Here is a 57,671-nt window from a genome sequence, read left to right on the forward strand (position 1 = left end):
TACACAACATATATTCCACACGTAAAAACAAATTCCTGCCCGTTTTGCGTGGTTTTTTGTGTGAATGTAGGCGAACAGACAAGACCACTTTTCTAGCAGACTTCCGCAACTATGATTTTGCAAAGCATGGAGGGTCATTCACAAGAAGATGAGCAAGAAGCTAAATACTAATTGGCTTGTTATCGGGGGGTTCATCGTCATAAGCTTGGACGTATAATTCACCCTGGGTATCAATAAGGGCAAAGAATACATCTTGGGGGCTGCTAACGCCATGTCCTTGAAGCTCTTGGATTAGCCAGGACTCATCTAATTTGATTTCCTTAAGGTTCTTATGGATGACTTGGCCGTCCACGATCAATGGATAGGCAATACCCTCATAACCTGTAGGAATGCCTAGATCCTCAGGGGATACCGGTCTTTTGCTCGCCCTGGGGATCACGCTTAGGGTCCCTGAAGCTTCAAGAATGGCGAACTCCACATCCGCAGGATTAGTGTAGCCTTTCTCTCGAAGCTGCAGAAGTAACTCATCAACGGAATACCGTTGTTTTCTAAGCTCGCTTTCTACGATCTGTCCGTTTCGGACCATAATCGCCGGCACACCGGAGAGAAGGTCTCTGATGATAGGACTTTTTAGGCAAAGAAAGGCCAGTCCCACCTGCATAATGAGTAACACCGCCATTGGGATCAGACCATGGGAAATGGGAATATTGACGTTTTCCATCGGAATTACCGCAAGTTCGGCAATCATGATTGCAATGACCAGATCAAAGGGGGAGAGCTGACCGATCTCTCTTTTTCCCATCACCCGGATGATTGTAAGTACAGAAAAGTACAGAAGGACAGTACGAAATACCATAATGGCAACCTCGCCCATCACATCCAACCCTTTCAACCAGTACTAAGGCCAATATAGTATTGGTTGAAGCCGCGTCCATTATTCCTTGCTCTTCACATAGGGAATGGTCTGAGGCCCCTCCGGTAGAACACAGATGGTTGCCTCAGGATCCCGCTGTAGGATCCTTTGGAGCACGTCCTCTACTCTGCCGCTAGGCTGCAGATGGGCCAAGGAAATCTCTTCATCCGAAAGACAACCGCTGACCATGTGTATCTTCGCTCGCTGGAGAATCAACGCGAGGATTTGGGCCTGCCATTGGTCGGTCATCGCAAATCCAGGAGCATAAACCATATCCAGTATATCCTGCGCTGATTTGGTAGCCTCTAGGATTTTCTTGAAGTTGCCATGTTCCGGAACACCATCCCAACATTCAGCCACACAGACAATATCACCGCCGGACTTTACTACCCGAGCAGCCGCGGACATGCCCTTAACCGCTTGATACAGGTTAAGGTCCAAGGGATATCCGCTATTGGTGGTAATAACTACATCAAAGTAATCCGCAACCGGACACATGCTGGTCTTGTTAACAAACTCAGTCCCTGCACCATGCACCTCGTTAAGCCTTCCAGCCCATACCCTGGTAATCTCCTTGTTTTTGTTTACGGCCACATTAACTACTAGGTGCACTTCAGTCAGGTGGGCTATCTGCGAGATCGCCTGATGGACCGGATTGCCCTCTAAAATACCCCAGGTGGACTTGGGGTGCCCAATAAGCTGAGCACTGTGAATGTACATGATGTCATCGCGACTTGCTATTCCTGGTGCTACAGATTTGGGGCCACCGCTGAATCCTGCAAAGAAGTGGGGTTCAATGAAACCTGTTAGAATCCGCACAGATGCTTCGAGGTATTCCTTATGTAAGTGAACCTCATGCCCATTTGGCAGTGTTCCAGCAAAGGCATATGATTCGGGCTTGTCTGCTACAGATTGCACGATCCGGTAGTTATCTACAATATCTTGCCCTAACATACCAATTAGTTCATCCCGGGTATTGGCCCGGTGCATACCAAGGGCATTGATTAGAACAATGTTCTCCCTAGGCACGTGATCCAATTCCTTCAGGATCACCGGTAAAATCGTACTGTTAGGAACCGGACGGGTAATGTCGGAAAAAACAATCGCTACCCGATCCTGGGAAGTTACCGACTCCTTTAGTGGTTGACATCCCAAAGGGTTTTCTAAGGCCTGTTTTACAGCGCCTTGAGGGTCCCTTTGGCCCACTACAAAGTTTGGTTCTATCACCGTCACATTTTTCGAGGGCAGCTCAACTTCCATGCCAGCCCGTCCGTAGGCAAGTTTGACTTTCATTTGGGACCTCCTATAAACGGATCCTCCTGAACTATAGCCTGCGTGGCCCAGCAAATACAGGGTTCAGGAGATTCTTGTTCAAATGTTACTCCGTTCTTAGTATGGGCTCTTCTCGGTTACGAACTAACACCGAGCTTATCGAAAAAGACTCGATTTCGCTTCTTAGCATCATTGAGTATCTTACCATCGGATAAGAACTTCGAAAGAGGCGTTGAATTTCTAGTTAAACGTATAGGATCCTAACTCATCGGGTGTTCGCGTAAGACTGTATTGCTCACTAAACGGTTTCAGAATCACTGACGTTGATTGGTCGCTGATTGTTATCAAGCTTGTCCGGCGTTAGATTGGGCTTAATCTAGGCAATCGCTTCCGGTATATGTATTAGCAAGTACCTATACTGCGCCGTCTGACTAATGGTGAAACCCTTGATCTGCTCTAGTTTTCCACGGCCCACAGTGGCCAAGCACTCACCTAGGTAGTCTCTCCCGCTACTCAGCATATTGAAGGATAATCGATTCCAGATCAACATGGTCATCTAGATATGGACTTGTCAATACGCCAACATACCAAAAGCCCTCTCGGTCAAAACAAACGCCGTCTCACTTCCCGCGGTCCTCATCTTTTCCTCGAATAGTTGCGTGAGAACTATAGTCTGATCACTATCTTGGAGAATGAGCTACGGGTTATCTTCATTTAGAAAATATACCAGGCAATGCTCGATAATTTCTGTAGCACTCGTATCAAGCTTCTTTCGTACATCCTCGCTATATTCAGGTAAATGTCGACAGTAACGCTAGTCTGGCTCTTCGCACTAAACCTTTTATCCTCAATGCACGATCTAAAGAATAAGCTTTCGTTTCACGAAGATCCCGCTCCTGCTGTATGTTCCAAAAAGCCTTATTCGTTTGGCATTGCACTAGTTGACCAATCGGGACATGACTAACGATTACCGATACTGCTCACCATGTTCTTTCTAGCCCCATATTTAAGTGACCATTCAGCAACTTCCGTTAACGGATTAGAATGTCCGGTCTTAAGAACGTCCCGTTTTCTGTGTGCACTTCAATCAGTGGCCACTGGGAAGTAGTGGTAACGATCTGGGGGCCATCATTTGTTACAAGAATAGTATCCTCGGATTTGGTACCGGCGATAGATGGATTCCAGGCCATGGCCTGATTTACTTCGATCTTTAGGTCTGTGTTTGGCTTCGCGATTAGCTCTCTGGTCCAGTACCCAATGATTCCTCCCTGATGGTGGAGCTTCCATTGTTCGCCAAACCCCATCTTCTCATAGATCTTAATACCGGAAGACAATACGTCTTTGAGTCTTCTCCCGGGGACACTGTCACCAATGAGGGTAGCATCCACCTGGACTATGGCCTGGTGCTTTCGTTTCAGTTCATCGTCTAAGGGTCCAAAGTGAATCAAACGAGTAGCTGCAGCCTGCACACCTTTGTATCTAGCAACACAGGCCACCATAGCATACTTTTCCACTTCCTTGTTGGTGGGAATTGGGTGTCTGAATCTACTGACCCGCTCATCGCCAGCCACCAGCAATACTGTGGGCGTTAGCTCCCTGGCAAAAAGCGCCCCGGCCAGTTGCCCTGCTAGTTCGTATTCAGTATCACCGGGGACGAGCTCTTTGCATACCTGACCCAAAGCCTCTCCCACCAAGCGGCCTGCTGTGTTTAGTCGTTCTCGTTCTTCCGGACCGAGGACTGATCTGAGAATACCTAATTCAGACTCCAATAGTACCGTGCCAGGAACTGATGTATCACTACCGATTGTCCTGCCCGCTACCAGTTCCTCAACAAGATCAGAGAAGTCCCCTTCGTACCAGTTGAAGACCCGACTTTTGAACAGGGTAGAATCAATCTCTTCCGCAAGTAACCTGGGGGTTTCAATATTATTCGCAACAAGGTAAGCTTCATCCAAAGTAATCACAAGCCTTGCGGCACCATCCCTTGTAGCTAGCCCCACATGACAGTCTCCCCCACCGGTCAGCCATGAGAAATTATGCTGCAAGCTCACCACTAAAGCATCTAGACTACGCTCTTTTAGTAGCTGCCGTACTCTACGGATGTTCCGGGCAGCAATAACTGAGTTATCCAATGCCAGCACTCCCCCAATCAGCGAGGAACTTCTTGATCCCGATATCGGTAAGAGGATGTGCAACCATCTGCTTTAATACCTTAAACGGTACCGTTGCCACATGGGCCCCGGCCTTCGCCGCCTCAACCACATGTAAGGGACTACGAATACTGGCAGCGATCACCTCGGTGGGCAATCCGTGGATATCATAAATCTCCACGATATCTCGAACAAGCTCCATGCCAAAATGGGAGATATCATCCAGCCGTCCAATAAAGGGACTAACATATGTGGCTCCGGCTCTGGCTGCTAGCAAAGCCTGGCTCGCAGAAAACACTAAGGTAACATTAGTTTTAATCCCTTGATCTGAAAGACGGTGAACAGCCGTAAGTCCATCAGCGGTCATGGGAATCTTAATGACAATGTTTTTGGACCACTTGGCCAGCTTTTGTGCCTCTGCCACCATCTCATCGGCAACAAGACTAATTACTTCGGCGCTAATCGGCCCATCGACAATACCGGCAATCTCCCGGATTACCTCTTCGAAGTTACGGCCCTCTTTTGCCACCAATGAAGGGTTTGTGGTTACACCGGAGATGACCCCCCACCCATGAGCTTCTTTAATCTCATCAATATTAGCTGTATCAATAAAAAACTGCACGCCCATCACTCTCCTTAAGTAGTTTGGCGTATTAGAACTGCAGCGAAACACTTACTCCACCAGCAGTGATCTCCTGGAAGTTCTCGCTGGCAATAGCCGCATCAACCTTGGCAACTCCCAAGGAAAATCCAGTTCCAAGGGTATAAGTCCTACCGTCTTCCTTGGACATCATCCCCGCACGTAGACTGGCTACTCCTAAGAAACGTTTTTCCACGCCCATATAGAGGGCTTGGGACGGTGTTCCAGGATCCTCAATATCACAAGCGATCACAAGACCAGTTAGAGGCGGTTTGACTGCGACACCCCCACGATAGCGAGGTTGCAGTTTCTCTACCCACTCTGTTTCAGTTGTCTCATCCGCGTAATCAGTCTCATTACCCGTCCACTGAATTCTTCCTAGCAGGTCAACCGCGCGGATACCTGCGGTAATCACCGGAGTGGCCTCTACAAGTACACCAGCATCCACCGCATAGCCCCGTCCTTCAGCGCTACGTTCCTTATATTCCGCTTGGTTTAATGAGTAATACCGTCCATACAACACCCTTAGATTCCCGCCCGCATGTACCACCAGTAGACTTGGCGGCAACTGATAGGGAGTGGTGGCACCGGTAAGGGCACCACTTATAATAGCCTTTGCCTCACCCACTGGTTCTTCGGACTGCCCTTTGGTAAAGTTGGCATTGGCATCTACAATCACATTGAAACCCAAGGCACTGCCCGAAAATCCAACCTGTCCCGCCAGGTCCAAGGACGCTGGTAGTTCCAGTTCAGCGGGTATCTGTTGGCTTAATACCATTTCCCATACATCCTGCAGTTGCATTGAAGATGAACGTAAGGTAAAAGTAGGATTCACTGACAAAAACCCAATCTTGCGGATAGCCGCAGGATTCCAGTAAACAGCCCCGTTATCGTCGACAACTGCCACATAGGCACCGCCCATGCCTAAGGCCCGGGCCCCAGGAAACACATTGTTGGCATAGACTCCGCTAATACCTCCGATGCAAAGAACAGTAATAATTATGGTTATGAGTGCTGTTTTTTTTCCCATCAATGTTGTCGCCTCCCACATCTTAGCCGCCTGTGATCATCAGGCAGCACCCACTATTGCCTAACCTGCTATTTCTTCACTTTGTTGCCCCTTTGCATCTTGAACAATAATCGCCTTGGTGGGACACTTCAGTGCACATTGTCCGCAATTGGTACACTTGGTGTAATCAATACTAGCTAGGTTATCTGTGACAGTAATCGCCTCAAAGGAACACGCCTTTACGCACAGCCCACAGCCGATACAACCTACCTCACAGACGCTTCGGACTACTTTGCCCTTCTCCGTTGATTTACACTGCACATGCACAGTCGACGTCACTGGCACAAGTTCGAGCAGCGAACGGGGACAGGCTTGGATGCACTTACCACAGGCTGTACATGTGTCAGCATCAACTTCGGGTAATCCTACTTCAGTTAGGTGGATCGCATCAAAGGCACAGACCTTGACACAACTTCCCAAGCCCAAACAGCCGTACTGACATTCCTTAGGTCCCCCATATTTTAGTACCGCGGCCCGGCAGTCTAGGGCTCCATCATAGTCGCCTCGCTGTTTAGCTTTGTCATTGCAGCCACCGCATTTAACGTGGGCCACCTTACGAGGACCAATATCGGTGGCTTCCTTTCCTAACAAAGAAGCAATCTTCTCCACAAAAGCACTGCCACCCACAGGACATGCGTTAATCTCTGCCCTTCCTTCAACCACCGCCTCAGCATAGGCTCGACACCCGGCAAAACCACAGGAACCGCAATTAGCACCGGGGGCTGCATCGGCAATCTCATCAATACGGGGATCGCTTTCCACTTTAAAACGCTGGGATGCCCACACAAGACCAAAACCGAAGACAGTACCCAAAATCCCCATACTCACTGCAGAAACCAATATATCGTTCACTCTAAGGTCCCCCTCCTTCTCAAACCGGCACTAGTCCGGAAAAACCCATAAAGGCCAAGGACAAAAGACCAGCCACAATCAAGGCGATCCCTGAACCTTGTAGGCACTTGGGAACATTGCTGTAGGCCAATTCCTGTCTAATTCCAGCCATAATCACTAACGCCAAAGTAAAACCTAACCCGGCCCCTAGACTAAAGACAATAGACTGGATCAAGGTATACTCCCTAAGTGCAATCAGCAGTGCCAGACCCAAAATGGCACAATTTGTGGTAATTAGGGGTAGGAAAATGCCCAAGGAACGATATAATGCCGGACTTACCTTATGCAAGAACATCTCTACAAACTGTACTAGGGCAGCAATTACTAGAATAAACATGGCGTACTGCAAAAAGGGCAGGCCAAACTGAACTAAGATATACCGGTTTAGCAACCAAGTTACCACACTGGTCACACTCATGACGAATGTCGTTGCCATCCCCATGCCCAAGGCGGTATCAACCTGTTTGGATACCCCTAGGAAGGGACAAATCCCTAGGAACTGAACCAAAACGAAGTTATTGACCAGAACCGACCCGATGAATATGAACACTAGCTGTTCCATCCTTAGCCCTCCTTCCTGCCCGTAAGCGTAGTGCAGAACCCTTAGACAAATTGGTACTCAACCAGTTAATTAGGCCAACCAAAAGGCCTAAAGTAAAGAAAGCCCCCGGCGGTAGAATCATGATCACCCATTCGGTAAACCCTTCCCACATAATTCGGGTCCCAAACAAAGTGCCAAATCCAAGAAGTTCCCTAATGGAACCTAAAATAACAAGGGCCATGGTAAAGCCTAGACCCATTCCTAGAGCATCCAAGATGGAACGAGACACGGGCATCTTCGAAGCAAAGGCCTCGGCCCTTCCTAAGATAATGCAGTTAACGACAATTAAGGGCACAAACAGCCCCAAGACTCGATGAATTGATGGTAAAAAGGCGGCCAGGAATAGATCAGCCACAGTAACAAAAGTCGCAATGATAACAATATAGCAGGGAATTCGGACCTCACTTGGAATCTGGCGCCTAAGTAGGGAAATCATAGCGCTGGAACAAACCAACACGAATGCAACAGAAAGGCCCATAGCAAGACCATTAGTGGCTGTGGTTGTCACCGCTAACGTAGGACACATCCCGATCATCATTCGAAAGGTGGGATTCTCTTTCCATAGCCCCCGCACAAGATCTGCAAACATGATTACCTTGATCCCCTTTCCAGAACCCCCAGTTGTGGTATCAGCTCCTGGGCAATTTTGTACACATAATCGTTGACAATATTGGTGACAGCCTTACTGGAAATGGTAGCACCGGTAATAGTATCAATCTCTTTATCCAACTTGCCGCTTGCTTCCTTTCCGATGAACTGCTCGGTAAACCAGTCCTCCTCAATTCGGGCTCCCAAACCAGGGGTTTCCACATGCTCCAACACTCGTACACCACCAATAGTGCAGCCCGGCAGCTCCATCCCAATCAAAACCTTAATACCACCTTGAAACCCCGGTCCAGTCACCACAAAAGCCAGTCCCACCGATTCTCCTTGCCCATCGTGTCCTAGATATATTTCATCTGCAAAGGAACTAGGGTCAAAGGACACATCCGCTGACTCCAACTTGGTGAAGGAAGAAGCCTCAGGTAGTACCGCACCTATGGAATCCGCTAACCTTAAGGCCGCATGTTCCTCGATCTTCGGGTTAGCGTAGTTGTATACAACCGCAAGCACCACCCCTGCACCAACGGAAACAATAATCAAGGCAAGAATCATCTTTGCCCCACTAGACATGGTGCTTCACCTCCCCGAAAATGCGTGGTCGGGTATAGTGATTCAAAAGGGGTGAGATGGCATTCATCAGTAGGATCGAGAAGCTAACCCCACCGGGATAAGCGCCATAGAGTCTGATCAAAACTAGTAAAACACCAGCCCCAATACCATAAATCCAGCGTCCCTTTTTCGTAATTGGAGTAGTTACAAGGTCGGTTGCCATAAAAAAGGCACCTATGATCAAACCGCCGGCCAAAAGGTGGAAAATGGGATCCTGCCCCAGGATCCAGGTAAGGATAAATACAGTACCCAGATAACCCGCAGGGATCCGCCAGTCGATATATCTTTTATAGATCAACAATGCTGCTCCAACAAGGAGAGCAATGGTAGATGTCTCCCCAAGACAACCACCGACGTTTCCGACTATCAGATCAAGATAGGAGGTTCCCACACCCTGCATTTTCATCAATGCCAAGGGCGTGGCCTGTGATATTCCGTCGAAGGGCCGCGTCCATGTTGTCATGGCCACTGGAAAGGCCGCTGACAGAAACAGTCTGCCCACCAAGGCCGGGTTAAAAGGATTCTGCCCAAGACCACCAAAGACCTGTTTGCCGAGGAATATAGCCACAATAGCACCCATCGCCGCCATCCAATAAGGAAGAGTTGGCGGCACATTAAAAGCCAACAGTAATCCGGTAACAAGGGCGCTACCATCCCAGATTGTAATCTCAAGACCCCGTAATTTCTGGATAACTGCCTCGGTAAACATCGCGGATACAACGGTTATGACCGTAAGGGATAATGCCCGTAAACCAAAATAATAGATGGCGCAAACCAAGGCTGGCACCAACGCCAGTGCCACAGTATACATGATCTTTGCCACTGATTCCTCACATTTTATATGGGGAGTGGCCCCCATCATCAATTCTAGCCGATGCTCTGCCTCTTTCGCCAAAGCATTCGCCTCCCAGACTATCCTACTTTTTGCCTCTTCAAACTCAATTGGGCCTTGGCCATCTGGATCCAGTGCACCAAGGGTCGTTTTGCCGGACAAACGAAAGAACAGGAACCACATTCGATGCAGTTCATGGCCCCATACTCCTCAGCCGAGTCAAACTCATCATGTTCAGCAAAACGGGCGATAAGACTAGGCAAAAGAAATGTGGGACATACCTCAACGCACCGACCGCACTTAATGCATGGTTGCACTGCTTCCTTGCGAGCCTGCTTCCTACTTAGCACCACGATCCCCGATGTACCCTTAATGACTGGCACAGAAAGATCCGTAATGGCGACACCCATCATCGGTCCCCCAAGAATGACTTTACCTGGTTGGCCCACAAAACCTAGACACGCCTCAATAAGGTCACCAACGGACATTCCTAAGGGTACCAAATAATTGCCGGGCCTTGCAACGCCTTCTCCACTTACTGTAACCACTCGTTCAACTAAAGGCCATCCCCTTGCAATGGCCTGCCATACGGCATAGGCAGTCCCAACGTTATTAACCACAACACCCACATCCATGGGCAGACATCCCGTTGGTACTTCCCGTTTTAGTATACTGAAAATCAGTTGTTTTTCAGCACCCTGAGGGTACTTCGTTTTTAGTGGAACAATCCGAAGCGAACCATCGTTAACTTCTTGTAGTGCAGATAGGGCGGCAGGCTTGTTGTCTTCAATACCAATGAACACCTGATTTACCCCAAGGGCCTTGGCCAAGGCTCGCACACCGAAGATAACCTCCTTGGGGTACTCAATCATTAGGCGGTAATCCGCTGTAAGATACGGTTCACACTCACAACCATTAATGACTAACGCGTCAATCTTTTTTTCCCGGGGTGGCATAAGCTTAATGTGGGTAGGAAACCCTGCTCCACCCATACCTACGATCCCGGCCTTTTCGATAATTGAGATGATCTCATCGGGCTTTGCTTCCGCTAAGCTCATAGGTTGCAGGTCCGTCTTCCACCCCTGCTCCTCTCCGGTCTCAATAACCACTGCTAACACATCACGTCCTGAACAATGAGGTTGCAAAGAAACATCGACAACCGTGCCACTAACACTTGCACAGACATTAGCGGAGATCCTTCCACCGGATTCAGCAATGAGTTGCCCTTTCTGTACTACGTCACCTTTCTGAACAACGACCCTGGCCGGTGCCCCAATGTGCTGCTTGACGGGAAGCACAACGCGCGATGGTGTCGGTACCTTGCTGATGGCACAATCATAGGTCAGCTCCTTACGATCTGCCATGTGCACGCCTCCCCGAAAGCTACCAATTCCCACCAGATTCACCCCTCAATATGAGCTTTAGCATCTATAGAAAAGAAGCGACAATCACCCTACTATTTTATTAGCTAGAGGACCGTTACATGAACATAATCAGTCTATCACGATTGTCCCCTGCACGCAAGATACTCACTCAACCCCAGCGGCCTGTAAACGACTGATTGCCCTTTCCAAAGCAACTTGCGCGCGGGCGGCGTCAATTTTCTCCAACTGGATTCGCCTTAAGCGCTCCTCTGCACGGCGGCGGGCCTGCCGGGCCCGTTCCACGTCTATCTCATCTTCCCGCTCGGCGGTCTCGCTCAATACAGTAACCACATTGTGGCTAACATTAAGATAACCGTTGTGCACGGCCAGTCTTTTCTCCGACTCTGGGAACTTTATATGAAACACCCCTGGCCGAAGTACGGTAACCAAAGGCGCATGTCCGGGGAGAATCCCCACATCTCCATCAGCAGTTCGAGCAATGATCATGTCCGCCTCACCATCAAACAAGGTTCGTTCAGGAGTCATCACTCGCACTTTTAGTCTATTACCGGTCAAAATATCACCCCGCTCACAGGGACTTGGCTCGTTCCACGGCCTCGTCGATGGAGCCTACATAGCGAAAGGCTTCCTCGGGCAAATGATCATGTTTCCCTTCTAGAATCTCCTTGAAGCTACGCACGGTCTCATCTCGTGGTACATAACGTCCCTCATATCCAGTATAGGTCTCGGCGACGAACAGCGGTTGTGATAAGAACTGCTGGATCCGCCGAGCTCGACCTACTACCTGTTTATCATCGTCGGAAAGCTCATCCATACCAAGAATCGCAATAATGTCCTGCAGCTCCCGATATCTTTGGAGGATCTCCTGTACCCCCCGGGCCACCCGATAGTGCTCCTCACCAACAACACGGGGATCAAGGATGCGGGAAGTAGAAGCCAAAGGATCCACTGCCGGATAAATACCAAGTTCAGCAATGCTCCGCTGCAGATTGGTGGTTGCATCCAAGTGGGCAAAGGTTGTTGCCGGTGCCGGATCGGTATAGTCATCTGCGGGCACGTAGATAGCCTGAATTGATGTCACCGAGCCCTTCTTTGTCGAGGTAATTCGTTCCTGTAATTGACCCACATCAGTGCCCAAAGTTGGCTGGTATCCTACAGCCGAAGGCATTCTACCAAGCAACGCGGATACTTCGGACCCGGCCTGGATGAATCGGAATATATTATCAATGAACAGTAACACATTCCGGCCTTCTTGATCACGGAAATACTCTGCCATTGTCAATGCGGAAAGGCCCACCCGCATACGCGCACCGGGCGGCTCATTCATCTGACCATAGACCAATGTGGTCTTATCCAGTACCCCCGATTCCTGCATTTCTAACCACAGCTCATTACCTTCCCGTGTGCGCTCACCCACTCCCGCAAAGACGGAAAAGCCTCCATGTTCAGTGGCAATATTGCGAATTAGCTCCATAATTAATACGGTCTTACCTACACCGGCACCCCCAAAAAGGCCTACCTTACCCCCCTTGGCATAGGGGGCTAATAGGTCGATAACCTTAATGCCAGTCTCTAGAATCTCCGTAGCCGTCTCTTGCTCTGTTAGTGGTGGAGCACTACGATGAATTGGCCAATAGGTGTCAGTCTCCAGCTTTGGTCCTTCATCTACTGTCTCACCTAAAACGTTGAAGATCCGACCTAGGGTGGCTGTTCCCACAGGTACTTTGATCGCACTACCTGTGTCAATAACCTTCATCCCCCGGACTAATCCATCGGTGGAATCCATAGCCACACAGCGCACCACATTATCACCGATATGCTGCATCGTCTCAACGACCAGCCGTTTGTCTTCCCGTTTCTCGTCTATCACATGAAGGGCGTTATAAATAGATGGTAGGTTTCCTTCGGGAAACTCCACATCCACTACCGGTCCTATTACCGCTAATACCCTACCCTCGTGCATACATATTGCTCCTTCCTATGGGCATATTAATCGCTACAGCGCTTCGGCACCACTGACAATCTCGATCAGCTCAGTAGTAATCATCTGCTGCCTGGCTCGATTTAACGAAAGTTCTAGTTCATCGATGAGCTCCTGGGCATTGTCCGTCGCCGCGTCCATGGCGGTCATGCGACTGGCAAACTCCGCCACCCTAGCATCTAATAGCGCGCCATATATTTGGGACTGAACATAATCGGGTATAACACGCTCCAAGATAAACTCAGCAGATGGTTCATAGAGCACTCCATCAGGATCTGATCCATCAATGGTCGGACTTATTGGAAGCAGAGGCCGCACCTTGATCTCTTGACTGAGTAAGGTTCGCGAGTGCATATAGACCACTGTTAAGGAACCAATGATCCCTTCTTTGAAAAACTCGATAACTAACCTTCCCATATCCTTTGCTTGCTCGTAATCGGGAAAATCACCTATCTGCACATATTGAGCAAGGATCTCCTTCCGACGGAACCGCAGAAAATCCCGGCCCTTCTGTCCTATTATAATAAAGCAAGCATCGGGCTTTGCTGTGTCAACAACATGCCGTAGCAGATTTGCATTATATCCACCGGCCAGACCCAAATCAGAAGAGATAACAAGGTAGCATGGCTTACCTTGGCCCTGCTTAAATAGGTCAAGATCCAAGTACCGACCATCTTGGATTACCAAATTAAGCAGTTCCTCCATTCCTTTATAGTAGGAAAGGTAGCCTTTGAACCGGGCATCAGCCTTTTGCAGCTTCGCCGTTGCAACCAGTTTCATCGCCCTAGTGATCTGCTGAGTACTACTTACGGATTTGATATGCCGCCGTAAATCCCGTGTACTTTCCATAGATTATCTCCCTCAGTCAGTGAAAATTTAACTTACGCGATGAAGTCTTTCTTAAATTGCTCCAGAGCACCCTGTAATCTCTCTTCCGTCTCCTGGCTCAACTCACCTGTGGTTTCAATGGCTTTGCCCACTTCATCATGAAACTTATTCATATACCCAAGAAACTCCCGTTCAAAGTGCAACACACTGTCCACGGGTAGATCATCAAGGTAACCATGAACAGCCGCATAAATAGCGATAACCTGTTCGCTTACCGACATTGGCTGGTATTGACTTTGCTTTAGAATCTCCCTGGTTCGCTCCCCCCGGGTAAGACGGGCCTGCGTTGCTTTGTCCAATTCAGAGGCAAATCTAGCGAATGCCGCTAGTTCTCGGTACTGAGCCTGATCAAGCCTCAACCTTCCTCCCACTTGCTTCATCGCTTTAACCTGGGCAGCACTTCCGACCCTGGATACCGATAGACCGACATTAATTGCAGGTCGAATCCCGGCAAAAAACAAATCGCTTTCCAGATAAATCTGCCCATCGGTAATGGAGATTACGTTAGTAGGAATATACGCGGAAACATCACCGGCTTGGGTCTCAATAATCGGTAAAGCGGTCAACGATCCGCCCCCCTGCTCATCGCTTAGCTTAGCTGCCCGCTCCAGTAACCGGGAATGCAAGTAAAACACATCTCCCGGGAAAGCCTCTCTACCAGGAGGACGCCGCAAAAGCAATGACATCTCTCTATAAGCATTGGCATGTTTAGACAGATCATCATAAACAACTAAGGCATGCTGACCGTTGTACATAAACTCCTCCCCTATCGCACAACCGGCGTAGGGAGCCACAAATTGAAGAGGAGCTGGTTCGCTTGCTGTGGCAACAACAACCACAGTGTAATCCATGGCTCCGCCTTCCTTAAGTGTTTGTACAATCTGAGCCACCGTAGAGGCCTTCTGACCGATGGCTACATAAATGCAATACACACCTTTGTCTCTTTGGTTTAGGATCGTATCGATCGCGATGGCAGTTTTACCTGTTTGCCGATCTCCGATGACAAGCTCCCGCTGGCCCCGCCCAATAGGGATCATGGAGTCAATGGCCTTGATGCCTGTCTGCAGAGGTTCAGACACTGGTCGGCGTTGGACGATCCCCGGGGGTCGACTCTCAATAGGACGATACTTCGAGACAGCAATAGGTCCTTTGCCATCTAGGGGTTGTCCTAGGGAGTTAACGACCCGTCCTAAGAGGCCTTCTCCTACAGGAACTTCAACTACACGTCCTGTTTTTTTGACCTGGTCCCCTTCATGGACTAAACTTACTGAGCCTAACAAAACAGCGGAGATGATATCCTCTTCCAGATTAAGTGCCATGCCGTAAACACCGTTGGGAAATTCCAGTAACTCGCCCGCCATGACCGATTCCAACCCAAAGATCCGGGCAATTCCGTCTCCAACGGTAAGTACGGTACCGACCTCCGCTACGTCAATTTCCGGTGTGAAACCGTCAATCTGCTCCTTAATTATGGCACTGATCTCTTCAGGTCGAATACGCAACTACACCACCCATTTCGTTCCAGTTAACTGTGATAAGCCAGTTTCTTGCTTAGCGTTTGCAGGGCAGACCTAATACTGCCATCAATCACCCGGTCACCGATGGTGATAACCATTCCGCCGATCAGGGCAGGGTCAGTCACCTTCCGCAGGGATACCCGTTTTCCGGTAAGCTGCTCAAGACGCTGATGCAGTTGACTTTCCAACTCCACAGGCAAATCAATGGCACTGGCTACTTGCACTTCCACAAGATTCTCATAGTCTTTCATTAACCTTGCAAACTCTTCAGAAACCTGCATAAGCTCCTTGGCCCGCCCCCGCTCAAATAAGAGGACAAGTAGGTTAGCCACTTCCCTACTGAAATGGAGCTCACATACTTTCTCCAGGATCTGTACTTTTTCAGCTGGCCTAATCCGCGGATACATCAAAACACGATGCAAAAAGGCGCTCTGTTCCAGTACCACCTTTATAGCGGAGAACTCAGCTGCATAATGTTCTAATTTAGATTGTTCTTGGCCGCATTCGAATATGGCCCGGGCGTACTTTTTCGCAACGATGGACATTAGTTTTCACCTGTCTGTTCGCTGTCAATATGCTGATCTAATTGGTCAATGAACTCCGTTAGCAAATCCTCATGGGTCTTGACATCCAGATTCTTGGAAATGATCTTTCCTGCAGCAGCCACAGATAAAGCTGCCACATGATCGGTCAATTCGCTAATTGCTTTCTGCTTTTCCTGTTCCAATTCACTTTGGGTACGGTTCTTCAGTCGCACAATCTCTTCTTTCGCCTCTGCAACCATTTCCTTTTCCAACTGTTTCGAGCGTTCAACGGCCGCATCAATTATCTGTTGGGCTTCCTCGTGGGCCTGACTTACCTTAGCCGCGTACTGACGATGCTCCTCCAACGCTGCCTCCCGCTCTTTCCTTGCTTCCTCTATATCTTTGGCAATACCCTGCTTCCGCTGCTCCATGAATTGGCTTAGTGGCTTGTGCAACAGCCAGTACAGCAAAGCGGTTAGTACCAAGAAATTGACCAATTGTTGAAGAAAAACCCAAGGATCTAACAAGCTACTTCCCTCCAATTACCCCCTACAAGGAACCCGCAGCGTCAAGCCGCTGCGGGTCACACATCCCCGTCATGGCATCAATGGTATCCCGAAGGTAAAAATCATAAATAGCGCAATTGCCAGGGCGTAAATACCAGTTGATTCGGCAATAGCATCACCAAGGATAAGAGTTGTACGAATCTTGTTTTCCGCCTCGGGCTGTCTTCCTACAGCTTCTACTGCCTTACCCGCCGCATATCCTTCACCAATACCTGGTCCGATACCGGCAATCATGGCCAAGCCGGATCCTATACACACAGAAGCAAGCACAATCGCATTTGTCAGTTCCATATTCAAACCCCCTTTCCCAGGAAATCTGTGTCTATTTCCAATGCCCAGCAAGGATTCCCTGTTCCCGGGCAGGGAAATGCTTCTTTTACAACATTACATCAATGTAGGCGATGGCAAGCAAGGTAAAGACCAACGCTTGGATAGCCCCCATAAATACGCTAAACCAACCCATCACTGGTACTGGCACAACCCAAGGGGCAAACATGTAGATAATCTGAATGATAATTGCGCCTCCGATCATGTTACCATACAGACGAAAGGAGTGGGACAAGAACTTGCCAATCTCCCCGATAATATTCATCGGCAACATAATGGGATGGGGGTCAAGATACCCTTTAATATAATGGAGCAGGCCATTTTTCTTAATCGATGCCCCATGGCCAACAATCACTACAATACCTGCTAACATCACAGTAGTTGCCAGGTTTGAGGTGGGGGTGGCAACACCGGGTACAACACCAATCAGATTTGCAATAAGGACAAATAACCCGATACTCATGATTAGTGGAACAAAGGGTAAACCTTTGGTCCCCATCATGTCTACCACCAGCTTCGCAAATCCTTCCACTATGATTTCGCCTACATTTTGCAGGCCCGAGGGAACCAATGAAAGCTTCCTGGTGGCTAAAAACGCAACCAATAAAATCAGGGCCATCACAATCCACGTTGCCACGACAATGTCACTTACGGGCATCCCTAATATATGGAATACTATGTTTACCTCTGCTGGATTACCCATATGCATCACCTACCATGTTGCGGGTCCTTCTTTAGAAAAGATGTGACCCACTCTTCAAAGTATAAGCTATAGATTGCGGGTTTAACCAAAAGAAGGCCCACAACTGTAGCCAGGAAACTGATTTCTGAACGTATCAGGGAAACTAGGATGGCGCCACACGCCAGCGCTGCTCTTTGCAGATAGCTAGTCCGGGCATAACGGACCGCACTCTTCTTAGATAATTTCAGTTGACGTGTTACAGATAGTTCCAAGGCCCGAAATTGCAGAAGCGCAGTAATCCCGCCTAGCATGAAACCGTACACCGCTGTTCGTTGTCTGGCAATTAGTGAAAGGAGAACTAAGAGCGCGCCGAACACCAACATACGCTTTTGCACAGTTCTAATCGTGCATTGATCAGGTCTTTGCATCCGGTTCGTCTGAGTCATCATCGAGATCCCTAACCAACCTGAATATTACTGTAATCCCTCCAGCAACACCCAAGATCAAGAAGATACCTGTGAACAAGAACCTTGTTCCCAAGCGAGCATCTAGTAAGCGTCCCAACCAAACCCCAAATAGGGCGCTCAGTACCATGGTCAGGCCAATCTGGGTCATCAAGGACAGGTAGTATGCAAGCTGGAATCGCTTTCGGCCCATGAATCCACCGCCCTGCTTCATCTAGAGCTCTCATTACATAATAATAGCGTTCTTTCCACTACGAGTCAATACTTCTAGACCATTTGGTCGATTCGTTGCTAAACCTTGCCATCTTTAGACTCCACCTGGCAAGGTTGATTAATCACTAAGGATTAGAATAATAACCCCAGCCAAAGAAGCACTGGGGTTACTAGTAAGACTATAGGACACTTACCGTTTACGGTAAGATAACACACTAACACTCCACGGATCCGTGATTTAGTGTGGTCTCCTCTACCTCGTTGACTATCGTCAGTTCTTCAATGTCGACACGTTTGATCTGACCTTGACCCAAACAGATCTGGCGCATTTTCTCTCTGGTATACTTATTTGGTACAGAACCTGTTAGCGTAGCCGTGCAAGTCTCACAATCATACAGGATCTCTATCTTGGAGTTCTTCAATAGCCCTTCCTGGCGGAACACATCCCGTAAACCCCATTCCATTTCCCGATCCTTGCATTCCTCCCCTAATTTGCGTAACAGTCGATTATCAAAGTAGCGCCACAGCCAATAGAATAATAGGCCCGAGATAATCCAAAGGGGAATCAATATAATGCCAATATCACCAATACCAATGAGAAAAACCGCAATCATGGTCACAATAGGAACTACTATGGCAGCGGTGATTGTATCATAGCCCATCTTAACTGGCCCACCCCGATAGTCAAAGGTAGGATAGAAGAAGGCATGTTTTAAACCGGACTGTCTGCGCAGAAAGGCTAGGGCCACACCAAATCCCCCAACCAATAGCGCTAGCCACCAGGTATTCTTAAGATACGCAAGGATGGAGTTAATTGTCTGGATTCGATACTCCCGAATTTGCCACTGAACTGTATCGCCAATCAGTTCTATGCCAATACGTAACAACCCATATAAGGCGATAAAGATCACCGGTAAGATCATGATGATAATTCCGGCAAGAAAGCCAGAGATCACCAGAGTCTTTGTGGGTGAATAAGTGGCCAGAATATCATCAGCAAAGGCCTGGGTATTCACCTTTTTTACATCTTCAATAGAATCATAAAACACAGCCCGTTTTCTTGCTTTGGGATGATCCCTTTTCATCTATGCTTCACCTCAAAACAATAATCTAATGGATACACCATTTCTATTTTACACAGCCAACCGCAAAATCCTGCTGATTCTCTAACTCCCTACTACTGGAAAGAAAGGGCAAAGTCCCTGAGTCCCTCTACTTCAACTAGGAGAGTCTGTACAGCCCATGGCACGCCAAAATCCGAGAACAATACCCTCTTCTCACTAGCCTGATCCATGATCTGTGTTATATCAGCGATTGTCGTTGCCACTGTATTGCCCTCCGGTGCTCTTATGACATATTCTGACGGCAAAGGGACAACCCTTCTTGCCGAGAGGTAGGCACCGTTTAGGCCACGTACAAAGGGCTCCGTATCCTCAATGGAGCAGTATATTGGAACATCAAAGGCAATTCCATCCAGGAAGTTCGTGAAGATGAGGTAGTTTTCATCTTCCGGGGGATACTCCCATTGTTCCACCTTACCATTGCGTTTTTCGATAGTAACCACTGGTGGATAGGACCTAAGAAAGGTTGCTGTCCCTTCGGTACAGTAGATTTTGATATGCGGTGTCTCATCGATAGGAGCACATACCGTTGAGTAGAAATACACCTCTACGTCATTGCCAGTCCGTGCAAAGACTGCGTTTGTGTCTTCACCCTCAATAGGATGAGCCCGATAAAACTCTGCCTTCACAGACTTAGGAGCAGCAAACCCTCCGACCTTTGATGATGCTAAAAACAAACAATTGTTAAACACGTGGGAAAGTGGATTACTTAGGGGGCCATCCAAGACATAGGTACCATTGATCATCAACCTACCAGCCCAATTGGCCCGCTCATAGTACGAGTCTGGCCTCTTCCACTTTCCGACACCCACAACCTGCTTTACCTGCCCTAGTTCACCGCTAACTAGATACTCCTGCAACTTACGCAAAGCAGTACTCGCTATTTGCTGAAAACCTACCGCGCAAATACGCTTTGTTTCCTTTGCTTTCTTCTTTAGTGCCAGAAGCTCCTGTATCAAGACTGTTGGTGGTTTCTCCAGGAACACATGGATTCCCCGCTCTAAAGCCGCTATTGCCATCTCATAGTGAAAGGGGATCGGCGTAGCAATAGTAACGGCATCTAGTTTTTCACAATCCAACATACAGATATAATCCTGGTACACTTGTACTCCATTGGACCGAAGTGTTTCTACCTGTGAAACATTTGCCTGGGGATATTTCTCGGCAACAGCGACTAACTGAGCCCGTCCATCGTCCTCAGCCTTTTCCACCAACCGCAGGTGTTCCTTCCCGAATCCGCCAATACCGATAATCCCAATCCTCAATCGTTTCAACTAGAAGTCTCCTCCTCCTACCTAGACACAGTCTTTCCTGGGGAGAGATACGTTTCATAGTTCCGCCGCATATGCAGTACTTCCTTATACATTTGCGCCCGGGACTTTACTCCCCGCCGGAAACCGTACTTGCGTTCCTTCATCCAATGGCTGATACCATACAAGTCCAGATAGCTGTAGGGAGCTTCATACATCTGGGCTGCCTGGTTCATCAAAACCTCTACGCCGAATCGAACTGGTCTTAGGTCTGGAAGCATCTCAATGAATGCTCTAGTTAGCGCCCTTTGACCATTTAGGACTGGAAAATAGCGTTGCGCAAGATCAACGAGGATAAACCCTTTGACAAAACGACCAATGGACATCTGGTTACTTTCCTCGAGCACCCCATCAAGAAGCATATTAATGTGATTTTGATGTAAACCGATCAAATCTGCGTCTAAAAACAGGAATATGTCGGCATCCTTAGCATAATCTAGCCCGCTCTGCAAAGCCGCACCCTTACCTAAATTCTCCTCGTGACGAAGTACCGTCACTGGGTAGGAACCTGCCACTGTTGCTGTATCATCTGCGGATCCATCGTCTATGACAACAACCTCATCAATTCGGTTATGCCCGGTTAGCACATCTAGTACCACACCTATGCGTGGTGCTTCATCATAGGCTGGTACTAGGGCGACTACTTTTTTAGCACACATTCTCAAATCTCCCATATTCTCATCCTGTACATTATACAAAACCACATGCAGCTTTGCAATACGCAGCAATGCTACCCGACCATGCCGCGCCCCTAAAACGACAACAAGTTAGAACAAGACAACTTTCCGTAAACACCAAGGAGGAAATAGACCGATCCGTGGCTAATTGCTATTGTATTAAGCATAAGGAGGGTAAAACCGTGACCAAATCCTACGGCCTTGTAATTGGCAGTATCCTTATTTTCGCATTGTTTACGCTAGCCTTGTTTCCTAATCCCAAAGAGGAGAACTTACCTGTGGAACGCCTACTAGACTTTTCTCTGGAGTCGGTCCATAGCCTTGAAATCTTTGATGCCCCAACTGGCGAAACCATCTCACTTACCAAAAGGGGCGGACTTTGGTATTTCGGGAATAAGAAGCTCCGTGACGAGTACATCACCGATCTACTTGCACTGCTTCAGGAAATAAGTGCAAAGGTTAGTACCGACGCATCGACCTCTGATCAGGACAATAACCCTATTTTCCGGATCACCCTCCAAACAGAAACGGGGGCAACCCTTTGGCTTACCGTGGGCGAAAGAGTATCCAAGTCGGTCTACTGCACCCGTACATCCCAATCATCGGAACTGTATCTACTGGACGAGTATTCCCTCTGGCAGCTTAGGGACCTACTAAATCAGGCCCTTATGGTGGAACCACTGTTTCACTCCCCATTACAGCAATTCGCGCCATAAAGGCCTCAAAAATACTATTTCCCCGTTAACTGAAGCAATCTTACAAACGCTTCTTTTCCTCTGCCAACTCACGCTTCAGCTCGACGATCTTTTGTCTTTGCTCAACCATGAGCTTCTTCTTGATACTCTCCCGTTCATACTCGGTATTCCTGATCTCTTCTAATTTGGCTTCGGCGTCCTCTAATTCACGTTCCAGCATTCGGACACGAGGTCTACGCAAGGTAGCCACCTCCTTTCCAACAGGCCTTCCCTGCAAGAAGACCCTCTTAGTTATTTTATTCGAGACAAAGAAACCAATCTCCTGCAAAAGGCGCCACAGGCATTCAGCCAGATAGCTCTTCCGATATAAAATATAAAGGACCTATTGCTCTCGCACTAGGCCCTTTATACCAGATTTCCATTGTCCTCGAACGGCGGGGTTATCCACCCATGCCGTCCAGTCGTTGATCGCTCACCTCCCCACCTCCCGTTCTCACATCAAGGCCCCACCTATTTGCCTTCTCTAAACCCAAGATTCTTAATCTAACTGAACGGGATTTTTGATAGCATGTTCATTGTAGCATAGGGATGTTAACAAACTGTTAAGAGGCTATGAAATCATCCTTAACGGAAAGGAGAAACTGAACTTAGTACCTACATCAGGCTTGCTTTGTACTGAAATGATCAGCCCATGAGCATCCAGAATAGACTTGACAATGGCAAGGCCTAGACCTGTACCATCTCGTCTGGTACGGGACCGATCTGCTTTGAAGAATCTTTCAAAAATAAGGGGTAGCTCGTCGGGTAAAATACCGCAGCCGGTATCTTCGACCTCAATCATTACCCCTTCGGCTCGATCACACACCCGCACATATATGTCGCCGTCCGCTGGGGTAAACTTGATCGCATTATCCACGAGGTTGAGTAGTACCTGTCTAATCCGCTTCTCGTCCCCAACCACCACACGCTTTGCACCGGGTAGACTCCGGTGTAGCCTCACCATTTTGCTATCAGCAAGAACCCCCAGTTGGTTACAGACATCATCCACCACTGCCACGATATCAAAGGGCTCCAATTCCAGATTGAGCTGTCCCGCCTCAAGACGTGAAAAATCAAGTAACTCATCGATTAGCTTCGATAGGCGAAGGGTTTCGTCCTGGATTATCCGCAAGTACCGACCCACGGACTCGGAATCGGTAACGGTACCATCAATAACAGGCTGCAAATAACCAGCTATTGCAGTTAAGGGGGTCCGAAGCTCGTGGGAGACATTGGCAAAGAAATCCCTCCGTAGTTGTTCTGTCTGATGCAGCTGGCTAATATCATGCAGTAGAATAACTACGCCACCGATGGCTCCGCTGGTATCGTGGATCGGTGATGCAATGATCATAAGAGCTTTTTGTGGTGTAAGATTTACCGTCTGCGTTACCACCGCATCTTCAGTCATCACCCGGTGATAAAGCTCTGGCATTTCGGCTAGAGAGACGGACTCACAGAGCTTTGTGCCGATGGGTAAATCAACATCCTCCTTAATCCAACGTCGGGCCGGAGCATTTACGAGAAGAATCCTCCCTTGGGGATCAACCGCAATCACTCCCTCACTAATACTAAAGATCATGCTCTCAAATTTAGCCTTTTCCTGGTGAAGGGCATCGATAGTATTCTGAAGTCGGCTTGCCAAATAGTTAAAAGAGCGCCCTAGCTCACCAATCTCGTCTTCCTGCTCAACCGATACTCTTCGACTAAAGTCCCCTTCCGCCATGGCCAACGCCGCACCATGCATCTGTCGCAAGGGAGAAGAGAAAGTACGGGACAGGTAAAGGCCCAAACCAAAGGCTAGGGTAATCGACAATAAGGCCCCAAGCAATATGAAGTGTCTCACCTGGCTGACCGTCTGGGAAACACCCACAACAGGAGAGTGGAGAAAAACTGCCCCGAGTACTGTATCGGATCCGGTACCAAGAATAGGAAGACCAACTGTGAGCATGGGCTCGGAGAAGTACTTTGATTGTCCCCGATTAGTAATGGTTCTACCCAGGAGCACCTCCTGTAGATCGCCACTACTTAACTGAAAACCTTCCCAATCGAAGCCCTCTTGGCTGGCGGCAATGATCAAGCCTTGTCGATTCACAATCCAAACCCGGGCATCTATGAAACTATCCATAGCCCGGAGCACACTGAAAATCGCTGGATCAAAGGAGGTACGTACCACTAGGTGACCCACCACCTTGACCAGCTCCTGCCCTTTATCTAATAGTTCTTGTTCCTTTGCGGTAAAAAAGTAATTTTCCAACAAATGTGATAAGCAGAAACCCAAAGTAGAGAGGGTCACTAGAATAATGGCCACATAGGTAGACATTAATTTCCCGAAGACAGTCTTAACCACCGTCGGTCACCTCGAACTTATAGCCAACACCCCAGACGGTTTTGATATACTGTTTGCAGCCTTCGTCCACCTGCCCGATTTTCTCCCGAATTCGTTTGATATGGACATCAATAGTCCGCCCGTCTCCGAAGTAGTCATAGCCCCACAGCTGCTCTAACAGTTCATCCCTAGTAAAGACCCGACTAGGATTAACCATGAGATAATATAGTAATTGGGTCTCCCGGGGAGTCAACTCCACCCTTTGGCCCTTGACCGTAACCGAATACTCCTCGATATTCACTTCTATGTCTTGGGCCGCCGCTATACTCCTAGGTTTAATCCGTCGTAAGACAGCCTTAGTTCGTTCAAGAACCTCTACAGGATTAAATGGTTTAGTCACGTAATCGTCTGTTCCCAACTCAAAACCTAGGATCTTCTCATAATCATCGTTTTTGGCCGTTAACATGATAATGGGAATGTCTATACACTGATTACGCAGCTGTGTACAGACCTCCCAGCCATCTAGCTTAGGCATCATAATATCTAGAATAATCAGGTCGGGACCGGCTGAAACCAGGTCCAAGGTCTGCTGGCCATCGTAGGCGGAAAGGACCTCATAGCCTTCCTTGCGGAAATATAGGGAGAGAATCTCATGGACATGGGGATCATCATCAGCAATGAGGATACTTGTCATATTATCAGCAACCCGGACCCACGGCTAAACCGTAGGAAGAGTTGTAGCCCTCCCTTCTTGGCATGCTCCTTATTGAGGCGTTCTGCGGGATGCTTCCAGTCCCGGCAATGTCCTGCCTTACTTCTTAGTCCCTCTTGCCGATTGAGCCAAGGGACCTTAAGCCAACGGTAATACTATTCGCTGTCTGGGCACCAACTTCCTTGTGAAGCAAATATCCACAACGTTAGCACTAGGTATATACGAGGACCGCATATCTCTCGCAGGCAGGAGAATGACTCTCCTGCCTGCTACTGCTTACTCTAGTCTTGTCACAAAGTCAGCAATTCGATCTAGGCCTCGTCTTATTTCCTCGAGAGATAGGCAGTATGAAAGCCTTACATGGTCATTTGAGCCAAAGGCAACTCCTGGCACAACCGCAACCTGTGCTTCCTGAAGCAGACTCTTGGCAAAACCCTCGGAATCCTTGATCACAAACCCATTAATGGCCTTGCCATATAACTCGCTAATATTGGGAAACACGTAGAAAGCCCCCTCGGGCCTAAAACAACTAATCCCTCTGATTTCGTTCAGTCTATCTACGATATATTGCCTACGTCGGTCAAACTGCTCACGCATTTGATACACAGTATCATCAGGACCGACTAAAGCGGCAACAGCTGCCTGCTGTGCAATAGAATTGGGATTAGACGTACTGTGACTTTGTAGATCACAAATAGCCTTAATGATCTCCTTAGGCCCTGCCGCATAGCCTATTCGCCAACCGGTCATGGCATAGGTTTTGGACACACCGTTGATGAGAACCGTTCGCTCCTTGAATTCCTCCACCAAGGAGGGAAAGCTAATGTGTTCCGCATCCCCATAGACCAATTTGCCATAGATCTCATCGGAGATAACTAACAAGTCATTTTCTACAGCTAATTTCCCAAGAGCAAGCAAAAACTCTTTTTTCAGAACAACTCCGGTAGGATTAGAAGGACTATTGACAATGATTGCCTTCGTACGAGGAGTAATCGCCGCTCGAATCGCGCCAAGCTCCGGCTGAAAAGTAATTGTGTCATTCGTCTTAGCAATCACCGGCACCCCATCGGCGAGCTTAATCTGCTCAACATAGCTGACCCAATAAGGGGCCATAACGATCACTTCATCGCCGGGGTCACATATGACCTGAAAGAGATTATAGAGGCTGTGCTTGGCCCCACAGGAAATCACGACCTGATCAGGCTCATAGGCCAGCTGATAGTCCGCCACCATCTTGTTACAGATGGCCTCCCTAAGCTCAATAATCCCGCCCGCTGGAGTATACCGGGTATATCCGGCATCCAAGGCCGCAATGGCTGCTTCTTTGATATAAAGGGGAGTCTCGAAGTCGGGCTCCCCGGCCCCAAAACCAATCACATCATGACCGGCTTTTCGCATGGCTTTCGCCATAGCATCCACACTAAGTGTGGCAGATGGAGATATGTTGGCTGCTCTATTCGATATTCTCACCATTAAACGCGCATCACAGTCACCTAGAGGGTAACTGTAACTCCTCCTCTCCCTTTCGACAGCAAATGCATGTTATCTATTAGTCTAGTTGTACCAACTTTCGCCGCAATAATCAAGAGGTCTTTTTCCGTTGCCTCGTTGACAAGGGAAAAATCATCCTCACATACAACCGCGGCATAGTCTAGGGAGATCAAGGGATGCTGCATAACTTCCTTCATTTTGCCAGTAATCACTTCAGGATTCTTTTCTCCTCCCTGCCACAACTGTAACCCAGCCAGAAGTGCTTGGTAAAGAAGAACAGCTGCTTTGCGTTCTTCCTCGCCGAGATAGATGTTTCTACTGCTTGCTGCAAGGCCATCCTCTTCCCGAATGATCGGACATGGCACTATGGTCACATCCAGGTTCAGGTCCTTGACCATTCTTCTTAGCACCGCTGCCTGCTGAGCATCCTTTTGTCCGAAATAGGCATAGTCAGGTCGGATAATATTGAACAACTTGCTAACAACTGTTGCTACTCCTCGGAAATGTCTCGGCCGAATTGCCCCTTCAAAGGAGCTACTCAGCCCTTCTACCTCAACATAAGTGCTGAATCCCTCAACGTACATCTCTCCACTGTCCGGTGCAAAGACTGCATCCACCTTCTCTGCTTCTAGTAGGGCTAAATCTCGCTGCATATCCCGGGGATACCTGGCAAAATCCTCATTGGGACCGAACTGCGTGGGATTGACGAAAACACTCACGAACACAACGTCATTTTCCTCTCTTGCCCTGCGCACCAAGCTTAGGTGACCTTCATGCAGGTAACCCATCGTTGGCACCAAAGCGACTCTTCCTTGGACCTTGTCCCGGTAATCGCGTACTTCTTGAATCGTCCTACAGAGTCTCAACTGACACTCCCCCTAACGGCCGAACCGTCCTTCTTCAACGTCCGCCTTGTACTGCGTTAAGCTTTGCCGTATAACAGAAGCCAACTTCGCATACTGCTTGGCATGTTTGGGGACAAAATCCTCCTGCATTCCTAACAGATCGGTGATAACCTGCACTTGACCATCGCAGTCTGGACCTGCCGCAATTCCAATCGTGGGAATTCCAACGGAACCAGTGATCCTTGCTGCTAGTTCGCCAGGAATCCCCTCAAGCACTACAGTAAAAGCCCCACTTTCTTCTAGAGCCTTGGCATCGTCTACTAGTTTCTGGGCCTGTTGCGCTGTCTTCCCCTGGATCCGATAGCCACCCTGTTGATTAATCGATTGGGGAAGCAAGCCAATGTGACCCACCACCGGTATACCTGCCTCCACCAAGCGGCGCACTACCCCGGCAACCTCTTGCCCACCTTCTAGTTTGACCGCATGGCACCCTCCTTCCTGTAAGAAACGACCAGCGTTCATCAATGCTACTTCCTCGGTAGCATAGCTCATGAAAGGAAGGTCCCCAACAACCAGAGAGTTACTCACGCCCTGCATGACCGCCCTGGTATGATGCAACATATGCTCCATAGTCACTGGTACGGTAGTGGGTAGACCCATATACGTCATCCCAACACTGTCTCCCACTAAAATTAGGGGGATACCTACAGAGTCCACGATCTTCGCCATTAGCGCATCGTAGGCAGTGACCATGGTGATCTTTTTTTGTCCTTTCATACTGCGAATATCTGTAGTGGTTATACTCATATCTATGCCTCCTTGGCCTTTTTCGGACGATTATGCTGATCCAGTAATATGATCCGAGGCTCATACTCACGAGCTGTAGCCTCATCAACCCAAGTGTAGGAAAAAATAATTACAAGATCATCCGGGAAAATAAGACGGGCCGCCGCTCCGTTTATCTGAATGCAGCCACTATCCCTCTCACCTGGTATAACGTAGGTTTCAAGTCGTGCCCCGTTGGTCACATCCACAACTTGCACTTTTTCCCACGGCACTAGATCAGCTAGTTCCATTAATCCCTCGTCTATGGTGATACTACCTTCGTAGTTAACATTGGCATCGGTGACTCTAGCTCGATGCAGCTTGCTTTTAAGCATATTCCGCATTGCCCATCCTCCCTTCTTGTTTAAAGACATCCATGAGGATCTCGTATTGCCTATCTGTTATTGTCCCCTTTTCCCAAGCTACATTCACTGTTAACCGTCCAAGGGTTACGTATAGGGCCTGCAAATCTGGATTCCCTAGCTCCTGTAGCGCCTTAAGATGCGTAAGGACTGTCCCCGTATCTCCCCGGGCAATGGGTCCACTCAACGCTTCCTTTGAGCCAACCCGCTGGATATTATCACAGGTAGCTAGGATCAAAGGCAAAAGGGCTTCTAATCCTTCCTCTTGGGTAAACCCAACGGTACAGAACAGATCCAATGCCGCGTCAACCAAAGCAACCAGGTAATTAGATGCTATGACTCCACAAATATGGTACAAGACACGCTTCTCTCCGGCAACGGTCAAGGCCCCTTGACCAATAGCCTCCGCCAAGGAAATCAGAGCATCTTGGAGGGTATCATCATCACTTTCAACTCCAAAGAAAGTCCGTTGAAATCGTTCTTTACTCAAGCTACGACTAGGAAAGCTACTTAACGGGTGGAACGCTCCCCGCCGACCACCGGCGCTATGCACCGCGCCTAGCACGTCAAGACTATGGGCTCCGCTACAATGGATTACGATACTTTGCGCGTTCCAAGCTAACTCATCACAGACCTTCTTGATCTGATCATCGGAGACCGTAAGAAACACCGTCTGACACAAAGCTACTAGCTCCTCTGGAGTGCAAACCTTTCCTTGTTTGAGCCCATCGGCCAACTCTAATGCCCTAGCCTCGGTGCGGCTGGCAATAGCCACAGGACCTAGGCCCGCTTTTTGAAGAGCATAGCCTAGACCAAAACCAACAGCACCAGCACCAATAATGCCGATGTCTCCAAAATAAGTTGCCAATTGACCACTATGCATTTCCTCACCCCCCAAAACAAAAAACCTGCAGTTTGACCGCAGGTTGACTTTACTATCCAGTAAGAACCGTCTCGGTCATTTGGATCCAAGCGGCAAACACTATTACTGATACCCAAAGCAATTAGCTTTGTATATTATCTTTTTAATGATACAGCATATGCTACTTTTCGGCAAGTAGATTTTGCAGTCGATCTAGAATTTTCGTTGCCATCCTTTCTTTCTCCATCATAGGCCAATGCTCCGTGGTGCCTTCTCGATCCATGATCACCACTTGATTGGTCTCAGACTCAAATCCGCGGCCGGGCTGCCCTACCAAGTTGCCCACGATTAGATCAAGATTCTTCTTGAGTATTTTCTCCTTCATAGCAGGCAACAGATTCTCTGTTTCTGCGGCAAAACCAATTTTAATAAAATCACCGTTGGTGCTGGCTAGAATATCCGGGTTCTGGACCAAGTCTATCGTCAGCCGCTCTTGCTTTTTCTGCTTGCTTAAAGCTGCATTTTCCACCCGATAGTCGGCAACAGCCGCAGACATAATCAACGCATCACAAGACTTAGTATGTTCTTGCACTGCTGCTAGCATTTCCAAGGCAGTCTCAACCCCAACAAACTCCACGCCAACCGGCGGGGTCAATTCCGTCGGACCTGAGATCAACACGACCTGGGCACCCCGATCCCGCGCCTCCCTGGCTATATAAACTCCGGTCTTGCCAGAGGAACGATTCCCGATAAAGCGTACCGGATCAATAGGCTCTCGATTGCCGCCCCCAGTGACCACTATTTTTTTCCCGGCCAAGTCTCCCGCATCCCCGAGGACCAGACGCACCGTATCCACGATCAGGTCCACAGAAGCAAGACGACCTTGTCCAATCATTCCACAGGCCAATCTACCGGAGGCCGGCTCAACAAAGCGCATCCCCCGGTCTTTGAGTCTTTGGATGTTCTCCTGGGTAATGGAGTTTAGATACATGTTTGTGTTCATTGCCGGAGCGATTACCACAGGCGCCTTGGAGGCCAAGACTGTACAAGTTAGTAAATCATCTGCCAGACCTGAAGCCAGCTTTGCCAAACAGTTAGCAGTAGCCGGGGCAATTAGAACCAAATCCGCGCTCTGTGCTAAGGATATATGTTCCACATCGTAATTATCTGGTAGAGCAAACATATCCGTGTGCACTTTACTGTTAGCGATGTTCTGCAATGTTAGTGGCCCTATAAACTCCATGGCAGCCTTAGTCATGATCACGTCAACTATTGCTCCTGCTTTGACTAGATCACTGCAAATCTGAGCCCCTTTGTAAGCTGCGATACTTCCGGTGATGCCAAGTACTACTCTTTTACCCTGCATTTCTACCACCCATTCAACTTGGCAATAATTTGTAGTCCTTTCAGGGTCAGCTCGGGATCATGTGTATACCGATCCTTAAACTCATTGATCAAAACCCCGCCTTGTCCCCCGGTAAAAACAACATAGGGTTCCTCATTAAGTTCGTTGGCAATCTTATCTAAGATGTACTCGATTAAACCAATATACCCAAACACAATACCAGACTGCATGCACTCTTCAGTATTGCGTCCGATTGCGCGTACTGGTCGGTTTAGCTCCACCCGTTTCAGTTTAGCTGTGCGAACAACAAGAGCATCGGATACCATGCCAACACCAGGTGCAATTGCCCCTCCGATATATTCCCCTTTGTCTGTAACCACATCGAAGCTAATAGCAGTTCCGCAATCGACAACGATCGCTGGCGTTGGATAGAACTGATAGGTGGCTACTGCATTTACAATGCGGTCGGCACCCACTTCCCGGGGGTTATCCCCGCGCACCTTGATCCCGCTTTTTACTCCTGGACCAACAACTAATGCGTCAACAGCCCAAAGATGCCGTACAGTTTCAGTGATAAGGGGAGTAACATTTGGCACTACACTACTTATAACACAACCATGGACTAGACCATTTGAGGAATCTACTTCTTCAAGAAAGGCCCGAAACATTAACCGATATTCGTCGATTGTCCGGTCTGAGCGGGTGGCTATCCGCCAGGTTTTTAGCAGGCATTCGCCCTTGAACGCTCCGATTGTGATATTAGTATTTCCCACATCGATAGTCAGCAACACCAGACAACTCCTCCTTTATAGAATTCATCATATCACACCCCGATAATGCTGCCAAGATATAGAAGGAAAAAGGGCCTGGAGTGTTGAAGTATTGTAGACTGTAAATCTTTGATGATGAGACGTAAGAGTATAGTACCCACTAATAGAATCAGGCTCACTGTTCAAAGTGGTGACCGGGGTAACTTCGATGAGCAGTTACCTAAGGGTACGGTAAATTGGCTTCCGTAGAACTCACCGGGGTCATATCTGTTGGTGATGGGAAAGTCGAAGGCTGTGCAGTACCTATCCTACTAGATCTTAGTTGGTGAGGGAAGCGCACAAATGCCAGTATGATTTTCCCATAGTCTAAGGGAATACACAAAGTGTAAATACTAAAGGAACAGGTCGGTCGTTTTGCCCTCAGCAGACAAGGTTTACCAGGGGTTTCTCAAAGGACACTTTCGAATATGAAGAAGATAGATATGAAGGAGGGAAACCGAGGGAATCCTGCGTTCCTCGAATCCAAAGACTTGAAATAACGCAACCTCGGTGTGTGGAGTGGTCTATACACTGTACAGACTGTTTTGGTCTGTCGTTTTTAAGATTAGATATCGATGGGAAATTGTAGGGACAGAATACATTCCGAAGAAGGGTCCCTTTATTCTGGCACCAAACCACGTGACTTTTTATGATTCTATCTTTGTCTTCATTGCCTGTCCGCGGAAGGTCCACTTCATGGCTAAGCAAGAGTTATTTAACTCCTTCTTTTCCCGGGTCTTTCTCACCATGCTAGGAGGATTTCCTGTTAAACGAGGGAAAAGTGATCGGAGAGCAATCTGCAAAGCCATATCCCTGTTAAAGGAGGGTAAGGCAGTCGGAATCTTCTTTGAAGGTGAACGTTCGAACGACTTGTTAGTATACAAGCCTCTGCCCGGGGTTGCAATGCTAGCCACGAGCTTGGAAGTTCCCATCATTCCCTGCGCTATTGTCCCAGAAAAACACAACATGCGCGTAGCCTTTGGGCCACCGATTTCGGAGAAAAAACCCCAAGACCCAGCAAAGAAGCATCTTGTCTATGAGCAAGTCAACAAGTTGTTCATAGACGAGGTATTACGATTGGGAGATGGAAAACTAACCTATGTCAATCAATTCATCGACCCAATCATCGAATAAATCATATCCTTTAAAGCTATATTAGTCGTCCTGCCTAAAACCCACCTTGCCACCGACCAAGGTCATCCGCGCAGAGTAATCCCGGTTTAGAACCGCGATATCTGCGTCCAACCCCGGCTCGATACGGCCCTTACTCTGCAGCCCTAGGCGCTTTGCAGGAGTGGTTGAAGCCATCTGCACCGCATTCTCCAGGGGAATACCCACATCACTGACCGCCACACCTAAGCACTGATTAAGACCCGCTACACTACCTGCAAGCACACCAGGACTATCGGCAAGATTAGCTCTGGAGCCCCGAATCTCAATGTGCTGATCCCAACACTCGTATACCCCATCGGGTAGCCCCGCTAGGGGTACACTATCACTGATCAGGATCATCTTGTCCGGTCCTTTTAGCTTGTAGGCGATCTCAATTGCAGCTGGATGCAAATGATTACCGTCGGCAATAATCTCGATATACATCTGTTCGGAGTTCAAGAACGCCCCCGCCAGCCCCGGATCCCGTTTCTTGAAATCCGGACAAGCGTTAAATGCATGAACCGCATGGTCAGCACCAGAGGCCACTGCCTGCTTTGCGAGTTCATAGGTTGGTTTACAATGACCCAAGGCAGCTATGATCCCCCGCGAGGTACACTCCTCAATGAGTTTTAGCGCCCCGGGCAATTCCGGCGCCACAAGCATTATTCGTAGCATGTCCTCACACTCATCTAGAAGTGGTAAGTACTCACCGGGCACCGGGTTTCGAACATGCTCCAAAGGCTGAGCTCCCCGGTACTCGGGATTCATGTACGGACCTTCGAAGTAAACTCCGAGGATGTTGGCACCACCATGACTCTTCCCTTGGGCAATGCGTGCGGCCTTGGTGGTTTGGTACATGGTCTGTAGCCTAGTGGCTGTCAGTGTTGGCAAGAAAGAAGTCACTCCAAACCTAAGCATGTTCCTTGCTAACTTGGCCATGTCCTGCCAATCTGCAGTCAATACCTCCAACCCACCACTGCCATGGGTATGGATATCGATTAGGCCCGGTAGGACAAGACAGCCCAACACATCAATGGTCTCAGAATCCGACGACGCACATAATGCGTCCATCGGTCCTACCTCGGCAATACAGCCATTACTAAGACCCACATATCCTGGGGAGATGATCCCAGTTGGGGTCACTACACTTCCATTGATAATATAAGTTATTCCCCGCAATTCATAGCACCCCTGACTTTTTGGCTCGCTTTTCAACCTTATACCCGGCAACCATCAATAAAACCATGGACACAAGAACACTTCCCATACTAGTGAGGAAGGCACCATTGAAGCCAAGAAAATAAGTTCCGACAGGGATCCAATGCCAAATCTGAAAGCCCAGGTAGATTACCCCAATCTCGATTAGTGTACTGGCAACACTAACCCAGGAAATCATCTTCTTCAGATCCTCATGGCGCCGCTTCTGTATCACTAGATCCACTACATAGGTACCACCTTGGTACATAACCAACGGTGCAGCGATACACAAGAGCACAATCTGAACAATGAAAAAGACCAGACCTTTTCTCTCTACCGAGTAATCAATCCCTAGGGTAGGCCAAGCCTGCGACGTTGTTCCCGTGTATTTGTAGTGATTCAGGGTACCTTTGGTTTCCACCGTATGAGAGACAGTGTCTAGGTCACCAGCCAGTTCCCACCCTATGGCGGTATCCACGGTCACCGTACACTCAGTCTCAGCAAATCTTTCAAACACAGACACAATCTCACCTAAAGGCAATGAATAGCTAATACGTCCATCAATACGCGGTGGTCGGCCATATAGGGCACCGCTGTTTTTCTCCGACACCGCGATTTTAGTCATGTCCTGGCCTAGAATGCTTTCGACTTTGTCTAGATCTTTAATTACTTCCTGCTGGTCAACGTCTTGAGGATAAATCACCTCAAATACTAGGTTCGGATATGTATCAATGGTTAATTTCAGCGGCTCAACGGCAAAAGCTAGGTTGGGTAGGAGTACTATACATATTGCCACCACTTGTATCCATTTTCTAAACATCACAATCCCCCTAATCCCTTGTGGAGCTTAAGACAGCAGCCAAATCTAACGCCAGCTCCTCAATCTCTCTTAATTTCGTGGTTAGCACTTGGCGTTCCTGTTCTTTAAGAACGATTCTTGGACCCTGATCCAACTGGTGGAAGTACCGCCCAGCTTCATCTAAGGCCTCATTTATCTTCGAGATAACGCTTGCCTGTTCACTGGCAAGGCGTGGGTTTTGCTCCTGAAGTCGGGGCTGTCTAAACTTTTCAACGGGTCGCACCCGACGAATCGCCTCCATGGGCGTTAGCTTTCTGTTTTCAATGAGGAGTCTGGATGCCTTTTCTAGATCGCTGCGCGCTAGTTGCTGCTCTTCGGCAAGATCAAGCAGTTGATCCTGGAGTTGATCCTTTTTTAGACGTCTGGCTGTTCTTTTTGCCACGGCTAGATGCGACAAAGTCAGTACACTAGTTCCTCCCTGGAAGTTATTCACAATTGCCCGCTGATGCCGTTCACTCGCCTCCAAGATAAGTAGCCAGTTTAGCATAGTGGTGCGGGGAATGCCTATCTTTTCCGCCAAGGCGTTCTTGGAAAGCCCAGTCTCATTGAGATACTGCATAATACAGACAGCTCGTTCCAAGGGATCCAGCTCACTTCGCTGCTCGTTTTCAACCAGTTGAAAACGGGTCGCATCAATAGTCTGATCCGCGATAATACATTCAATGTACTCAAATCCTAGCAATTTACAGGCTTGAAATCGTCTTTCGCCGGCGATAAGACGATACATATCCCCCTTTAATGGCCTTACTGTGATCGGATGTAACAGACCCACCTCGGCGATAGAATCAGCTAGGGTCTTGATGCCCTCCTGACTTGCCCTTCTACGTATCTGTCTTGGGGGAATTTCGATCATCTTAATGGGTACACTCATCACTTTCATCTAACTCGGCTACACAACCACAGATTCTACTCCTAGATGTAGCCCGTCAACACCGCCTTTCACAGCATAGAACAGTCCGCTATGCTCGTGACTTCAAATCTCGTTAGAGCCTTTTAGCCTTCCTAGGATTCTTTGCCACCAAGGGGGCTTTACACCAAACCTCGGCAGGGGAAGGGGATCTTCAACCTTGACTTCTCGCCCCGCAAGCACTGCCGAGGGATTATCCTCCAAGAGTGCCTTCAAATAATGCGGTTCAATTCGCCCTTGGAGCTCCTGCTTCACTTGTCCATAACATACTCCCCGATGTCCTGACTTACGATGCATGTCCGAGGCAATAACATGAACCATTTTGGCTTCAAGTAGGGACCAGGCCACTTCCCTCACCCGTGTCCCGAATACCCCAAGCAGGCTGCCTGCATTAACTTGAAGCAATGCCCCCTGCTCCACTAGCCAATGCAAGAACTCCGGTTGATGATACACCACCGCGTTCCGCTCGGGATGGGCAATGATAGGTATTACTCCTTTAACTAGGACTCGGAATAGGACCTCCTCGACACAGGGCGGAATCTGATTCAACGGCAACTCTAATAGCAAATAAACCCCGGTACCTGCAAGGGTCAACGGAGTAACGTCATTGATATTGAGCAGACCGCTATCAAACTCCACTTCAAAGCCTAAATGAAGGGATATTCCCAGACCATTACCCGCCGCTTGCTTAGTTAGTTCTGCAAAGGACAACTGCGCAGCGTGAATATAGCTTTCCCACTCATCTTTCATCAGGAAATGGGGAGTTGCAATCGCGCTAGCAATACCCGCTTCCTCTGCTGTGCGAAGCATTGCCACGGCTTCTTCCATACTATCCGCACCATCATCAAGGCCCGGAAGAACATGCGTATGAATATCAACTACAACCATCAGGCTTGTTCCTCAGTCTGATCATAGTAGTAATAGTAGTAGTAATAATTCCCCTTACTGACCTGAACATTGTTTAAGACCGCACCGATGACGTTGGCTTTGGCGTTGTCCAAGGCTGCCTTGGCATCCTTTGCAGCTTGATACTGGGTATGCCCTGCGTTTACCACAAGAATGACTCCATCTACCTTTGCGGCGAGTATAACTGCATCGGCCACGGCGATTACCGGAGGACTGTCAACTAAAACGATATCCGCCCTCCCCTTTAGTTCATCAAGTAGGTGTTCCATCCCCGCTGAACCAACAAGCTCCGATGGATTAGGAGGAACTGGTCCTGAATTCAGTAGCGAAAGACCCGGGACATCGGTCTTCTGGATAGCCTCATCCACAGACATCTCACCCAAGAGAACGGTGGTTATGCCCACCCGGTTATGCCCTCCACAGATACGATGCAAGGTTGGTTTGCGCATATCACACCCGACAATAATTGTCTTCTTGCCACTTTGGGCCATTACTACCCCAAGATTGTGAAGGGTCGTCGACTTTCCTTCCTCGGGACCTGCGCTGGTAATAAGGAGCGTCTTTAACTCCCGATCGATGCCCGCAAACTGAATGTTACTTCTCAGCATACGATAGGCTTCGGCTACCGGCGATTTTGGATCTAGGTTTGTGATAGCACCACTGGCTCGCTTGTCCAAGCTTCTCACTTCCCGACTCTATCAGATACTACGTTTTGCAGAGCCACTTTTGGGGCTCATTCGTTTCCTTTTGCGTTTTCGTGGTCTATTGGAATCATCAAAGTTAGGAATCATCCCCAGTACAGGCAATCCCAACAGTTCCTCTACCTCTTCAGCGGTCTTGATTGTGGTATCAATATACTCTAGGAAGAAGGCTAAACCACAACCAACAAACAGACCCAGAAACCCTGATATAGCCAGGTTCAGTTTCTTTCTTGGCTTGATCGCATGCTGAGGCACCACCGCTTTATCCACGATCTGCACGTTAGCTGATTTCATGGCTTCGGTGATCCGGATCTCCTCATACTTTGTCAGAAGGAGAGTGTACAACTCCTCGGTTACGCTAAGGTTTCGCGTTAGCCTTTGTACTTCCATTTCTGTACTGGGTAGGCCTCCCATAGCCTGCTGCTTGTCCTCCACCAGATCTTGTAGAGTACTCAACCTAGCCTCAAGAGCAATGACCTCAATTTGCCAGGCAATCAGATCCTGTAGAATACTCTGGTACACTGGGTTTGTCGCCCGGCTTTCGCTATCAACGACATCTTGAAGGGCGACAGCCATCTGCCGTTTCACCTCATCGATTTGTGCCTCAACAGCTATCACCTGCGGATGAACACCTGTATATGTTTGTTTCAACGCTGCAAGCTGCACCTCTAAGCGTCCGAGCTCGGCCCGGTGTTCCATTAGGAGCGGATTATCAGTGACCGACCGGGAGGCAATCAGGGTCTGATCTTGCTGTGTTAACTGCTCCTCTAGTTTAGACATTCGAGTTTTTGCCTCACTAATCTGCACCATCGTCTCGGCCATCATTTTGTCTAGCGCGCTCAACTCTGAAACCAATGACGCGCTCTCCTGTAGGGGCGCAATTACCTTATGCTCAGTCCGGTACCTATTTAGCGCCTCCTCCGCGGCCAGTAGATCCTGCTGTACGATGGTCAGCTGTTCTTCAATAAAGACCCTTGCGTTTCTTGCCTCCTCTTGATTGGCCAGTTGATTCAACTCAATGAAGGCCTCAACTACAGTATTTGCCACCTCAGCGGCGAACTTAGGATCCGTGGACTGAACACTAATCCGAATCGTATCTGTCCCTTGTACAGGTAGCACACTAATACCTTGCTTAAAACCCAGAAACTCAGAGGAATGGGGGTCATCTTCTAATCCGAGCTTCGATGCCGCAAACTGAGCCAAATGACGGCTTTTTAGAATCTCGACGTAGTTTTGCACAGGGTTCTTCCCTGATAACGCCCCCGTATCGAAAAAGGGAATCTCGAGGCTGCTAGTCGGATCACGGATCATAATCGTCGTAGAAGCTTCGTAGACCGGCTCTGTAAGTTCACTGGCAACATAACTGCTGATGAGCGCGGTCAGGAGCAAAACGATGATGATCTCCTTGCGCCTGACTATGATTCGCCAGTACTCCATGATTTCCATGCTTTCCATGTTTTACTACCCCCCTACCACCCAGTAACCAGATCCTTAAACAACTTAACCCCTGTGAGGAACTGAAAGATGGTATTCCAATCTGGGGATGTCGTTTCGGGTACATAGATAATGTCGCCACCAACCACAATTGGATTTGCTTTCTTTACATCCCCTTCGAATAACAGCTTATCCCCCAAGGACGCCTCTCCAACCTGGGAAACATCCGCCCCCCGGTAAATCCCCACCGATTGCAGGGCTGCCCGCTCTGTTGGACCGCCAGCCATAGCAATTACATCCATAACACGGGTATCGGGGCCGATTGAGTACATTCCCGGTTGCTTAACCTGTCCCAATACAACCACTTCCAGTTTTGCTTCGGGGACAAAAATCACATCTCCCTCTTGGATCGGATAATTCGTGTTAAGCGCCAGCTGATGGGTCAGAGCATGAAAATCTGCCTGCAAGATAACATCCTGGTCGTCTTCAGTTCTGGTAATGGTGATTTGGTCTAGACTTGCCCCGGGCAACACTCCTCCAGCCAAACTGATTGCATCCAAGAGCCGAGACCCTTGCGGAAGAAGATAGGCACCTGGACTACGTACTTGTCCAAGAACCATCACATTACGAGCCCTTGGTACATAGACAATGTCACCGGGGGATATCCGGACATCATCACCCTGCAGCTTGTATAGCGAAAACAAGTCAAAGACATGGGTTACTGCTCCATCTGCCCTGCTTAGGGTAATGCTTTGGGTATTAGCCCGATCGGTAACCCCTCCCGCTAGGGCAATAATGTCAACTAACCGATTGTTAGTTCCTAAGGGATAGGCCCCAGGATTGCGTACTTCCCCGAAGACTAAGACCTGTTGTGTTAGCATCGGCACATACACAGCACAGCCTGGACTAAGTAGGGGACTATCCATTAATCCTGAGGCGATACGGGTTAGACTGTAGATTTCCTCTCCCGATTCGTCCCCGACTATGATGCTGTCTCCGTCAGCATCATCCCGCAATCCCCCCGCCTTTGCTACCATATCCAATAGTGAGTCCCCGGTTAAAAGCGTATACTGACCCGGGCGATTCACAGCACCCAATACCGATACCTGTCTGCGCACGAGGGGGATATAAACCAGATCGCCAGGAAAGACCTCTACGTTGTCGCTGCTATCTGGCTCGTGCAACACTGTTTGCAGATCAACCACAATTCTACGAGGTTCCATGGCTGCTTTGCGGACTACAATTGCCTCCCCAAGCTCATCTTGGGCCAGTCCACCAGCCTTGGTAATCAGATTAAACAACCGTTCCCCTTCTTTGACAGGATACGTTCCCGGGTGACTTACCTCACCGAGAATAAGTGCATCATGTTCCCCTTCGGGCACAATAAGCACATCTCCGCCCTGCACCTCAATGTTGGAAGTCAAGTCATATTGCTGGCGTACCGCATTCAAATCCATCGTATATATGCGTATCTCGTCTTCGTCTCGGACTAAGGTGACCTTGGAAGGATCTGCCTTGGGCGTAATGTCCTTGGCCATGGCTAACACATCTAGGACTCTGGCGCCGGCATCTACTATATAGTAGCCCGGGTTGTTCACTTGACCAAGAACTAATACCTGACGATTAGCACGGGGAATGAATACAATATCACCACCGACCAGTAACGGATTGTCCTGATTGACATCACCCATCATCGCCTTAGCATCCAAGACTTCAGTCCGATCGTCGCGGCTTAAGGACACTCTCTCGAGATCAGCTTGAACAGTGGGCCCTTGGGCCTTTCCAATAAGGTCAAGGAGTGTATCTCCCGGCTCAGTAAGGTACGTACCTGGACGATTGACTTCACCTAAAATCAATACCCGCCTATTGGCCCTCGGTAGATATAGTACATCGCCGGCCAAAATGTGGACAAACCCATCGACGTCTTGGCTAGTTAGCTTGCCAAGATCAGCCGGTATTCTGCAATAACTGCCATCGGCACTCTTACGCAGGATGTAGGCCCCAGAAAGATCGGCATCTTCCGTTGCCCCGCCTGCCTTACTTAAGAGTTCCAGCGGACCTAGACCCTTCTGATAGCCAAAGTGTCCCGGTCGAGTGACCTCACCTAACACGAGGACTTCCCGTTCGTCCCGGGGTACGTAGATCATATCCTGGGGCTTAAGCCCTAGATTGAAGTCGCTATTTGTGAGGGCCTCCACAAAATCTATTTCCTCTTGCTTACCGTCCGCTCGAATGATTCGCACTGCGTCTTGACGGGCGTTAGCATTCAATCCACCCGCCAATCCAATGATATCCAACAGTCGATCATGTCCTGCCGCAATCGTATACCGACCAGGAATTCGTACTTCCCCCAAAACAACAACTTCCCTGTTTTCCTTCGGTATAAAGAGGACATCTCCGCCATGAATAACAAGGTTCTCCTTTGGATCACCTTGATAAACCAAGGCCGCTAAGTCAATCGGCAATGGATCTGATTCATTTCCAAACCGACTCAACCGCCCCTGCATACTGGCGGTTTGCTCATTTAGACCACCGGCCATGGCAATCAGATCAAGAACACGACTGCCCGGCTCGGGAACGTAATATCCCGGATTTCTTACCTCCCCAACAACCAACACACCCTGCCTAGTAGCAGGTACATACACTACCTCACCGCCCACGAGCCTGTTCTGCGGTTGATTCTCCCCGTCTAGACCCACCACTAGGCTCCGCTCATCTACGTGCACATTGATCTTTGTCGCATCAGCTTTACTGGTTAGTCCTCCCGCGAGGGCAAGAAGCTGCATGATACTCAAACCCTTTTCATCAACCTGGAAGACACCAGGATTACGTACCTCACCAAGCACCCATATATGACGTTCCACCCTAGGCACATAAATAACATCCCCACCTCGAACTACATCGGGTGTGACAAGATCAAATTGGGTCTGAATCGGGGAATACCCTTCGTCAGTTAGCCGACTTATGGTCACCTCTTCGGTATCCGCAAAAAGCGTGAATCCCCCAGCCCTTGCCACCACCTCTAACGCAGAAGTAGCACCTTTGATCGCATAGGCACCGGGACTCCTCACTTCACCGAAAATCAACACTTCAGTGGCCATCTGGGGCACAACTATGGTCTCCCCGCCACTTAGCATAATGTTCTGAGCAATATTGGGTTGCTGTTCTACTGCTTCGAGATCTATTTTCTCTAACTCAGCACCCTCAGGACGTGAGAGCATAAGACCACTGGCGTTCGCCTCTTTGGCAAGCCCACCAGCCAGACCTAACACATCAAGAATTGATGCTGATGACTCAAGAGTATAGCGTCCTGGTCTTGCTACAGCACCAAGGACTGTAACCTGGCGCACCCGCTTGGGAACAAATATGACATCCCCGCCCACTAAGGGTATATTACTACTACCGTCATCTTGTAGTAGCGTTTGGCAATTAATCTCTTTGCTTACAAAACTCCCGTTTTCGATTCTCCGTAGGGCAACAGCTTCCACATCAGCAAAGGACGAAAATCCCTTTGCCTGACCGATAATTTCTAGCAGACCCTGACCCGGCTCTAGGTTATATACACCCGGGGCATTAACCTCGCCAAAGACTACCACCTGGCGTTCTTCTGCTTTCTCTATGTAGATTACGTCCCCACCGGAAAGAATTGGGTTTAATGGTCCCTTGGGATCTGCCTTTGCCTCAAGGAGGCTGTATCTTTGAGGCTGATCCCTATCTTCGCTTGTTAACCAGATTAGGTCAATATCCGCCTCCGGTGTAGTCCCTTCGGCCATAGCAAGTGCGTCAAGGAGTCGAGTAGGTCCAATCACCGTATACGTTCCCGGTCGTGTCACTTCCCCAAGCACCGTAATATCCCGTCTAGCCCGAGGAACATAGACCACACCGCCCGGCTCTATAATTGGGCTCAACAGTCCATCTGGAGCATCGGACATGGTCTTTTGGACATTGAAGACTCTACGTGTTCCGTCCTTAAGGAGAACATGCACATTTTCCGCATCACCATGTTCAGCCACGCCGCCGGACATGGCTAGGGCATCGAGTAACCGAATGTCTTCTTGGATATCGAACACACCGGGGCTTTGAACTTCCCCTAACACGACCACTTGCTTTTGTGCCTTTGGCACATAGATGACGTCCCTAGGTTCTATCGGAAGGTTATCCTCTGGCTTAGTATTGCTCAGAATCGCTGAAACATCTATCGTACACAGCACTGGCCCTGTGGCTGTCTGCCGAGTCAGACTGACTTCCCCAAGATTTGCCCTTTCCGTAGGCCCTCCCGCTAAGGCGATCATATCCAATAATGTTGCCTCGGGTAGAATCTCGTATCCCCCTGGCACCCGTATTTCGCCTAAAATGACCACTTGTCGTTCCACCTTGGGAACAATAAGTACCTCACCGCCCTCTAACAGGCGGTTCGTCTCTGAAAATGGCCGCGCTAACACTTGCTCAAGGTCTATCTCAATCAGGCGAACATCATCGCCGACTCTTAAGCTTAGGCTTGCCGCCGACAGGTCCGCTTGAGGAGTAGGACCGCCACCTAGAGCCAAAACGTCTAGTACCGTTAATTCCTTCGCAATCTTGAAGTACCCTGGATTACGCACTTCTCCAAGGAGCAACACACCCCGGTTGTCTTCGGGGACATACACAACATCCCCTGGCCTAACTAGTACCTCATCACTAACTACCTGACGTAGGGCGTCTCCTAGATCCAACTCCTTAATCAGCACTGCATCACTCGTCTGCCGGGTGATGCTGATCTTCGCCTTGTCAGCAGTAACATCCAAACCACCCGCCAACGCCAGGAGTTCATAAATGGTGACCCCTTCTTCAACTACATATGTACCAGGATTCCTTACCTCACCTAAGACGATGGCGTGACGTTTTGTCTCAGGAACATAAATGATATCCCCACCCGACAAATGTGGATTATCCGCTTTCGGCCGTGCAGATATGGCATCTTTCACGTCAACGACCACCGGCTCCGCCTGATCCTTAGAACTAATACTGACTTTGGTGGCGTCACCCAACTCGGTAATACCACCAGCGATAGCAATTGCATCCGTAAGCCGACTTCCGGGTCTGAGATCATAGGAGCCTGGACGCTGAACCTGACCAAAGACAATAACCTCCCGCTCAGCTTTAGGAACAAAGACAACATCGCCACCGAAAATAGGGATATCCGGCTTGTTCTGATCCTTTTGCAAAATCGCATCCAGATCGACAACAATGCGCTCTTGTTGCCCTCCTACTTTACGAGTAATACTTATCTGATCTATCAAAGCACCCTCTGTAGTATTTCCTGCCATCGCAATCAGCTCGAGCAGACTTAAATCACCCATTACCTGGAAGGCTCCGGGATTATTTACCTGACCCAAAATGACTACTTGCTCTGCCTTAGGAACATACATAATGTCCCCTGCACATATCTCGATATTGTTGGCCCCACCACCGCTTCTGCGTATTACTTCTAGATCAACTATATGCTGGTCGTCTCCTCTTTGTAACACCACCTGACGAAGATCAGCTTCCTTGGAATATCCGCCAGCAAGGCTGAGTAAATCAAGAATCCTGGTACCTTCTCGCACTGTGTAAGCGCCAGGTACATTAACCTCACCAAGGACCAGGGCTTTCCTCTCCTTTGGCACAAATACAATATCGCCTGACTCCAGACTAAACTGATCCCGTCTGCCCTCACTGACGATCTGGGCAAAATCAACGATCTCCAATTGGCCGTCGCGAGTGATCTTAATTTCGCTGATCGACGCCTCCGGGGTCAGTCCTCCGGCCCGAGCAAGCAGCTCTGAGATGGTTGACTCGGGCTTCAGATCATATAGACCGGGAACCTGTACCTCACCAAATAGCCTTACCTGAATCGTTCTAAACTCCTTAACTACAACGGTTACCCGGGGACTAACAATTAACTCCTTCATTCGCTCCATCAGTTCATTGGCCAACTGAGAGCTAGACTTTCCCGATGCAACAATATCCCCGGTCAGGGGTGGTACACCAATCTTACCATCCGGTCTTATTTGCACAATAGTTAGTAAATCCGGATGACCCCAAACCGAAATCTGCAACACATCGCCGGGCGCTAACAAGTACTCATCGGCAGCACCATGGGCAGTTGCTGCTAACACACAAACAACGATAATAAGCAAACAATTTACCCTTTTTCTCATCTATCCACACCCCAGATGCTCAATAAAGGATTCTTATCCAGATAAACTAGAAATCTCGAGTTAACAATAAGATACTTCTTCTCTGCCAAGAAAGTAACTGGATACAGCATACATCGTCAGGCATGTAGCAGCGTTCCCCGACAGAACCGTACAACCAGACCAAAAGCTGGGAGCCGCTAGGAAACACGGCTCCCCTTAAGAACATCTAAACCTGCATCCAATTAATGGAACACAATGCCATTGATATGTAGTTCCGCTACGGTTTCTCCGAGAATAACCGTCCCTACAGGCATGACCACCTCTGCACCCTTGACCACAAACGCCAGACCAGCGCCTATGGGGGAACCAAGTACAACTAATCCTGCTGTACCTAGTAGCGCAGCCAAACCCACAGCATCCTGACCCTTTTCCACCTTCGCCGATGGGATAAGATCTACTAGACTACGGTCGATGGCCTTAACGCTTCCTAGTTCCAAGACAACCTGGGCATCCCTTCCTAGCTGCTTGGCCTGGGTCACTTGCTTAACGACTCCTGTTCCTAGCAGTCCCTTAGGTATTACTAGGACATCATCGACAAAAACGTTTTCGTTGATCCGGAACTTAATTTCATCGCCGTCTCGATTCTTGGTAGAATCTATCCCGTCCATCAATTCTAGTTGCACCACCGTTCCAGCGGGGACAACAACGGACTGCATCTGTATATCCGGGAACAGGGCCAACATGCCTTTGATGCGGCCATCAAAGGGCCCGGTGAGTACCTTCCCGTAATAGGCGTTTTCCATAAACTCTAGCTGTGTTACCAAGGAACTATGCTCCCGGACCTCGTTGAAGGTTAACCATTCCACAGCATTCAATGTCATGCTCAAATTACCAGCGACTTCGTCACTAGGCGCAAGCATGTTCCAGATCTTGTCAACTCTTGGTACTAGACTTGCTGTTGAACCACCACTTACACCAAAAAGATCACTTTCTAGCTTACTTACCCTCTGAAACGGTGTAAGATCCTTGGCACTGTAATCCTTCCCATACACCATAGTCTCAATCAATGCAATCCTGTCCAACACCCCTTGGCCATAGACGGGAACGCTGGCACATACTAGAACAATACAGAGAACAGAAATAGCGAACCCTCTCAATTTAACGGTCATGCTTGTCCCCCCCACAGGAAATATTAAAACATTTACTTAAAACCTAATAGTAAACTCCGCACTCGCCCGATTGGACTTCGAGGCCACATCCCCAGAAAAGTCAACCATCTCATATCCTAGGTGGAGCAAAGCATTGCCTCCCACCTCGAACCCAAGGCCGAATGACGTTGTCAAAGTGTTTACATTTCCCGACTGCAGACTAATATCTGCTAGCAACTTACGGTCGTTACCCAGCAAATACTCTAGGCCGGCCGTTGTTGTCTGCATGGTACTTAGGACCTCCAGATCATTATCGCGTTCCCCTTCAAACAACAGACCCGCTTTTACCTTGCCTTGAGGAATCAGAACGTCAAGACCCACTGAGGTTTTCGAACGAGAAGGTCCCAGTTTCTTATTAAGAAGACTATCAAGATCAACGTACTCATAACCGGCATGTAAAACGCCTACATTATCCACCGTGTAGTTTACGCCTACCGATGTGGTCTTACTAATTGCCGTTTCTCCATCATAGGCGTTTTCGTTATGCCCAAGCTCAGTTATGAAACGTAGATCACCCATTTTCAACTCCATCTGGTACAAGGCCAAGTCACCTTCCTGGGTAATCTCACTACTCAAATGACTGTATCCATCGAGAACTCGATTGTACCAGCCAGCAAGCTCCATTATCTCATTGGTGAAAAGTGCGCCAATGCGAAATGAGCTTCCGCTATCATCGGATGCCGCCGATTGAGAAAACTCTCCAATCAACTCAAGGCCACCGCCTAGTACCCAGCTACCCCCAAGACTAGTTAGAAACTTCGCTTTTTCCTGATCCCAGACTCCTGAAGGTGCTTTCAAGGCGTAACTGGCGTCAAGCATAATCTGATCAGTCAATCGAAAGGAGCCATCTAACGCGGCCATATAGTCGTTTTGATCTCTTTGTTTTGACTGGGCAACTAACAACTGCGAATTCCAGAAATTCGTCTGCACACTACCGGGCAACCACTTATTGACTTCTGACCAAGGACCGTCCCCTAAGGGAATCATACTCAATACGAGGGGACTGGCTGGACCATTCAGGACATCATTCAGAGGAAACACCACTCCTTTGTGCCCTTCTTCCCCAGCCAATAGCTGCGAAATCCTATACAAAACACGACCGTCTTGCCCATTACCTCCGAAAACGTAAAACGTATTCGCGGTTTCGCCTATGTCAACGGCGCGCCAGTTCTGCAACGAATAGACTGCCAACTCCGTATCCAGACCAAGCAACTTTAGTTCAGGCCGAAACTCCTTCTCTAACCGTAGCAATAAACCAGCACTAGCCCGATTCAGCGCCTGGATCTGAAATCCTTGCTCCTCCCAGGAATCAATGTTTAGACTACTGAAAATCCTAGAAACAAGCAACGCCATCTCGTATCGGCTTACGGTCTGACCATCTTGAAACCCGCTGGAATAGACCTCATCGATTAGGCCATAGCCGGCCAGTTCTCTAAACGCGGTATATGACCAATGCTCCTTCGGCACATCGCTCAAGGAATCTAGGGCGGACACGGGCCCGGCAATTAATAGGATACAAATGAGAATAACCAATGGATACACATTACGTCCTCGCATCTTCCGCCCTCCTTTAGCAGTACTCACTAGGTTGTGATATTCGCCATGCTTATCTTGTTTTCCTTGTTCGATACTATGATCACAGACTGGATTTAAAACTTGCAGTGAAGAAAAAAACGTTCGGCTAAAATTTCGGCCACTATATCGTCATAGGGCTCTGGCGGGACCTGCAGGGAGGTTGGTAATAACCGACGCCATCCAGTGGGTTTGTTGTACCTCCAATACCGTCTTCGCGCTTCCTCGCTGGAACGATGCTCATCCACAAACTCAATAGGCAAACCATTACCAACCAACTGGGCTATTTCTCTAGCACCAGTGCGATTTCCGATAACAATCACCTCTGGACCATATCTCGCCATCAATCCTCTAGCAAACTCGCCAATCGCATCGACACCTACAACCCCTCGCAAGATTGTACCATGTTGGTCGGCTACGGCAATGCCGCATTTAGACGTACCTGGGTCTATTGCCAAAATCCGCAATTATTCTTCCCCTCTAAGTTATGTCATACTTCAAACGGCTAGAAATAAATGATAAACAATGCAGGAAAGCCAATAAGTCCCTTGTACGAAGTATACTCCATAGCATCCTAACCGTCAACCGCTTTCGACTGGCCTTTTAAGACCGTTATTCCCTCTCTATACACTGGGTTAGACCAAAAAAAGCCCCCGGATAAATCACCCGGGGGCCTACGTTCTCGATTACCTTTAGAAGCTGAACCCAACTGTCGCAAGGGCTTCCCATACCTGATAATCTTCATCAACGTTGGTATCCCAGCACAGCTCAGCATAGTTACTGCTCAGCGAAATGTTAAAACCGTTACCGATTGGGTAAACATACTTCATGTCAGCAGTTCGAGCGCTAAAGCGATCTGATTTCTTGGTATCAAGCCCAGCACTCTGCTTTGCAGCTAGACTTAAGCTACCACCGTAAAGCTGACGATCAGCCGTAAGTGAAAGCTTACTCTCTGGAGCAAGACTAGCATTGGTAAGCAAATCAGTACTCTGACCGTACTCAACACCAACACCCACCTTGGCATTGAGCAATTCTCCAGTATAATCAAGTCCGATACTGGCAGTCCCTACCTTATCCGTTACAGTAGAGCTAAGCAAGTCCTCCGTTGTGGTAACACGATACCCAGCAGCAAACATCAAGCCATCACCGGCATCAATGACCGACCTCAATCCACCTACGGTCTTGCGGTTCTCCTGCCACTTATCCAGTTCGGTCCACTTGTTATCTACGATTTCCCTCGTAGTCCACTGATACGTTGCATCAAGACTGACTCCGGGACCTACTGGCATCTTATCGATATTCAGTGCCACTTGATAGTGCTGCCTATCATCGACACCAAGCTCCTTCAAATTAGCCACATCTAAATCAAGTACTACAGGCAAATCGAAGGGCGCTATCTTTCTGGAAACAGATAGTTTGCCGATAGAGTGATCCAGCTCGTCAGTGGTGGAGAAATCTCTGGTGAAGTATGCACCATACAGGTCAAAGTCGAGTATATTCCGCTTAGCATCCAAAAGATTCTCTATCTTGGAGCTTTCACCACCGTCATCCTTGGTCGTGATATCCCTGCGCTCATAGCCAAGCTCGGCTCCAAAAACGTCGACGTTCTTCAAAGTGGTAATATTAGATAGTTCGTAATGGCCTTTCGTCACACTAGTATCTAGTCTACCAACTTGTTGAGTAAGCTTTGCACCAAACACAGGAGCCGAGGCCGTTAAGACATACTTCCTTTGATCCGGTAAAAGATCCCCGTCTTTGCTCTTGAAGTCCTTCGCATATTTCGGAGCAAATCCCTCAGCAACGTTTCCATAGTCGAAACCAATATCTATAATCCCAACGTTGGTCCCAAGTTTGACGTCGGTTGCGGTAACGCTATCTGCCTTGTACGAATCTACCGTATACTTTAGGTCATAGTCAATATTACCAATCGAGCCTACAGTACCAATCTGGCCCACCCGGTCACGAGCATATGCTGGTGCCCCGGCGCCAACATGGGGGTCTGTGAACCAACTTACCAGTCGAGTATACAGTTTCCCAGTTGCAACATCAAATTCACCGTAAACAGCAGCTAGATACTCACCCACATTAAGCCGTGAGAAGTACACATCAGCCCTTACAGTATCGCTAAAGGCGAGTTTGGAACTAACACCAAACATCTTCAGTGGCTCGATCTTCTTCTTGTTAATGGTGTATTTGTCAAAGGAACCAGCGATCTCGTCATGGCTCAGTGAGCCAAAGTAAGCTAGTCTAAGCACATCGGGAGTTTCCACCCTGACACTCATATCCGACAGACGCACGTTAAAGTCCGGATCGCTGCCGAAGAAGTTGGTCACCGTTGCCAAGCTTCCCTTAACCAGTACGTTATCACTAGGATAAGCCTCAAAACCAAAGGTTAACTTGTGTGCGAATCTGCTCACAGCAGGATCGTACAGCTTCGGATTGGAGGTCTTTGTATCCCTTACATGAGGATCTTTGTATAGCTTTGCAGCATCCCCTGCCACGACAGCCCTGTTAACTAACTCTAGGCTAGTATCACCAAAGAACCTGACCTTCCCAAACTTAGCCGCGAACTCCTCAAAGGAACCAGATAGAGCATCGTGGTCCTTGCGCAGATCTTGCTGCTGTGCTGCCAACTTTCCGGTGGCATCCTCAAGATCTCCCACGGCCACTCGCAGTTCCTGTTGTCCTTGCTCGACCTTTGCCAACCGGCTACTCAGGAGTTCCTGGGTGCTCTCAATGTTCTTAACCTCAGTATCCAGCGCCACCACGAAGGAGCGTAGATCATCTAATCCTGTAGCACCGGTCTGCAACTCGGCCTTGAGTTCACTGATCGTGGCCTCGATTCGATCGGCACGTTTGTTGGTGCGTTCTATCCTAAATAGGAGATCACCCATCTTTGAGTCTAGCACTGCATTACGAGACTCAAATAACGAAAGCATACCCTTTATGCCATCAAATTCTTCCTGCAATTCTGCCTCAGTCAGATCCAGTTTCGCTTCGATTCGCTCAACCTGTTTGTTTGCTCGTCCAATTCTAAACAAAAGATCGCTTAACTTCGAATCGATCACGGCATTCTTCGAGTCCAAAACAGAAATTGCACTCTTTACAGCAACGATCTCGTCTTCTAGTTCCGCATTGGTGGCATCAAGCTGCTTCATGATGGAAGCTGTTTTCAGATCGATTAGTGCCTTTAGACCGTCCACATCCTTAGACATGGCCGCCAGTTGCACGTCAAAAAGACCCATTTGGTCATTGAGTAGGTCTGTGACCTGCTGTAGCTTGGTGGCTACTTCGGATGCTTCAAGTGCGGTCTGCTCGGCGGTCTTACTGATCTCCAGTCCTTCCTTTGCCACAGTTAGTGCTTCAGCGGCGGAAACCTGTGCCTCTTGCCCCAACTTGACTGCCTTCTCGCCAAGGGCCTTGGCCTCCTCGGAATATGCAACAGCCTCAGCAGATCTGGTTAGGGCCGCATCACTATTCTTAACAGCGGTCTGCGCCATTTCTGCAACTTCAGGGCCGGTAGTATCGGTGCTTTGTTGAACCTTCAATGCGATTGCTTCGGCCCGACTAGCGGTTTCTGCTGTTGCATCGCTTAGTGCCTTAAGTTCCTCCAGCACTTTGGCAATTTCAGCACTCTGGTCCTTAGCCTCAGCAGCTGTGGAGTAGGCCCCGTTTCCAATTCGCATGGCTTCTTCAGCTGTATTTCTGCTGGCAGCCGCTACCTCGCTGCTAGCCTTAGCAATCTCCAATGCCCGTTCAACCGAAGCCTGAGCCTCTGCCAATGCGTTACCATAGTCAGCCAGTTCCTTCTCAAGCAGATCAGTTTTGTTGCTAGCAAGCTCTGCAATAACCTTGACTTGGTCCAGCTGATTGGTCAGCCCAGCGATCTCATCACTGTTAAGCTTTAACATCTCCAAGGCGTCCTCTTTGGATAGCCCGGGGGTTAGTTCACTCAATCTTTCAGCAACGAGATCTGTTACCAACGCCCGAACATATGCCTCGGTTTCCTTTTCGAAGGCATCCTGATCGGCTGTAAGTTGATCCACAAGCACCGCCTGTGCGGAATCAAAATCCGCTTTCAAACCAAGCTTTGCCTTTTCCAGACATTCTCTGATCTCTTCTTTTTGGTCGATAGAAGCCTTATCTAGGACTGCCATGGCTTCGGCAAATTTCGCAGAAAGAGTATCAAGTTCTGCTGCGATAGCTTCGTCAAGCTTGTCCCCAAGCTCTCCGGCGACTCTCTTAGTAATTCGCTCCTCAAAGGAATCTAGGCTTTGACCCAGTTGCCACTCGATCTCTGATGAAGCGTATTCCTCAATATCCGAAATGAGTCTCGACATTACCATAGCCATTTCGTATCTAGTGAATGAATTGCTTCCCTTGTATTCCCCATCAGGGTAGCCAATAACAATACCCGTTGCAGCCAGCTCAGCAATGGCATCATATGCCCAGTGGTTCTCTGCTACATCCGGAAATGGCATTTTTGATGCATAGGTAGTAAAAACTAAGCCTACCACAAGAGAACATATCGCAACAACAATTACAGGTGTTGTACGTTTGAACATGTGATAGTACCCTCCCTCATAAGCATGTACGACTTGATTACGTAGAAATCTCCCTATGTATGTCAATGCAGCCATAGGGTGCAGGTTAATTCTGATCTATACTTGACAGCCCGGCCGGTAGTTGCCCGGCGACTAACAAGAGCACCCCCCCTTTCGGCAATATACCTGCCGGACGCTAGAATAGAGGTAGCATGGATACAACATCCGACACTTCAATATCACATTCGCTAGTAACCTGCAAAATCCTTCTTGAAAATCAACATATCTTCCAGATAGTTGTGTCCATCGCCGTTGTGTTGGATAATGTAGCAAATCTTATCAAAACCATGGAGACCCACTAATCTACTTGCAATCGATCGAGTTGATTACGGGGCCCAATCACAATTAGCACATCCCCTTCCATTAACATATCTGTTGCTCCAGGCGAAATGTTTAGGCCCTCACCTCTTTTTACAACTAACACGTTGATACCATAGTTCTTCCTTAGATCTATCTCCCCAAGGGTCTTATTAGCAAATCTTTGGGGCACAATTGTTTCCGCAATGCTATAGTCTGGAGCCACCTCAATGTAGTCGAGCAGATTTACGGAAACCAAGCTATGGGCAACTCGGACCCCCATGTCACGTTCAGGGTAGACAACCCGATCGGCTCCCACCTTTTCAAGTACCCTACCGTGTAGTTCATTCTGTGCTTTCGCCCAGACTTTTTTCACACCCATACTCTTGAGCTGAAGGGTTGTCAGAATACTGGCTTGAACGTCTTGACCAATACTTACAATGGCCACGTCTACGTTCTTTATCCCCATTTTCTCCAGGGCCCGTTCATCGGTGGTATCCGCCTGAACCGCTTGAACAACAACATCCGCCACATCTTGAACTCTCTCTGAATCCTTATCTACAGCAACAACTTCATACCCTATTTCACTCAGTTCCCGGGCCACACTGCTTCCAAATCGGCCAAGACCGAGTACGGCAAAGATTCTCCATCTCACCCTCAAATACCCCCATCCAAAACTAGCCTACAACAACAGGTCCCTCGGGATACCGAACCCCATCCCCTTCAGGAGCCACAAGTCTTCGTCCAAGAGCAAGAGCCAAGGTAACTGGCCCAATTCTTCCTGCAAACATGACCATCATGATCAGGAGCTTGCCTAGACCAGACAATACTGGTGTAATACCAGTAGATAAACCAACCGTACCGAAGGCAGAAACGACTTCAAACAAGACGGGCAGGATGGGCAGGTCTTCAATAGCTAAGAGCACCATAGTTACAGTGACTATTAGGGCTAAGGCCAATACCATGATGCTTAGAGACCTCCGGACGGTCCTCTCTGAGATTCGACGATAGAACAACACATTATCATTCTGTCCTTTAATGGAGTTCCCAACGGCAACCATAATACAAGCGAAGGTTGTCGTCTTGATACCACCACCGGTGGACCCAGGTGATGCCCCGATAAACATCAGTAGTAATATAAAAAACAAGGTGACTGGACGCATTTGCCCTACGGGTACCGTATTGAACCCGGCAGTACGTGGGGTCACGGCCTGAAAAAATGCGGCTGTAACCTTTGCCCCAGGATCCAATGGCCCTAGTGTCATCGGATTATGGTACTCGGCGACCAGAACAAAAATAAAGGCCCCGGCAATAAGAACTAGCGTACTAACTAGAACTATCTTTGAATGCAAGGATAGCATGCGAAACCTACGCTTAACAGTGGCCTCTCTTAGCACAAAAAAACCTAGTCCCCCGGCAATAATCAAAAATGAGATCACGAGATTGACAACAACGTCACCCACAAATCCTTCAAGGCTTGTTCCGAAAAGATCAAACCCTGCATTGTTAAAGGCAGATATTGCGTGGAACACCGCGAAGAAAAAGGCACGACCTGCTGGCATGTCCCCGACCCAATGAAGAAAGAGAATCACAGCACCAATGCCTTCAAATATCAGCGCGATCTCGATGATCAGTCGCGCCATTCTGACTACGCCTGAAACAGATATGTTATTCAGATCCTCTTGAATCAGCTGTCTTTGACGAATACCAATTCTTTTGCCAAGGAGCAAGGCAAACAACGTGGACATGGTCATAATCCCAAGTCCCCCGATTTGAACTAGAATCATTATGATCGTTTGACCAAACCGGGAAAATCCAGTGGCAGTATTTAGTACACTCAAGCCCGTAACACAGGTGGCCGAAGTGGCCGTAAAAGCTGCATCAAGAACGGATAACTCGACACCCGGGCGAGTTGCTATAGGCAGTTTCAGTAGTAGTGTGCCTACTACAATTACGGAGAAATATCCAAGACCTAATACCTGAGCTGGTGTTAGTCTTTCAATGGAAAAAACCCAATGTCTTTTTCTATGCATCATTCGTTTCCTTTAGTCTCGGCTACCACAAGCTCGATTTGGAGCTTACCTGTATTCCACGTATCATGTTGGGCAACAGCATTTACGATAAGGGTTCCTTCACTATCCCGCACCGCAGCTATTGCTTTGAAAAACTCCTCACCGCTTGTTTGCCCAACTCGTCCTTCGGTATCGGTGACCATACCCTTTGCAATGGCCAACTCATTAACTTGCCGTAGCAAGGACAAAATAACGTCCTCTATATTTTGGGTATCACCGCCGAGAACCTCCACACTGGCCAGCACTTCCCCTTTTTGGAACACCTTCTGCCTGGGTTTGATATCAAACCAAACAACTACCCCTTCTCCTAATACAGTGTTTCCGTGGGCCACCGCCCGGACAACGTATTGGCCGCTTTCCTCTCCGAGAACACGCACCACTTGATCAAAGTGTTCTTCTGAATATAGCATAATCGCGTAGTTATCCTTGCCTTCAATTCGTGCCCCTCGACCGAGGGCTACTTGGTTGGCACGTAACAAAAACTGCACTAGATCCAATTGTGCGGCGTCTTGTCCTTTTCCGCCCTCCATCACTTGAGCAAAGACTATCTCGTTTGCTTTGAATGCAAGATGTCCGTACCTCATCTGTTCGTTAAATCGTTGATATGCCTCATCAAGCTTTTGATATTGTTCCAAAAGATTGACAATCTTAGTCTCAAGCAAGGTCTCCCGTTCCTGAAGCTCCCTAACCTTTGCTTGGATCATCTCACTTGCATCCTTAAGGTTCTCCACTCTTTCCTTCTCAAACTCCAGATCCTTCTCTGTAGTGGCAAGATCCTGTTTTGCCTGTAAATAAGCGCCTTGGATATCCTGAAGCTGCTGAATCACTATAGCCCTCTCTTGACGCGCTTCTTCTAGTTCCCGCATAGCTTCATTGCGCTGTTCCTCCATGAATGATAATTCTTGTGCCTTCACTGTCACCTCAGACCGCAACGATTCCACCCTTAGTTGCTGTTCAGCGAGAAGGTCTTCGGCGTCTTCCAATAGTCTCTGGCTTTCCTCATAGCGACTCTCGCTTGTAGCTAGGGCCTGTTTTACTTCTTTCATGTGGAAAAGAGCTGTTCTGACATCCTCGGAGACTATCGACATTACCGTTACACTTGCCGCTGCAATGACCACACCGGTAAGAACAGTAATTATCATAGAGGTATATCTGGGTCGCATACCTAGAAGGGTTAGTCGTTTTTTACCAATCTTCATCCCAATCCGATCCCCAATAAAGGCAATAACTCCACCGGTAATGATCAGTAATACAACTAACACAAAACCGCCCACGGTCCGACCCTCCGTATCTATCCGATCACATTACTTTTTTGCCCTAATTAGCAGTATAACAGCTGCAATTCCCACAAATAAGTTGGGTAGCCACGCACCGAGAAACGGCGCCAAGGCCCCACTCTCTCCTAGAGCCAGTCCAAAGGTCATCACAATATAGTAGACTAAAATAATTGCCATACTCATGCCAAAACCCACTGATGACGCTGAACGATGAGACTGAATACCAAGTGGTGCTCCGACAAGAGAAAACATTAATGTGGCGGCTGGAGTTGCAAATCGGGCATGCAATTGGGTGAGTAATTTGGGATCAACATAACCTTGCCCACGTAAAATATCGATATGATCCTTTAGTTCCTTAGCGGTCATTTCATCGGGATGTTTCTGGTTCCTGGCAATATCCGTCGGTCGAAACGCGATATCCGCTGGCTGCCGTCCCTGACCAAACTGCATGGAAGCAAGTCCATCATCGGCATCATGATAGTACACTACAGCATCACTCATATACCATTGTTCAGAGTCCCATATCACCGATGTAGCATAAGTGGTACGCTGGGGCTTACCATTAGATAAATCCATCATGGTCACATCTCGCATGACCTTCTCTTGCCCATCGAATTCCGCCGCATAAAGAAACCAAGTCATTCGTTGCCTATCGTACCTCTTCAGAATAACATTTCTTTGGACCATTGACAAGTTTGTCCCTTTGACCTCCTCAGCTATGATCCTGGAGGACTCAAGGTTGGCTGCGGGTAGAACATATGCATTAACTCCCAGGGCAAGGATGGTACCAACAATCCCTGCCACAATGGCAGGTCGGGTAATCTGATAAAAGCTAATTCCCGCGGCACGCATCGCCACGACTTCACTAGCGGCGGACAGCTGGCTTAAGGATAGCAAAACACCTAGTAATACAGCCATGGGTAAGACCCAAACAATGATCTGGGGTAATCCCAGCAACAACAGACGTCCAGCAGTATTCCACGAAGCCCCATATTCCGTAACATAGCGGATCACCTTCATGATGTCACTGCCAATAAAGATACTGCTAAAAACACCAATCCCAAACAGAATAGGAGGGACCAACAGTCTTATTAAATACCGATCCAATAGTTTCATAGACTAAACCGATCCCCCAAGTAGAACTTTCTGGCCACGGGATCCAATGCAATCTCCGAAGACGGTCCTTCAACCAGAACCTTTCCCTGATGCATAATATAGGCGCGATCAGTTATACTGAGGGTCTCACGCACATTATGATCTGTAATCAAAAGGCCCAGTCCCTTATCCTTGAGCATAGCAATAATGCCTTGAATATCCGCAACGGCAATGGGATCCACCCCTGAAAACGGCTCATCCAGTAACATGTATCGAGGCCGTGCCGCTAGAGCTCTAGCAATCTCGACCCTTCGCCTTTCCCCTCCGGAAAGAACATATCCTCTTTGCTTGCGTATAGCAGCAATATCAAACTCATCGAGTAGCTCCTCAAGTCGATCAGTTCGCTGCTTTGGTGTCAGATCCAGCAGCTCCAGAACAGCCACAATGTTGTCCTCGACACTGAGCTTGCGAAATATGGAAGCTTCTTGGGCTAGATATCCGATGCCAAACCGTGCCCGTTTATACATTGGCCAGCTGGTCACATCGGTTCCATCAACGGATATTCTCCCGGCAGAAGGTCTTTCTAAACCAACAATCATGTAAAAGGTCGTGGTTTTACCGGCACCGTTAGGTCCTAACAACCCGACAATTTCACCGGGTTCCACTTGAAGACTGACTTCATTGAC

At 48.5% G+C, this 57,671-nt stretch carries 52 protein-coding genes (1 of these 52 running past the window's edge); 2 read left to right on the forward strand and 50 right to left on the reverse strand.

The window, feature by feature from the left end:
- Positions 1-160 precede the first annotated feature (160 nt).
- The 24 genes from M0Q40_01515 to M0Q40_01630 all read right to left on the reverse strand — a co-directional run bounded on the left by M0Q40_01515 (position 161) and on the right by M0Q40_01630 (position 21,286).
- Positions 161-874 carry a DUF421 domain-containing protein gene (locus M0Q40_01515; GenBank protein MCK9221298.1) on the reverse strand — a complete coding sequence of 238 codons (714 nt, stop codon included), beginning with the start codon at positions 872-874 and terminating at the stop codon, positions 161-163.
- A 60-nt stretch (positions 875-934) separates the two neighbouring features.
- Complete coding sequence (gene larA, locus M0Q40_01520) at positions 935-2,206, reverse strand: nickel-dependent lactate racemase (protein ID MCK9221299.1); 1,272 nt, start codon at positions 2,204-2,206, stop codon at positions 935-937.
- Positions 2,207-3,216: 1,010 nt separating this feature from the next.
- On the reverse strand, positions 3,217-4,317 hold the full coding sequence (locus M0Q40_01525; protein ID MCK9221300.1) for a M24 family metallopeptidase: 1,101 nt from the start codon (positions 4,315-4,317) through the stop codon (positions 3,217-3,219).
- Complete coding sequence (gene fsa / locus M0Q40_01530) at positions 4,310-4,957, reverse strand: fructose-6-phosphate aldolase (protein ID MCK9221301.1); 648 nt, start codon at positions 4,955-4,957, stop codon at positions 4,310-4,312. The genes M0Q40_01525 and fsa overlap by 8 nt, the downstream gene beginning before the upstream one ends.
- Before the next feature lie 31 nt (positions 4,958-4,988).
- Positions 4,989-6,005 (reverse strand): hypothetical protein, encoded by a 1,017-nt coding sequence (locus tag M0Q40_01535; GenBank protein MCK9221302.1) that lies wholly within the window; start codon positions 6,003-6,005, stop codon positions 4,989-4,991.
- A gap of 60 nt (positions 6,006-6,065) precedes the next feature.
- Positions 6,066-6,896 carry an RnfABCDGE type electron transport complex subunit B gene (locus tag M0Q40_01540; protein ID MCK9221303.1) on the reverse strand — a complete coding sequence of 277 codons (831 nt, stop codon included), beginning with the start codon at positions 6,894-6,896 and terminating at the stop codon, positions 6,066-6,068.
- A gap of 19 nt (positions 6,897-6,915) precedes the next feature.
- Positions 6,916-7,497 carry an electron transport complex subunit RsxA gene (rsxA, locus tag M0Q40_01545; protein MCK9221304.1) on the reverse strand — a complete coding sequence of 194 codons (582 nt, stop codon included), beginning with the start codon at positions 7,495-7,497 and terminating at the stop codon, positions 6,916-6,918.
- Complete coding sequence (locus M0Q40_01550; protein MCK9221305.1) at positions 7,451-8,125, reverse strand: electron transport complex subunit E; 675 nt, start codon at positions 8,123-8,125, stop codon at positions 7,451-7,453. Before M0Q40_01550 ends, rsxA begins: the two co-directional genes overlap by 47 nt.
- Positions 8,126-8,127: 2 nt before the next feature.
- Entirely contained in the window at positions 8,128-8,709 is a 582-nt protein-coding gene (locus M0Q40_01555) for an RnfABCDGE type electron transport complex subunit G (GenBank protein ID MCK9221306.1), read from the reverse strand.
- A complete protein-coding gene (locus M0Q40_01560) occupies positions 8,702-9,610 on the reverse strand; it encodes an RnfABCDGE type electron transport complex subunit D (GenBank protein ID MCK9221307.1) in 909 nt (302 codons plus the stop codon). The genes M0Q40_01555 and M0Q40_01560 overlap by 8 nt, the downstream gene beginning before the upstream one ends.
- Positions 9,611-9,660: 50 nt before the next feature.
- Positions 9,661-10,944 carry an electron transport complex subunit RsxC gene (gene rsxC, locus M0Q40_01565; protein ID MCK9221308.1) on the reverse strand — a complete coding sequence of 428 codons (1,284 nt, stop codon included), beginning with the start codon at positions 10,942-10,944 and terminating at the stop codon, positions 9,661-9,663.
- Positions 10,945-11,109: 165 nt separating this feature from the next.
- Positions 11,110-11,520, reverse strand: coding sequence for a F0F1 ATP synthase subunit epsilon (locus M0Q40_01570; GenBank protein ID MCK9221309.1), 411 nt, complete (start codon positions 11,518-11,520; stop codon positions 11,110-11,112).
- A gap of 13 nt (positions 11,521-11,533) precedes the next feature.
- Positions 11,534-12,928, reverse strand: coding sequence for a F0F1 ATP synthase subunit beta (gene atpD / locus M0Q40_01575; GenBank protein MCK9221310.1), 1,395 nt, complete (start codon positions 12,926-12,928; stop codon positions 11,534-11,536).
- A gap of 33 nt (positions 12,929-12,961) precedes the next feature.
- Positions 12,962-13,795, reverse strand: coding sequence for an ATP synthase F1 subunit gamma (gene atpG / locus M0Q40_01580; protein ID MCK9221311.1), 834 nt, complete (start codon positions 13,793-13,795; stop codon positions 12,962-12,964).
- A gap of 32 nt (positions 13,796-13,827) precedes the next feature.
- Positions 13,828-15,336: a F0F1 ATP synthase subunit alpha gene (gene atpA / locus M0Q40_01585; protein ID MCK9221312.1), complete on the reverse strand. Its 1,509-nt coding sequence runs from the start codon at positions 15,334-15,336 to the stop codon at positions 13,828-13,830.
- Between the two features lie 23 nt (positions 15,337-15,359).
- Positions 15,360-15,896, reverse strand: a complete 537-nt coding sequence (atpH, locus tag M0Q40_01590; protein MCK9221313.1) for an ATP synthase F1 subunit delta — start codon at positions 15,894-15,896, stop codon at positions 15,360-15,362.
- Positions 15,896-16,402, reverse strand: coding sequence for a F0F1 ATP synthase subunit B (gene atpF, locus M0Q40_01595; protein ID MCK9221314.1), 507 nt, complete (start codon positions 16,400-16,402; stop codon positions 15,896-15,898). Before atpF ends, atpH begins: the two co-directional genes overlap by 1 nt.
- A gap of 69 nt (positions 16,403-16,471) precedes the next feature.
- Positions 16,472-16,732: an ATP synthase F0 subunit C gene (gene atpE, locus M0Q40_01600; GenBank protein MCK9221315.1), complete on the reverse strand. Its 261-nt coding sequence runs from the start codon at positions 16,730-16,732 to the stop codon at positions 16,472-16,474.
- 85 nt (positions 16,733-16,817) lie between these two features.
- Entirely contained in the window at positions 16,818-17,471 is a 654-nt protein-coding gene (atpB, locus tag M0Q40_01605; GenBank protein MCK9221316.1) for a F0F1 ATP synthase subunit A, read from the reverse strand.
- 5 nt (positions 17,472-17,476) lie between these two features.
- Entirely contained in the window at positions 17,477-17,896 is a 420-nt protein-coding gene (locus M0Q40_01610) for an ATP synthase subunit I (GenBank protein MCK9221317.1), read from the reverse strand.
- Positions 17,865-18,128, reverse strand: coding sequence for an AtpZ/AtpI family protein (locus M0Q40_01615; protein ID MCK9221318.1), 264 nt, complete (start codon positions 18,126-18,128; stop codon positions 17,865-17,867). Before M0Q40_01615 ends, M0Q40_01610 begins: the two co-directional genes overlap by 32 nt.
- 214 nt (positions 18,129-18,342) lie before the next feature.
- Positions 18,343-19,212: a hypothetical protein gene (locus M0Q40_01620; GenBank protein MCK9221319.1), complete on the reverse strand. Its 870-nt coding sequence runs from the start codon at positions 19,210-19,212 to the stop codon at positions 18,343-18,345.
- Positions 19,213-19,304: 92 nt separating this feature from the next.
- Entirely contained in the window at positions 19,305-20,522 is a 1,218-nt protein-coding gene (locus M0Q40_01625) for a Gfo/Idh/MocA family oxidoreductase (GenBank protein MCK9221320.1), read from the reverse strand.
- Between the two features lie 17 nt (positions 20,523-20,539).
- Positions 20,540-21,286, reverse strand: a complete 747-nt coding sequence (locus M0Q40_01630; GenBank protein MCK9221321.1) for a glycosyltransferase family 2 protein — start codon at positions 21,284-21,286, stop codon at positions 20,540-20,542.
- A gap of 131 nt (positions 21,287-21,417) precedes the next feature.
- On the opposite strand from M0Q40_01630, the gene M0Q40_01635 reads away from it, so the two are divergent.
- Positions 21,418-21,951 (forward strand): hypothetical protein, encoded by a 534-nt coding sequence (locus tag M0Q40_01635; GenBank protein ID MCK9221322.1) that lies wholly within the window; start codon positions 21,418-21,420, stop codon positions 21,949-21,951.
- 40 nt (positions 21,952-21,991) lie between these two features.
- Here the strand turns inward: M0Q40_01635 and M0Q40_01640 are convergent, their stop codons facing one another.
- The 10 genes from M0Q40_01640 to M0Q40_01685 all read right to left on the reverse strand — a co-directional run bounded on the left by M0Q40_01640 (position 21,992) and on the right by M0Q40_01685 (position 31,528).
- The gene (locus tag M0Q40_01640) at positions 21,992-22,171 is read right to left on the reverse strand and encodes a hypothetical protein (protein ID MCK9221323.1); all 180 of its coding nucleotides are present in this window, start codon (positions 22,169-22,171) and stop codon (positions 21,992-21,994) included.
- Positions 22,172-22,540: 369 nt separating this feature from the next.
- The gene (locus tag M0Q40_01645; GenBank protein ID MCK9221324.1) at positions 22,541-24,316 is read right to left on the reverse strand and encodes a cell wall metabolism sensor histidine kinase WalK; all 1,776 of its coding nucleotides are present in this window, start codon (positions 24,314-24,316) and stop codon (positions 22,541-22,543) included.
- Positions 24,309-24,989, reverse strand: coding sequence for a response regulator transcription factor (locus M0Q40_01650; protein ID MCK9221325.1), 681 nt, complete (start codon positions 24,987-24,989; stop codon positions 24,309-24,311). Before M0Q40_01650 ends, M0Q40_01645 begins: the two co-directional genes overlap by 8 nt.
- Positions 24,990-25,283: 294 nt before the next feature.
- A complete protein-coding gene (locus tag M0Q40_01655; GenBank protein MCK9221326.1) occupies positions 25,284-26,477 on the reverse strand; it encodes a pyridoxal phosphate-dependent aminotransferase in 1,194 nt (397 codons plus the stop codon).
- Between the two features lie 23 nt (positions 26,478-26,500).
- Positions 26,501-27,364, reverse strand: a complete 864-nt coding sequence (gene panC, locus M0Q40_01660) for a pantoate--beta-alanine ligase (protein ID MCK9221327.1) — start codon at positions 27,362-27,364, stop codon at positions 26,501-26,503.
- 12 nt (positions 27,365-27,376) lie between these two features.
- Positions 27,377-28,150, reverse strand: a complete 774-nt coding sequence (gene panB / locus M0Q40_01665) for a 3-methyl-2-oxobutanoate hydroxymethyltransferase (protein ID MCK9221328.1) — start codon at positions 28,148-28,150, stop codon at positions 27,377-27,379.
- A 2-nt stretch (positions 28,151-28,152) separates the two neighbouring features.
- On the reverse strand, positions 28,153-28,512 hold the full coding sequence (locus M0Q40_01670) for an aspartate 1-decarboxylase (GenBank protein MCK9221329.1): 360 nt from the start codon (positions 28,510-28,512) through the stop codon (positions 28,153-28,155).
- Positions 28,496-29,413, reverse strand: a complete 918-nt coding sequence (locus tag M0Q40_01675) for a DUF2520 domain-containing protein (protein MCK9221330.1) — start codon at positions 29,411-29,413, stop codon at positions 28,496-28,498. The genes M0Q40_01670 and M0Q40_01675 overlap by 17 nt, the downstream gene beginning before the upstream one ends.
- A gap of 160 nt (positions 29,414-29,573) precedes the next feature.
- On the reverse strand, positions 29,574-30,758 hold the full coding sequence (coaBC, locus tag M0Q40_01680) for a bifunctional phosphopantothenoylcysteine decarboxylase/phosphopantothenate--cysteine ligase CoaBC (GenBank protein MCK9221331.1): 1,185 nt from the start codon (positions 30,756-30,758) through the stop codon (positions 29,574-29,576).
- Positions 30,759-30,760: 2 nt separating this feature from the next.
- The gene (locus M0Q40_01685; protein ID MCK9221332.1) at positions 30,761-31,528 is read right to left on the reverse strand and encodes a type III pantothenate kinase; all 768 of its coding nucleotides are present in this window, start codon (positions 31,526-31,528) and stop codon (positions 30,761-30,763) included.
- Positions 31,529-32,185: 657 nt separating this feature from the next.
- Between M0Q40_01685 and M0Q40_01690 the strand changes: the two genes are divergently transcribed.
- On the forward strand, positions 32,186-32,680 hold the full coding sequence (locus M0Q40_01690; protein ID MCK9221333.1) for a 1-acyl-sn-glycerol-3-phosphate acyltransferase: 495 nt from the start codon (positions 32,186-32,188) through the stop codon (positions 32,678-32,680).
- A 21-nt stretch (positions 32,681-32,701) separates the two neighbouring features.
- Here M0Q40_01690 and nagA read toward each other — a convergent pair whose 3' ends face one another.
- The 16 genes from nagA to lptB all read right to left on the reverse strand — a co-directional run.
- Positions 32,702-33,877: an N-acetylglucosamine-6-phosphate deacetylase gene (gene nagA, locus M0Q40_01695; protein ID MCK9221334.1), complete on the reverse strand. Its 1,176-nt coding sequence runs from the start codon at positions 33,875-33,877 to the stop codon at positions 32,702-32,704.
- 1 nt (position 33,878) lies between these two features.
- Positions 33,879-34,715 carry a hypothetical protein gene (locus M0Q40_01700; GenBank protein ID MCK9221335.1) on the reverse strand — a complete coding sequence of 279 codons (837 nt, stop codon included), beginning with the start codon at positions 34,713-34,715 and terminating at the stop codon, positions 33,879-33,881.
- Positions 34,716-34,725: 10 nt separating this feature from the next.
- Positions 34,726-35,634 carry a ParB/RepB/Spo0J family partition protein gene (locus M0Q40_01705; protein ID MCK9221336.1) on the reverse strand — a complete coding sequence of 303 codons (909 nt, stop codon included), beginning with the start codon at positions 35,632-35,634 and terminating at the stop codon, positions 34,726-34,728.
- Between the two features lie 93 nt (positions 35,635-35,727).
- Entirely contained in the window at positions 35,728-36,549 is an 822-nt protein-coding gene (locus M0Q40_01710; protein ID MCK9221337.1) for a tyrosine protein phosphatase, read from the reverse strand.
- Entirely contained in the window at positions 36,549-37,244 is a 696-nt protein-coding gene (locus tag M0Q40_01715) for a CpsD/CapB family tyrosine-protein kinase (protein ID MCK9221338.1), read from the reverse strand. Before M0Q40_01715 ends, M0Q40_01710 begins: the two co-directional genes overlap by 1 nt.
- A 21-nt stretch (positions 37,245-37,265) precedes the next feature.
- The gene (locus tag M0Q40_01720) at positions 37,266-38,723 is read right to left on the reverse strand and encodes a GumC family protein (protein ID MCK9221339.1); all 1,458 of its coding nucleotides are present in this window, start codon (positions 38,721-38,723) and stop codon (positions 37,266-37,268) included.
- Positions 38,724-38,737: 14 nt separating this feature from the next.
- Positions 38,738-44,881: an SLBB domain-containing protein gene (locus M0Q40_01725; protein MCK9221340.1), complete on the reverse strand. Its 6,144-nt coding sequence runs from the start codon at positions 44,879-44,881 to the stop codon at positions 38,738-38,740.
- Between the two features lie 221 nt (positions 44,882-45,102).
- Positions 45,103-46,029: a hypothetical protein gene (locus M0Q40_01730; protein MCK9221341.1), complete on the reverse strand. Its 927-nt coding sequence runs from the start codon at positions 46,027-46,029 to the stop codon at positions 45,103-45,105.
- A gap of 36 nt (positions 46,030-46,065) precedes the next feature.
- Positions 46,066-47,625: a hypothetical protein gene (locus tag M0Q40_01735; protein MCK9221342.1), complete on the reverse strand. Its 1,560-nt coding sequence runs from the start codon at positions 47,623-47,625 to the stop codon at positions 46,066-46,068.
- A 92-nt stretch (positions 47,626-47,717) separates the two neighbouring features.
- Positions 47,718-48,107: a pre-16S rRNA-processing nuclease YqgF gene (locus tag M0Q40_01740; GenBank protein MCK9221343.1), complete on the reverse strand. Its 390-nt coding sequence runs from the start codon at positions 48,105-48,107 to the stop codon at positions 47,718-47,720.
- A gap of 225 nt (positions 48,108-48,332) precedes the next feature.
- Positions 48,333-52,205: an S-layer homology domain-containing protein gene (locus tag M0Q40_01745; protein ID MCK9221344.1), complete on the reverse strand. Its 3,873-nt coding sequence runs from the start codon at positions 52,203-52,205 to the stop codon at positions 48,333-48,335.
- A 337-nt stretch (positions 52,206-52,542) separates the two neighbouring features.
- Positions 52,543-53,196: a TrkA family potassium uptake protein gene (locus M0Q40_01750; GenBank protein ID MCK9221345.1), complete on the reverse strand. Its 654-nt coding sequence runs from the start codon at positions 53,194-53,196 to the stop codon at positions 52,543-52,545.
- A 22-nt stretch (positions 53,197-53,218) separates the two neighbouring features.
- Positions 53,219-54,574 carry a TrkH family potassium uptake protein gene (locus tag M0Q40_01755; protein MCK9221346.1) on the reverse strand — a complete coding sequence of 452 codons (1,356 nt, stop codon included), beginning with the start codon at positions 54,572-54,574 and terminating at the stop codon, positions 53,219-53,221.
- The gene (locus M0Q40_01760; protein MCK9221347.1) at positions 54,574-55,887 is read right to left on the reverse strand and encodes a DUF3084 domain-containing protein; all 1,314 of its coding nucleotides are present in this window, start codon (positions 55,885-55,887) and stop codon (positions 54,574-54,576) included. Before M0Q40_01760 ends, M0Q40_01755 begins: the two co-directional genes overlap by 1 nt.
- 30 nt (positions 55,888-55,917) lie before the next feature.
- Entirely contained in the window at positions 55,918-57,006 is a 1,089-nt protein-coding gene (locus tag M0Q40_01765; protein ID MCK9221348.1) for an LptF/LptG family permease, read from the reverse strand.
- Positions 57,003-57,671: the 3' portion of an LPS export ABC transporter ATP-binding protein gene (lptB, locus tag M0Q40_01770; protein ID MCK9221349.1), read on the reverse strand. The gene runs 51 nt beyond the window's last position; the window shows 669 of its 720 coding nt (coding positions 52-720); the start codon falls outside the window, past its right edge; the stop codon is at positions 57,003-57,005. Before lptB ends, M0Q40_01765 begins: the two co-directional genes overlap by 4 nt.

It is taken from the genome of Limnochordia bacterium, from assembly GCA_023230925.1.
GTDB lineage: Bacteria > Bacillota > Limnochordia > DUMW01 > DUMW01 > JALNWK01.

Coding starts and splice junctions, on each gene's coding strand:
- M0Q40_01620 (MCK9221319.1), bottom strand. CDS start 19,212: ATGAAAAGGGATCATCCCAAAGCAAGAAAACGGGCTGTGTTTTATGAT.
- atpG (MCK9221311.1), bottom strand. CDS start 13,795: ATGGAAAGTACACGGGATTTACGGCGGCATATCAAATCCGTAAGTAGT.
- M0Q40_01745 (MCK9221344.1), bottom strand. CDS start 52,205: ATGTTCAAACGTACAACACCTGTAATTGTTGTTGCGATATGTTCTCTT.
- atpH (MCK9221313.1), bottom strand. CDS start 15,896: ATGTCCATCGTTGCGAAAAAGTACGCCCGGGCCATATTCGAATGCGGC.
- M0Q40_01700 (MCK9221335.1), bottom strand. CDS start 34,715: ATGTTTAGAAAATGGATACAAGTGGTGGCAATATGTATAGTACTCCTA.
- M0Q40_01515 (MCK9221298.1), bottom strand. CDS start 874: ATGGGCGAGGTTGCCATTATGGTATTTCGTACTGTCCTTCTGTACTTT.
- M0Q40_01555 (MCK9221306.1), bottom strand. CDS start 8,709: ATGTCTAGTGGGGCAAAGATGATTCTTGCCTTGATTATTGTTTCCGTT.
- M0Q40_01735 (MCK9221342.1), bottom strand. CDS start 47,625: ATGCGAGGACGTAATGTGTATCCATTGGTTATTCTCATTTGTATCCTA.
- atpB (MCK9221316.1), bottom strand. CDS start 17,471: ATGGGTAATCCAGCAGAGGTAAACATAGTATTCCATATATTAGGGATG.
- M0Q40_01615 (MCK9221318.1), bottom strand. CDS start 18,128: ATGAAGCAGGGCGGTGGATTCATGGGCCGAAAGCGATTCCAGCTTGCA.
- M0Q40_01720 (MCK9221339.1), bottom strand. CDS start 38,723: ATGGAAAGCATGGAAATCATGGAGTACTGGCGAATCATAGTCAGGCGC.
- M0Q40_01725 (MCK9221340.1), bottom strand. CDS start 44,881: ATGAGAAAAAGGGTAAATTGTTTGCTTATTATCGTTGTTTGTGTGTTA.
- M0Q40_01705 (MCK9221336.1), bottom strand. CDS start 35,634: ATGAAAGTGATGAGTGTACCCATTAAGATGATCGAAATTCCCCCAAGA.
- M0Q40_01670 (MCK9221329.1), bottom strand. CDS start 28,512: ATGCGGAATATGCTTAAAAGCAAGCTGCATCGAGCTAGAGTCACCGAT.
- M0Q40_01560 (MCK9221307.1), bottom strand. CDS start 9,610: ATGATGGGGGCCACTCCCCATATAAAATGTGAGGAATCAGTGGCAAAG.
- atpE (MCK9221315.1), bottom strand. CDS start 16,732: ATGGAACTGACAAATGCGATTGTGCTTGCTTCTGTGTGTATAGGATCC.
- M0Q40_01765 (MCK9221348.1), bottom strand. CDS start 57,006: ATGAAACTATTGGATCGGTATTTAATAAGACTGTTGGTCCCTCCTATT.
- larA (MCK9221299.1), bottom strand. CDS start 2,206: ATGAAAGTCAAACTTGCCTACGGACGGGCTGGCATGGAAGTTGAGCTG.
- M0Q40_01550 (MCK9221305.1), bottom strand. CDS start 8,125: ATGTTTGCAGATCTTGTGCGGGGGCTATGGAAAGAGAATCCCACCTTT.
- M0Q40_01730 (MCK9221341.1), bottom strand. CDS start 46,029: ATGACCGTTAAATTGAGAGGGTTCGCTATTTCTGTTCTCTGTATTGTT.
- M0Q40_01755 (MCK9221346.1), bottom strand. CDS start 54,574: ATGCATAGAAAAAGACATTGGGTTTTTTCCATTGAAAGACTAACACCA.
- M0Q40_01710 (MCK9221337.1), bottom strand. CDS start 36,549: ATGGTTGTAGTTGATATTCATACGCATGTTCTTCCGGGCCTTGATGAT.
- M0Q40_01610 (MCK9221317.1), bottom strand. CDS start 17,896: ATGACTCAGACGAACCGGATGCAAAGACCTGATCAATGCACGATTAGA.
- panB (MCK9221328.1), bottom strand. CDS start 28,150: ATGAGTATAACCACTACAGATATTCGCAGTATGAAAGGACAAAAAAAG.
- M0Q40_01675 (MCK9221330.1), bottom strand. CDS start 29,413: ATGCATAGTGGTCAATTGGCAACTTATTTTGGAGACATCGGCATTATT.
- rsxC (MCK9221308.1), bottom strand. CDS start 10,944: ATGGCAGATCGTAAGGAGCTGACCTATGATTGTGCCATCAGCAAGGTA.
- coaBC (MCK9221331.1), bottom strand. CDS start 30,758: ATGCAGGGTAAAAGAGTAGTACTTGGCATCACCGGAAGTATCGCAGCT.
- M0Q40_01650 (MCK9221325.1), bottom strand. CDS start 24,989: ATGACAAGTATCCTCATTGCTGATGATGATCCCCATGTCCATGAGATT.
- rsxA (MCK9221304.1), bottom strand. CDS start 7,497: ATGGAACAGCTAGTGTTCATATTCATCGGGTCGGTTCTGGTCAATAAC.
- M0Q40_01535 (MCK9221302.1), bottom strand. CDS start 6,005: ATGGGAAAAAAAACAGCACTCATAACCATAATTATTACTGTTCTTTGC.
- atpD (MCK9221310.1), bottom strand. CDS start 12,928: ATGCACGAGGGTAGGGTATTAGCGGTAATAGGACCGGTAGTGGATGTG.